Consider the following 55,465-nt stretch of genomic DNA (forward strand, 5'->3'; position numbering starts at 1 on the left):
GCCGGAGCGGGAGCCGGCGCTCGACGCGCTGGCGGCCAAGTACGGCCAGTATCGCGAGCGCCGGCCCGACGGCCCGGTCATCCTCGTGGACGTCACCCGTTGGACCGGCTGGTCCTTCACTCCGTGATGGTGACCGGCCGCTTCAGCAGCCACAGCGCGGCCCGCTGGAGCAGCGTCCTGTGCACCTCGTTCTCGTACGACCTGGTGTCGTGGCCCAGGGCGTCGTAGAACACCCGGCCCCGGCGCACGGGCCGTGCCCAGATCAGCGGCTGGCCGTTGGACGAGGCCAGCGGCCGTACGTCGGGCAGGATGTCGAGGTCGCTGTAGACCTCGTCCACCACGTCGAAGTCCCGCAGGCCGTCCACCACCGGGTGTCCGCCGTGCACCCGCACGCCCGTCCACCCCAGCGGCGGGTGGTGGGACTTGGGCCAGGTCCAGCAGCCGCCCAGGACGCGCGGCCAGCCCTGCCAGTCGTCGAAGCAGATCGACGCCGAGTGCATGCACAGCAGGCCGCCGCCCCGCTCGAGGTGGTCGAGGAGCGTGGTGCGGGCCTCGGCGGGTAACGCGAAGCGCCACTCGGGACGCAGGTCGGCGAAGCGGTCCTGGTCCATCTGCCAGCGCAGCGCGTTGACCGTGATGAGCTGGACCTCCGACGGCTCGCTCAGCGCGCCCGCGATGTCCTCGGTGATCTCCGACTCGACCCCCACCTCGGCGAGCGCCTCCGCGAGCGCGGCCGACGTGGCGGCGAAGTCATGGAACAGTCCTCCTGACAGGATCAGATTTCTCGCCACTTACCCAGCTCATCATGCTTACCGCGGCATTTCCAGCGGAAAGCCTCGACTGGCGGCCCCGGCACGCCGACCTCCTTGGCGACGGGGGATGATGCCGCCGTGGAGTTCGAGGAGCATCGCCCCCTGCTGCTGGGGCTGGCCTACCGCCTGCTCGGCAGCATGTGGGACGCGGAGGACGTGGTCCAGGAGGCGTGGCTGCGGTGGCAGGGCGTCGATCGGAGCGAGATCAAGGAGCCGCGGGCCTTCCTGCTGACCGTGGTCTCGCGGCTGGCGCTCGACCAGTTGCGCTCCGCGCGGGTCAGGCGCGAGGCGTACACGGGGCCGTGGCTGCCCGAGCCGGTGTTGACGTCGGAGGCGGGGCCGCTGGACACGGCCGAGCTGCGGGACACCGTCTCGTACGCGACCCTGCATCTGATGGAGCGGCTCTCGCCGCCGGAGCGGGCGGTGTTCGTGCTGCGGGAGGCGTTCGAGCTCCCGTACGAACAGGCAGCGGAGATCGTCGGCACCTCCGTGGCCAACGCCAGGCAGCTCCACCGCCGCGCCTCCGTGCGGCTCGCCCAGGGGCGTGCCAGGTTCCAGCCGTCCGCGGCGGACCACGTCGAGCTGGTGACGAAGTTCATGGACGCGGCCTCGGGCGGCGACCTGGCCGCGCTGACCGAGCTGCTCCACGAGGACGTCGTGGCCTACACCGACGGCGGCGGCAGGGTCCGCGCCGCGCTCCGGCCGATCCTGGGGCGCCGCAAGGTGGCGGACTTCCTGGTGGGCCTGAGGAACAAGTACGGTCCCTCGGAGGCGCAGGTGCTCGACGTCAACGGCCATCCGGTCATCTGGACGCGGGTGGCCAGGTACCGGCAGCTGGTGGCGTTCGACATCCAGGACGGCCGCATCAGGGAGATCTACAGCATCATGAACCCGGACAAGCTCCGCCGCCTCACCCCGGCCTGAGCGCCGGGGCGCCGGCCGGGCGACCTGCTCAGCCACCACCCGCACGATCTATAGTCGCCCCTATGGATCTCGGCATCTCGGGCAAGGTCGCCCTCGTCACCGGAGGCAGCGCGGGCATCGGCCTCGCCGCGGCCAAGAGTCTCGCGCGTGAGGGCTGCGACGTCTGCGTCAGCGCCCGCAACCCCGACCGGCTCGCGGACGCGGTGGTGCAGCTTCAGGAGTACGGCAAGGTCGTGCACGCCGTGCTGGCCGACGTGGAGGACCCGGCCGCCGCCCGGCGGGTGGTCGAGGAGACGCGTGACGTGCTGGGGCCGATCGACATCCTGGTGGCCAACGCGGGCGGGCCGCCGGCCGGGCGCTTCGATGAGGCCAGCCTGGCCGACTGGGAGGTCGCCGTCGAGCGCAACCTGCTCGGCACCGTACGCCTGATCCACGCGGTCCTGCCCGAGATGCGCTCGCGCGGCTGGGGGCGCATCGTCACGGTCACCAGCAGGTCGGCCAGGGAGGCGATCGACGGCCTGGCGCTGTCCAACGCCACCCGCTCCGCCGTGGCCGGCGTCGTGCGCACCCTGGCCCGCGAGGTCGGCCGCGACGGCGTGCTGGTCAACAACGTGATGCCCGGCCCCATCGACACCGACCGGCTGCGAAGCATGGCGGGCGACGATGAGGCCCTCGCCCGGCGGGGCGAGGCGGTGCCGGTCGGCCGGATCGGGAACCCGGATGAGGTGGGGGACGTGGTGGCGTTCCTGGCCAGCGAGCGGGCCTCGTTCGTGAACGGGATCTCGATGCTGGTGGACGGCGGCGAGAGCCGCGTCATCGCCTGAGCGTCACTTCCTGACCAGCGTGCGCGCGATCGCGGCGGCCCAGGGCTCGTCCTCGTCGAGGAGATCGACGAAGGAGGACAGGTTCGCCCGGTGGAAGCAGGCGCCCATCAGCATCGCCGCGGCGGCGTCGGCGTCGGCCGCCTCGTCGAGCCGGCCGCCGCGCTGCTCGGCCCGCAGGATCTCGGCCAGCGCCTGGATCGGCAGATGCGGCCCCGCCTGCCTCTCGGCCAGCATGGTCCTGAACCCCGACAGGAGCGACGGATCGGCCAGCACGCCGGAGGCGATGCCCGCGGCCTTGCGGTAGAACTCCAGGGCCGTCAGCGCGAACTCGGTGAGGTTCGCGGCCAGGTCGCCCTGGCCGGTGCCGAGGCGCAGCCGCGCCAGGGCGGGGCCGAGTGCGGGCAGCCGCTCCAGCAGGACCGCGAGGAAGAGCGCCTCTTTGCCGGCGAAATGCTTGTAGAGCAGCGCCTCCGAACAGCCGGCCTGCTGGGCGATGCGCTTGGTGGTGGCGCCCGCGATGCCGAACTCCCGTATGGCCTGCTCGGCGGCGTCGATGATGCGATCGCGTGTGCGCATCCGCCCATGATATGAGCGAGTGCTCGCTGAGCTTGCCGCACATGACATGCTTCCTCTTAGGGACCAGTGGGGAGAAGACATGGACAAGCCGGTCATCGTTACGGTGGACGACGACCCGGGCGTCTCGCGGGCGGTGGCTCGTGACCTGAGACGCCGCTATGGCCAGGAATACCGGATTGTCCGCGCCGAAGCGGCCGCGGAAGGCATCGAGGCCGTCAAGCAGATGCGCCTGCGAGGCGACGACGTGGCGGCCATCCTGGCCGACTACCGCATGCCGCAGATGAACGGCGTGCAGTTCCTCGAGGCCGCCATGGACATGTATCCGTACGCGCGCAGGGTGCTGCTGACGGCCTACGCCGACACCGACGCCGCGATCCAGGCCATCAACGTGGTGGACCTCGACCACTATCTGCTCAAGCCGTGGGACCCGCCGGAGGAGAAGTTCTATCCGGTGATCGACGGCCAGCTCGACGCCTGGATGCGCACGGACCGGGTCGAGCGGTCCGAGCTGCGGGTGGTGGGCGACCGGTGGTCGGCGCACTCGTACAAGATCCGCGACTTCCTGGCCCGCAACCACGTGCCGTACCGGTGGATGCTGGCGGAGGACCCGGAGGGCGCGCAGCTGGTGAAGGCCGCAGGAGAGGGCTGCCATCTGCCGCTGGTGGTGACCGCCGAGGGCACCACGCTGGAGTCGCCCGACCAGGGCACGCTGGCCATGGCGGTGGGCCTGTCGACCACCCCGGCCACGGACTTCTACGACCTGATCGTGGTGGGCGGCGGCCCGGCCGGGCTCGGCGCGGCCGTCTACGGCGCCTCGGAGGGGCTGCGGACCGTGATGGTCGAGGCGTACTCATCGGGCGGCCAGGCGGGGCAGAGCTCCAGGATCGAGAACTACCTGGGCTTCCCCGACGGCGTCTCGGGGCAGCAGCTCGCCGACCGGGCGCGCAGGCAGGCGCTGAAGTTCGGGGCGGAACTGCTGACCGCGCGCAAGGTGGTCTCCCTGGAGGCACGCGGCCAGGCGCGGGTGGTCGGGTTCAAGGACGGCGGGGAGATCGCGGCACACGCGGTGATCCTGGCGACCGGCGTCACCTACCGCCGTCTGGAGGCGCCGGGGCTGGACGAGTTCGTCGGCCGGGGCGTCTTCTACGGCGCGGCCCTGACCGAGGCGCCCTCCTGCCAGGACGGCGAGGTCTACATCGTCGGGGCGGCCAACTCGGCCGGACAGGCAGCGGTCTACCTGGCGGGATTCGCGAGCAAGGTCCATTTGTTGGTGAGGGGTGATGGTTTGGAGAAGTCCATGTCTCACTACCTCATCGAGCAGATAGGCGCGCTCCCCAACATCGAGGTGCACCTCCAGACGGAGGTCGTCGGCGGCGAGGGCGACGACCACCTCGAGCGGCTGACGCTCTCGACCAAGGGCGAGACCCGCACGGTGGACGCGCAGTGGCTGTTCGTGTTCATCGGGGCCGAGCCGTACACGACCTGGCTGGGCGAGACGATCGAGCGCGACGAGAAGGGGTTCGTGCTGACCGGTCCCGACCTGGTGCAGGGCGGGCGGCGGCCGCGTAACTGGCCGCTGCGGCGCGAGCCGTACTTCCTGGAGACGAACGTTCCCGGGGTGCTGGCCGCGGGCGACGTACGCGCTGAGTCGATCAAGAGAGTGGCCTCCGCCGTCGGCGAGGGCGCGATGGCCGTCGCGCTCGTGCATCGCTACCTGGAGAAGCAATGAGCACCACAAATGTGGACATCGATGAACTGCGCAAGCTCTTCCTCTTCGAGCGGCTGACCGACGAGCAGCTCACCAAGCTGGCCAACAGCGGTCAGGTGCGGACGTTCGCCCAGGAGGAGGTGATCCTCCGGCAGGGCGACCCGGCCGAGTGCTTCGCGGTGCTGCTCGACGGCGAGATCCAGATGATCAACGAGACGGTCAGCGCCGGGACCGTGGCGATGCCCCGCACGTCGCAGCCGGGCGTCTACGGCGGCGCCACCAGCGCCTACCTGGGCGACCGGGCGCCGCAGACCTACCAGCACACGCTGCGGGCCACCGCGCCGACGCGGATGTTCCTGCTGCCGGCCAAGAAGTTCGCCTACATCGTGGCCGAGTGGTTCCCGATGGCGATGCACCTGCTCGACGGCATGCTGTCGGGCGGACGGTTCCAGCGCGAGGCCATCGACCGGCGGCAGCGGCTGACCGCGCTCGGCACCATCACGGCCGGGCTCACGCACGAGCTGAACAACCCGGCCGCGGCGGCCGTGCGCGCGGCGAGCGAGCTGCGCACGCTGGTCAGGACCTCGCGACTGCAGCTCGCCCAGCTCGCCGAGGCCGGCATCCCGCCGGAGAAGCTGCGCGCGCTGATCGAGTGGCAGGAGGCCTGCACGAACAACCTGGGCAAGCTGCCGCAGCGCACCCCGCTGGAGATCTCCGACGCCGAGGACGAGCTGGGCGAGGCCCTGGATGACCTCGGCGTCGATGACGCCTGGGAGCTGGCTCCCGCGCTGGTCAACGCCGGGTTCTCGAACAAGGAGCTGGAGAAGGTCCGCGGCAAGGTGGGCGAGGAGCAGACTCCCGCCGCGCTGCACTGGCTGGCCGGGGCGATCGAGATCTCGCAGATGCTCCGCGAGGTGACCGAGGCCACCGAGCGCATCACGTCGCTGATCAACTCGGCCAAGCAGTACTCGCAGATGGACCGGGCGCCGTTCCAGCAGGTGGACCTGCACGACCTGCTCGACAGCACGATCGCGATCTTCCGCGGGAAGATCCCGCCGGGCATCAGCGTGGTCACCGACTACGACCGCACGCTGCCGCTCATCCCCTGCTACGCGGGCGAGCTCAACCAGGTGTGGACGAACCTCATCCACAACGCGCTCGACGCGATGGGCGAGGTGGGCACGCTGACGATCCGCACCGCGCATGACGAGGACGAGGCGATCGTCGAGGTCGGCGACACCGGCCCCGGCGTGCCCGAGGCGATCAAGGAACGCATCTTCGAGCCGTTCTTCACGACGAAGAGCGTGGGCCAGGGCACCGGTCTCGGCCTCGACATCTCCTACCGGATCGTGGCCGGACGGCACGGCGGGGAGATCAAGGTCCGCTCGGCGCCGGGCGAGACGTGGTTCGAGGTGCGCCTGCCGCTGAGGGAGCCCGTCCCGGTCGCCTGAGTATGATCTGCCCTTGTCAAGAAGTGCCCTTACCCCATGTAATGGTTGACCGAAACATGGGGTAAGGAGACGGGCTATGAGCGCCTCCGAGACGATGACGGGTTCGCGTTCCCTCAACGCGCTGCTCCGCGTGCTGAGCGGGATCGAACGCCTGGGCAACCGGCTGCCGCACCCGTTCTGGCTGTTCATCGTCCTGAGCGCGTTACTGGCGCTGGTGAGCTGGGGCCTGTCGGCGGCCGGTGTGTCGGCGGTCAACCCGGCTTCCGGCAAGACCGTCGTGGCCAAGAACCTGCTGTCCGCCGACGGCGTGCGGATGATGGTCGAGGGCGTGGTCGAGAACTACACCGCGTTCCCCCCGCTGGGCACGATCCTGGTCGTCATGCTCGGCGTCGCCGTCGCCGAGCGCTCCGGGCTCCTGGCGGCCGTGCTGCGGTCCGGAGTGTCGAAGGTGTCGCCGAAGTGGGTCACGTTCGCCCTGGCCTTCACGGGTATGGTGGCGCACGTGGCCTCCGACGCCGCGTACGTGGTGCTCATCCCGCTCGGCGCGCTGGCCTTCCGCGCAGTGGGGCGCAGCCCGATCCTGGGCATCGTGGTGGCGTTCGTGTCGATCTCGGCGGGTTACGACGCCAGCCCGCTGGTCACCCCGGTGGACGCCATCCTGTCGGGGCTGACCACGGCCGCCGCGCACACCGTCGATCCGGCCTACACGGTCACGCCGCTGGCCAACTACTTCTTCTCGCTGGCCTCCTCTCTGGTGCTGGCGGCCACGATCACGCTCGTGACCGAACGCGTGCTGGCCCGCCGGGTCGAGTCGATCCCGGTCGATCCCGACGCCCCCGACGACGACCTGGGCTCGCTGGCGCTCAGCGCGGAGGAGCGCCGCGGGCTGCGGGCCGCGTCGATCGCGCTCGTGGCGTTCGTGATCGTGATCGTGGCGGCCGTGCTGCCCGCCGGGTCGCCGCTACGCGGCAAGGGCGGCAGCATCGTGCAGTCGCCGCTGCTGACCTCGATCGCGGTCTTCCTGGCGCTGGCGTTCCTGGCCGCCGGGTGGGCGTACGGGAAGGCCGCGGGCACGGTCGCGGGCAGCCGGGACATCCCCGGCTTCATGGCCCACGGGCTGCGCGAGATGGCGCCGATCCTCGTGCTGTTCTTCGCGATCTCGCAGTTCCTGGCGTACTTCAAGTGGACCGGCATCGGCGAGATCATCGCCATCGGCGGCGCGGACCTGCTGAAGTCGGCCGGGGTGAGCGGGCCCGTGGTCTTCCTGGGCATCCTGCTCGTGGTCACGCTGATCAACCTGGTGGTCACCAGCGGCTCGGCCCAGTGGGCGCTGGTCGGGCCGGTCTTCGTGCCGATGCTGATGCTGCTGAGCATCCCGCCGGAGACCACCCAGGCCCTCTACCGCATCGCCGACTCGTGCACCAACGCGATCACGCCGATGAGCCCGTACTTCGTGATGGCACTCGGCTTCCTCCAGCGCTACCGGCGCACGGCGGGCATCGGCACACTCGCCTCGATGACCATCCCGCTCTCGCTCACCCTGCTCGTCGTCTGGACAGTGCTGTTCTTCGTGTTCTGGTGGCTGGGCATCCCGCTCGGCCCCGGCTGATTCCTCGGAAGGATTCCCGTGTTGATCACCGACTGGACCCGGCAGGCCCTTGCGGCCATGCTCGACGACCTCAGGGCCGCCGTGGAGCTGGAGACCCACAGCTACGACAAGGTCATGCTGGTCAAGGGGCTGCGGGCGATCCGCGCCCTGGCCGTCGAACACCTCGGCACACCGGACGAGGAGGTGCTGCACGACGGCGGTTCGCACGGGGACATCCTGGAGCTGACCTACGAGGGCACCGCGCCGGGGACCGTGCTCGTGCTCTGCCACTACGACACCGTCTGGCCGACGGGGACGCTGGCCGAGTGGCCGTTCGCGCTGGTGGACGGCAAGGCCACGGGGCCGGGCGTGTTCGACATGAAGACGGGTCTCGTGCAGGCGATCTGGGCGCTGCGCGGGCTGCGTGAGCTGGGGCTGCCGCATCCGGGCGTGCGGTTCCTGTTCAACGGGGACGAGGAGATCGGCAGCCCGACCTCGCGCCCGTACATCGAGGACGCGAGTGAGGACGCGCTGGCGAGCCTGGTCTTCGAGGCGTCACTCGACGGCGCGCTCAAGACCGCCCGCAAGGGCGTGGGGCTGTTCAACGTGAGCGTCACCGGGGTGGAGGCGCACGCCGGGCTCAATCCGGACGCGGGCGCCAGCGCGATCCACGCCCTGGCCGAGATCGTCACCACGCTGGCCCGGGCCGGCTCCCGGGAGCACGGGACCACCGTGAACGTCGGGCTGATCACCGGCGGGACCGGGCGCAACGTGGCGGCCGGGCAGGCCAGCTGCGGCATCGACGTGCGCGTGACGGACCCGACGGAGATGGGACGGATCGACGACGTGTTCGCCACTCTGAAGGTGTCGGACCCGCGGGTGTCGATCTCCGCCACCGGCGACTGGAACCGGCCGCCCATGACGCCCAACGCGGCCTCGCGGCGGCTGTTCAAGGAGGCGCGGGAGGTGGCGGCCGGGTTCGGGTGGCTGCTGGAGGAGGCGTCGGTGGGTGGCGCCAGCGACGGGAACTTCGTCTCCGCGCTGGGGCGGCCGGTGCTGGACGGGATGGGCGCCGTGGGGGACGGCGCGCACGCGCGGCACGAGCACGTGCTGGTGGAGCACATTCCGGAGCGTACGGCGCTGACGATGGGGCTGATCACGGCGCTCGCCTGACGCGCGTTCAGGCGAGCGCCGTCAGGCCGGGGCCCAGTCGGTGACGTGAGTCACATGGCTCCCCCTCTCAACTTAGTAATCGGTACCGTATCGTTTACTAAGTGACTGACACCGTACTCATCGCGGGCGCCGGCCCCACCGGGCTGGCCCTGGCCATCCACCTGGCATTACACGACATCCCCGTGCGCGTCATCGACGCCGCCGCCGGCCCCGCCACCACCTCGCGGGCCCTCGGCCTGCAACCACGCGGCGTCGAGGTCTTGGAACGCGTCGGCGCGCTCGGCGACCTGCCGCAGCGCTCCCAGTCCTCGCTCAACATGTCCTACAACGAGGGATCACGCACCGTGCTGCGCCTTCACGTCGGCCAAGCCGTCGCCGACCAGCCGAAACAGGCACTGCTGATCTCGCAGGCCGAGGTCGAGGGCACGATGCGCGACCGCCTGGCCCAAGTGGGCGGCCACGTGGAGTGGGGCACCCGGCTGGTGGCAGCTCGGCAGGACGACACGAGCGTCACTGCCACCGTCCAGACGACCGACGGCGCCGAGCACCACATCGAGACCCACTGGCTGATCGGCTGTGACGGCGCGCACAGCACCGTACGCAAGCTCGCCGGCATCGGCTTCCCCGGCCGCAAACTCCTCGAACGCCTGCTGATGGTCGACGTGCGGGCCCAGTGGCCGTTGGACAAGAACGGCAGTACGACCTGGATGGAGGCCGGTCACATGCTGTCGGTCACCGCTCTGCCGGACGACATCTGGCGGGTGTTCACCGAACCGCCATCGGACCTGCCGGACCAGCTGTCCGAACGCGAGATCACCGACCGGGTGCTGAGCGAGTTCTCCCGCCGCAGTGGCGTCGCCCTCGACACGGTCACGGACATCCGCTGGGCCTCGGAGTTCCGCATCCACCGCCGGCTGGCCGACGCCTACCGGCGCGGCCGGATCCTGCTGGCCGGCGATGCGGCGCACATCCAGAGCCCGACCGGCGGCCAGGGACAGAACACCGGGCTGGGTGACGCGGAAAATCTGGCCTGGAAGCTGGTGCTGGTCGCCCGCGGCCGCGCCGACCATCGGCTGCTCGACACCTACGAGGGCGAACGACGGCCGCTGGCCCGCAAAGTCCTCCGCGCCACCAGCACCGCCGTGGACATCATGCTGCCGCACGACCCCTGGAAACGACTGCTGCGCGACAAGGTCGTCCTGCCGGTCGTCCGCCTGCCCGCAGTGCAGCGCCGGCTGTGGCTGGCCGCCTCCCAACTCGGCATCAGCTACCGGGGAGGACCGCTGGCCTCTGCCTCGCACCGGTGGATGCCCGGGCTGCGACCAGGCGATCGGATGCCCGACCTCGCCTGCCGGCGTCTCGACGGAGGCCGCACCACGCTCCACGCCGCGATCTGCGGACGCTGGGCGGTGCTCGCCGCCGACCCGGACATCACCGCCCGCCACGCCGCGGCCGCCGCCGCACAACTGGGCGCCGACCTGGTCGTCGGGCTCACGCCGGTGGAGCCGGACGCGCACGACGTGGTGCTGATCCGCCCCGACGGGCACATCGGTTGGCGTGGTCGTCCGGCACCCGACAAACTGACGACATGGCTGAACCAGGTGCTGTGGCCGGCGTAGAACGCCACGGCCGTCCCCGCGACCCGGAAAACGACGCCGCCATCCTTAACGCGGCGTTGGACCTGCTGATCGAGCGCGGCGCGGCGGGCACCAGCATCGAAGCGGTCGCCCAACGCGCCGGCGTGGCGAAACTGACCGTCTACCGGCGCTGGCGCTCCAAAGAGGACCTCCTGATGGCCGCGCTGGAGCACGCCCGCAACCCCGACATGGACGAGGCCCCGGCTGGGCGGACGATCGACGAGCTGGTCACGTCCACCGCCGAGCTCCTCAGCCGGCCCCGCTTCCGCGCGCTGATCGCGCGGGTCATCGGCGCCTCGGTGGACTACCCGAAACTTGTGACCGCCTACACCGAGCGTTATCTCCGGCCACGGCTGGACGCTCTGGCGGAGATCGCGCGGCAGGCCATAGACGCCGGCCACTTCCCGCCCCACACCGACCCCGGCGTCATCCACGACATCCTGGCCGGCTCGATCGGCTCCGTCCTTCTCCAGCATGAGCAGGACGTGACCGCGGCGCAGGTCGAGAGTCGGCTGCAGGCCCTCCTGCGCCACATCGGATACCGGCCTTGATCTCCTGTGACGCGCGCGTTCAGCCGAACACGTGGTCGCGGGCCAGGTCCAGGGCGGTCAGCACGGCACCCTGGAGGACCGCGTTGCCCTTGACCGTGCTGGCGCGGACCTCGGTCGGCGCAGGGGCGAGCTCCCGCAGGTGTCCGGCGACCAGCCTCGCCAGCTCGTCCCCGCCCTCATGGCCGGTCGTGCCGCCGAGCACGACGAGCCCGGGGTCGAGGAGGGTGGCGTAGGCGAAGGCTCCCCGGGCGATCCGCCGGGCCAGCTCGTCCCGGTCGAGGCCCGGTATGACCTCGCTGTTCACCAGGTCGCAGAACGCCACGCCGCCCACGTCCAGGAACCCGATCTCCCCCGCGCCGCCCGACACCCCCCGGCGCAGCCGCCCGCCGAGCACGACCGCGGCCCCCACGCCGTCGTCCAGCCAGAGCAGCACGAAGTCCTCGCTGCCGGAGGCGGCTCCGGTGCGGAGCTCGGCGACGGCGGCGAGGTTGACCTCGTTCTCCAGGATCACCGGCACGTCCAGGCGTTCGCGTAGGGACGCCATCGTGCCGCGCCGCCAGCCGGGCACGTCGTTGGGCGACACCAGCTCCCCGGCACGCGGATCGACCAGCCCCGGCGCGCCGACCACGACCGTGTCCAGTGCACGCCGCCCCACCGCGTCACCGACCACCTTCGCGACGAGGGCCGCCAGGTCGGCTCGCGCGCCGATCGTCGTCCTGGCCTCGCTGACCACGCGCCCGGTGATGTCCGCGACCGTGACATTGACCGCGTCGCGCCGTACGTCCACCCCCGCCACGTGTGCCCGGTCCGCCACGAGCCCGTACAGGCGCGCGTTCGGTCCCCGTCGATCCTCGCCGGCCTCGCCTGTGACCTCGATGAGGCCGCCTGCCATGAGCCGTTCGATCAGGTCGGACACGGTGGGCCTGGACAGCCCGGTCAGCGTGCGGAGCTGCGGCGCGGTCAGCGGCCCGTGCTCCAGCAGCAGGTCGAGCGCCAGCCGGTCGTTGATCGCTCGGGCCATGGAAGGGGTCGCGGTCTTCACGAACCTCATAATAATCAGGGAGCCTGCCTAAAAGCTCTTTTCATCAGGAAGCCTGCCTGATAATTTCTGGGACATGAGCCCTCATCGTGCCATCGCGGCCGTCTTCGCCGCGCACGGCGCAGTCGCCGGCAGCCTGTCCACGCGCCTCCCCTGGATCCAGGAGCACCTGCACCTCAGCCCCGGCACCCTCGGCCTCGCGCTGCTGTGCCCGTCGATCGGCGCCTTCGTGGGCATGCCGACGGCCGGCCGCCTCGCCTACCGCTTCGGCAACCGGGCCGCCACGCGCGTCCTCCTCGCGCTGTGGTGCGCGGGCCTGGCCCTGCCCGCGCTCTCACCGTCGCCCGTGTGGCTGTTCGGGGCGTTCCTGCTGTTCGGGGCGGCGGCGGGCATGTGCGACGTCGCGATGAACGCGCACGCCGTCCTCCTCGAACGGCAGCTGGGCCGCTCGATCATGTCGGGGCTGCACGGCACGTGGTCCATCGGCAGCCTGGCCGCCGGCGGTCTCGGCGCCCTGGCCGCCCACGCGGGCATCGACGCCCGGCTCCACCTCGGGGCCATGTCGCTCGCGTTACTTCTCCTCGGCGCGGCAGCCGGCCGCGGCCTGCTGCCCGACAGCGCGATGGCCGGTTCCGTGCGTGAGGCGCCCGCGCCGCGGCGCTTCGCGCTCCCCACGGGCGCGATCCTGGTCATCGGGCTGGTCGGGTTCTGCGCGACGTTCGCCGAGGGCGCCAGCTCCAACTGGGCCGCCGTCTACCTCACGGCCGTGACCGACGCCGGTCCGGGGCTGGCCGCCGCCGGATACACCGTCTTCATGCTCTGCATGGCGGGCACGCGGCTGCTGGGCGACCGGGTCATCCGCCGGCTCGGCCCGGTGGCGACCGTCAGGACGGGCGGGGCGGTCGCGGCGGTCGGCGGCGCCCTCGTGGTCGCGGCCCGCACGCCGGCCCTCGCCATCGCCGGGTTCGCCCTGGTCGGACTGGGGGTGGCGGTGATCGTTCCCCTGGTGTTCGCGGCGGCGGGCAACGCGGGCACGACTCCGGGCGAGGGCGTGGCCGGCGTGGCGACGATCACGTACCTGTCGGGGCTGATCGCCCCCGCCGTGACGGGCGGGGTCGCGGGCGCGCTCAGCTATCCCACCGCATTCGCGCTGATCACCGGCGTGGTCGTGCTGCTGACGCTGCTCGCCCCGGTCCTGCGCCCCTCCCCTACTTCTCAGCCAGAAGGAGCACTCCGTGTCAACGCCTAGCCCCGACGACCTGCTGATCGACGAGGCCCTCGTACGCCGCCTGCTCGAGGCGCAGTTCCCCCAATGGGCCCACCTGCCTATCTCGCCCGTGCCGCGCTCCGGGATGGACAACGCGACGTTCCGGCTCGGTGACGACATGTCCGTACGCCTGCCCCGCTACCGCCGGTGGGTGGGGCAGGTGGAGCGCGAGCACCGCTGGCTGCCGCGGATCGCCCCGCACCTGCCGCTGCCGATCTCCGAGCCGCTCGCGAAGGGCGAACCCGGCGAGGGCTACCCCTTCCCCTGGTCGGTCTACCGGTGGCTGGCGGGTGAGACGACGGAGGAGCTGGTGGATCCCGTCCAGGCGGGCAAGGAGCTGGCCGGGTTCGTCCGCGCGCTGCAGGGGATCGACGCGACCGGCGGGCCGGGGCCTTCGTGGAGCAACGCGTTCCGCGGCGTGCCGATGGGCGACGAGCGGGACTCCGTGGCCGTCGAGGCCCGCGTACGTCCCAAGATCGAGGCGCTGCGCGGGATCGTGGACACCGACGCGGTGACGGCCGTGTGGGAGGCGGCCCTGGCGGCCCCCGCCTGGGACGGCCCGCCGGTGTGGATCCACGGCGACCTCGCGACCGGGAACCTCCTGACCGTCGAGGGCAGGCTGAGCGCCGTCATCGACTTCGGCACGCTCGCCGTCGGCGACCCCGCCGTGGACCTGCTGGCCGCGTGGAAGTTCCTGCCTCCGGAGGCTCGGGGCGTCTTCCGCGAGACACTCGGCGTGGACGAGGCGGCCTGGGCAAGGGGGCGTGGCTGGGGCCTCGCGTCCTCGCTCCCGGTGCCCGACGACCCTTACTACGCCGACCCGGTACGCGTCGAGGCCGCCCTGCGCCACCTCGACGAGATCATCGCCGACTTCCGGTCCGCCTGAACCCGCGGGCGAAGAGCCTCGAGGTCAGTCCGGGCGCAGGGCCTTGAGGGCGAGGTCGACCAGGGCGTCGGCGTACTCGGGGGTCAGTGGGCCTGAGCGGTGCAGCCAGCGCTGGAACAGCGGGGCGTACAGGAGCTCCAGGGCCAGGTCGAGGTCGGCGTCGGCGGCGATCTGGCCCGCCTGCTGCGCGCTGCGCAGCCGGGCCTTCTTGGCCTCGTCGACCGGGCCCGCCAGCTTCTCGCGGTAGTGGGCGGCCAGCTCGGGATCGCTGATGATCTCCGTGTTGAGCGCCCTGATCGGCGCCTCGAACTGCGGATCGGCGAACTCGGCCACCGTCGCCCGCATCACCGTCTTGAGATCGGCCTCGATGTCGCCCGTGTCGGGCAGCGCGATGCTGTCGCCGTCCTGGCTGAGCGCGAGGAAGGCGTCGAAGACCACGGCGCCCTTCGACCGCCACCACCGGTAGATCGTCTGCTTGCCCACCCCCGCGCGGGCGGCGATGGCCTCGATCGAGAGCTTGGCGTATCCCACCTCGGAGACCAGCTCGCGAGCCGCGTCGAGGATGGCCTGGCGCGAGCGCTCGCTGCGCCGGGCGGGGTCGGGCTGCTTGGACATGCGGCTCAGCATAGCAGCCATGCAAGACGAGACGGTCCGTCTTGACACCGACCGAGGGTCGTATAGAGTGCGGCAGAAGCGAGACGCCACGTCTCGTCTCGTTCTGAGGAGGCACTCATGACCCGTGTATGGTTCATCACCGGCGCGTCCCGGGGCCTGGGCAGGGCGTTCACCGAGGCGGCACTGGCCGCGGGAGAGCGGGTCGTGGCCAGTGCGCGCGACATCGAGCCACTGGCCGACCTCTGCCAGAAATATCCCGACTCTCTCGTACGGATGCCGCTCGACGTGTCCGACCGGTCCGCCGTGCTCGAGGGCGTGGACCGGGCGGCGGCCGCGTTCGGGCGGCTCGACATCGTGGTCAACAACGCCGGCGGGCTCCTCTACGGCATGCTGGAAGAGGCCACGGAAGAGCAGATCAGGGCCCATTTCGACGTCAACTTCTTCGGCGCGCTCTGGGTGGCCCAGGCCGTCGTCCCGCACCTGCGCGAGCAGGGCTCGGGGCACATCCTCCAGGTCACCTCGATGGGCTCGGGCGGCGGCGTGGCCTCGGTGGGCCTGTACGCGGCCGGCAAGTCAGCGCTCGACTCGGCCAGCCAGGCCCTGGCCATGGAGGTGGAGCCGTTCGGCATCAAGGTCACCATCCTGCAGATGGGCGGCTACGACACCGGGCTGTTCACCACCGGCACCACGGCCACGCGGCCGAACCCCCTCTACGAGCCGGTGCGCGCCAAGATGGCCGAGATGTGGGGCGACGAAGCGGGCCCCGACCCGAGCACCGCCGCCCCGGTCATCATGGAGCTGGTCGGTCTGCCGGACCCGCCCCTGCGGCTGATCGTCGGCGGCCACTCCTACGACCTGGTGCAGCAGATGGACCGGGCGCGCACCGCCGAATACCGCGCCTGGGAACATCTCAGTCGCAAGGCGCCGGGATAGTCAGATGACGGCGGAAACGCCAGCCGGAGAGATGGCAACAAAAGGTCGGCGGCGAGCAGGAAGATGCTCCCTCCGCGCCTGATCCCGTCCGTTCATGCCCCGCACACTGAAGATGCCGAAACGCGTCAGACGATGAAAAGGGGCGAAATGGCGAACACACTTTCACCGGCCGTCACGCACGAGACGCGATGGCCGCCTCGACTTGGGGAATTCGTCAATCACGCGGGCGGGACGCGACCGCACATCACGTTGGCGTCCGACGAGCCGGGGATCCGAGGGCTGTTCCGGTACCGGCCGGAGACGGCGCAGCCACTGGTCCAGCTCTCGGAGGTGCTCCTGTGCGGTGACAGCACGCTGAGCCGCGGGGAGCGCGAGGTGATCGCCGCGTACGTGTCGTCGCTCAACCGGTGCCGCTTCTGCTTCCACACGCACGCGGCCTTCGCCGCCGTCCGGGTGCCGGAAGGGATGGACCTGATCGACCAGGTCCGCGCCGACCCGGCCGCCGCACCGATCAGCGCCAAGCTCAGGGCCCTGCTGGCCATAGCGGGCGCGGTGCAGCGCGGCGGGCAGGAGGTCACCGGCGACCAGGTGAGCGCGGCCAGGGCGGAGGGCGCCACGGATCTCGAGATCCACGACACCGTGCTGATCGCGGCGGCGTTCTGCATGTACAACCGCTACGTGGACGGCCTGGCCACGCTCGCCTGCGACGACCCCGCGCACTACGCCGAGCGGGCCCGGCTGAGCGGCTACGTGAAGGTGTGGGAGGACGAGCTGGACGAGGCCTGCTGACGGCCCCGCCTCGTCCGGCCGCCGGAGGGTCAGGCGAAGAACTCGTCGACGGCGTAGGGGTTGTGCGGGAAGCTCGACCGTTCGCTGATCTTGCCGTTGGTGATCCGGAGGAGTTGCATGCCGTGGTCGTCGAGCGTGCGGCCGTCGCGCTCGCCGTGGATGCGCAGGACCGCGGCGACATGGTCCTCTCCGGCGAGGAACCTCTCCGGCTCGAGCCGCAGCGTGCCGGAGGTGGACTGGGCGAGCCTCGACAGGTAGCCGAGCACCTCTTCCTTGCCGGTGTAGTCGCGGGCCAGCGGGCCGCGGCCGGGCACATGGAAGACCACGTCGTCGGCGAGAAGCTGGTCGCGCAGGTGGTCCAGGTCACCCTTGGCGAGGGCGTCGTAGAAACTGCCGGCAATGGCGATGTGGGGATGTTCGGACATGGAAACCGTCTACTCCTAAAAGGGGTTTATGGTGCCTTTTGCGACATTACGCGGGGCGGATGCGGGAAACAAGGGAAAGGTCGTTTCCGCACAACAGTCATGCCTGAATAGCGGAAAAGAACCGACCGGAAATGGGAGGCGTTGACAGCGTCCGCGCAGCGAACCGATCATGAAGATCGGCGCAATTCCCTGGCAAGGAGGTCGTGTGCCCCATATCGCCATCGAATCCGGCGAGCCCGGAATTCGCGGATTGTTCGCCTTCCGCCCCGAGACCGCCGGCCCGCTGAACGCTCTGGCCGAGGTGCTGCTGCGCGGCGACAACACGCTGAGCCGCGGCGAGCGGGAGCTGATCGCGGCGTATGTGTCGGGGCTCAACGAGTGCCGGTACTGCGCGTCCTCGCACTCGGCGTTCGCCGCCGCGCAGCTCTCCGAGGGGATGGCGCTGGTCGACCAGGTCCGCGCGAACCCGGACAGCGCGCCCATCACGCCGAAGCTCAGGGCCCTGCTGGCGATCGCAGCGGCCGTGCAGAAGGGCGGGCGCGAGGTCACCGGCAAGCTGGTGGACGCGGCCAAGGCGGAGGGCGCCACCGAGCCGGAGATCCACGACACTGTGCTGATCGCGGCGGCCTTCTGCATGTTCAACCGGTACGTGGACGGCCTGGCCACGGAGACCCCCGACGACCCCGCGGCCTACTATGCGCAGTCGGCCGAACGGATCGTGCGGTACGGCTACACGAGCACCACGCCGGCGGCGGGACAGCCCGGGTGACGCACGACCACCGCTATCTGATCATCGGCGCCGGACCCGGCGGACTGCAGCTCAGCTACTTCCTGCAGCGCGCCGGGGCCGACTACGTCACGCTGGAGCGGGAGGCCGCGCCCGGCGCGTTCTTCCGCCGCTACCCCCGCCACCGGCGGTTGATCTCGCTGAACAAGGTCCACACCGGCGAGAAGGAGCGCGAGATCCAGCTCCGGTGGGACTGGAACTCCCTGCTCAACGACGATCCCGACCTGATGTTCCCGAGCTACTCCCAGGAGTACTTCCCGCACGCCGACGACCTGGTGCGCTACCTGGCGGACTTCCAGCGCGTCCACGAGCTCGACGTGCGTTACTCCACGCCGGTCGAGCGCGTGGAGAAGTCGGACGGCAGGTTCCTGGCCCACGCCGGCGGCGAGGTCTTCCGCGCCGACTGCCTGATCGTCGCCACGGGCTGGGGCGGACCGCACATTCCCGATATTCCGGGCATCGAGCTGGCGACCGGCTACGAGGACGCCCCGGTCGGCGGGGAGGAGTTCACCGACCAGCGTGTGCTGATCATCGGCAAGGGCAACTCGGCGTTCGAGACCGCCCAGACGCTGCTGCCGTACGCCTCGGTCATCCACCTGGCCAGTCCCAGCCCGGTACGGCTGGCCTGGACCAGCAAGCACCCGGGACACGTGCGCGGCCAGTACGGCGCCCTGCTGGACAGCTACTGGTTCAAGACCCTGCACGGCGTGCTGGAGTGCACTGTTGACCGGATCTGGCGTGAGGGATCGGGATTCCGCGCCGCCATCACGTACACGCTGGCCGACGGCGAACAGGCGGTCCTCGACTACGACGCGGTGCTGCGCTGCACCGGCTTCACCATGGACACCGGCCTGTTCGACGCCTCCAGCCGCCCCGGTCTGACACCGGGCGGCCGCCTCCCGGCCATCCGTCCCGACTTCCAGTCGGCCGACGTCGACGGCCTGTACTTCGCGGGCACCCTCATGCAGGCACGCGACTTCAAGCGCGCCTCGTCGGCGTTCATCGACGGCTTCCGCTACAACCTGCGCACGCTGACCGCCCTGCTGCGGGAGCGCTACGACGGCGTGCCGCTGCCGGTCCACGAGCTGCCCGCGGACGCCGGCCGGCTGACGGAGGCCGTGCTCCAGCGGGTCAACCACAGCTCGGCGCTGTGGACCCAGTTCGAGTACCTGGCGGACGCGTACGTGGTGGGCCGCACCGTCCGGCGCTACGAGGACCTGCCGGAGGACTACGCGCTGGCCCGCTTCGGCGACGCGGAGCTGTGCCTCACCGTCACCCTGCGCTGGGGCCGCCGCGACTACCCCGACGTGTTCGCCATCCAGCGCCACCCGACTCCGGACCGGGCCGACGAATGCGCCTTCCTGCACCCGGTGGTGCGGGCGTGGCGGCGCGGCGAACTGGTCGCCGAGCAGCACCTTCTGGAGGACGTCCAGGCCCGCTGGCAGGACCCGGTACGGCACGCCGAGCCGCTGCGCGCCTTCCTGGCCGCACAGCTGGCAACTCGTTAGGCGGGAAAGCGCTCGACAAGGTCGTCGACCACGCCTTCGAGCGACCCGCGCCGCACACGGGCGGCGCGCTGCCTGGCCGCCCCGTCCCCCCGCGCCCCGTAGCCACTCCCACCCCACGGTGACCGCCGCCAGGTCGCCACTGTCCGCCAAGGCCGGCTCGATGTGCTCCAGCAGCCCGTCGACCACCGCCGCGGCCGGGCGCGGGCGACCCGTGCGCGGATCGACGCCGTGCCCGGCGAGCCCGTCCCTGGCGGCCCGCCAGTACGCCACCCGCAGCAGCTCGTCCGGCACGCGGGGCCCGGGATCCCCCTCTTCCACCCGCCGCAGCGACATCGTGACCAGCGCCCGTACCACCAGCGCCAGCAGCACCGACTCCCCGGCCGATGCGGGCACGTCGGCCACGCGCACCTCCACGGTGGGCAGCCGCAGCGACGGCCGGGCATCCCAGAAGGCCGTGGCGGGATCGACCAGCGCGCCGCTGGTGGTCAGCGCCGCGAGCAGCCGCTCGAAGTGGTCCAGGCTCTCCAGGTACGGTGGCGGCCCGGCCACCGGCCACTTGCCCCAGGACAGGATGCGCCAGCCCGCGTAGCCGGTGTCGCGGCCCGCCCAGAAGGGCGAGTTGGCCATGAGCGCGAGCAGCGCGGGCAGCCAGGGTCGCAGGTGGTTGCAGACCAGCACGGCCCGCTCCCGGTCGGGCAGGTGGACGTGCACGTGCCCGGCGCAGATGGCCTGCTCGTCGTGGAGCGCCCGGTAGTTCTCGATGCCCAGGTCGTAGCGGGGATGCTCGGTGATGGGCGGCGGGACCACGTCACCGAGCACGGGGGTGCCGGACGCGATCACGGCCAGCCCTTCGGCCCGGGCGGCGGCGGAGACCGCCGCGCGCATCCGCCGCAGCTCCCGCTCCAGCTCGGCGGGACCGGCGCAGGGCGGCGTCTTGGCCTCCACCTGGAACTGCGTGATCTCGGCGGAGACCCGCTCACCGAGCTCGGCCGAGGCTCGCTCGATGACCCTCGGCGCCCCCGGCGCCACGGCCCCGGTTCCTGGATCGACGACGAAGTACTCCTCCTCGACCCCCATCAAGGGGCAGACCGCATCGAACGGCACGCTCCGCAGCGACTCGGCGGCGGCGGTCATTCCGGCTCCCCTCCCGTCGGACAGGCCACCCTACGATCTTGCCCCGCGGCGGCCCCCGCGGTCACGCCTTCCAGGAAACTACGCTTATCTAGACACTTTTGGCCCTCCTGAGAGGGAAAGGCCGCCTTCGAAATTTCTTCTCGTTGTGCTTATCGGGCGTGTAGCGTCCAGCTGCATCCCTGCGTGGATACGGTCGCGGTGGCGGTCCTGCCGTCCATCGCCGGGCGGGTGATTTCTGCGGCTGTAAGCGCGTAACCGCTGGGCTTATGAACGTCACTGGCAAAGATCATGCCGGAGACCGTTCCGTCGGACCTGAGCAGAGGTCCGCCCGGAACCTCTGGTTTGACGGGCGCATGAACGATGTGGATTTCGCGGCGGATTTGGCGCTTGTGGTAGATGTCCGGGCCATGCGCGGTAGTGCTGCGGCTGACGTCGCCCGACGTCACAGTGAGGTCCTCGCCGTTTGAATATCCAGCGACCATAGCGCTTTCGCCGGGATTGATCGGGCCGAAGACCAGCGATCTGGCGCGCAGACTCGGCACCCGCAGCACGGCAACATCACGGCTTGGGTCGAAGAGGATGACTCTGCCCCTGTAGCGCTTTCCGTCTGGTCCGATCACCGTAATGGAGCCGGTGGTGCCTGCGACCAGGTGCGCGGTGGTCATCACTCGTTCAGGCTCGTAGGCGAATCCCGTCCCTTCCGGCCTGGTGTTGTCGCAGGAGGGGGCGTTACCGATCAGCTTGACCACGTTCGACCGGCTCGCTGCGACCTGAGCACTCACCCTCGATGGATCCGACGTCTGCGGGGTTGGCCGTGCGACTCCTCCTGGAGATGCCGGTCTGTGGAATTCGTCCGCGTTCCGGAACCACTGTGCGCAGCCCTGCGCAGTGACGAGAACGATCAGGACCGCTCCGAGCGCGGGCAGCCTCACCCAGGAAACGTTCCCCTTCTTCTTGATCACCTGCGGGATCCTAGTGCGACATGCCAGGCAACTCGCCCAACTTGGTCCTCAATCCAATTAATTGGCCGATCCGCGCGCTACCAGGGCGGCGCATCGGGTGCAGGCGCGAGGAGAGGTCGGAACGAACGGCAGGGACCAGTCGCAGATTGGTAGAGGTCTGACCGGTCCTGTGCACAGGCTGGTCGATGTGCCGGGGAATACAGCGTGTAGGACTGCTTCAGGGCCGGGTCCGGAGATCACCGCTCGGTAAGTGGGTGCTGGAGGCTCTCCCGTGACGGTCACGGGCTCGATGGCGAGGTCGTCCCAATGCACAGACCATCGGCGAACACCAATGGGTAGATCGTGATGGCTGCCGTCGAGTTTGACGAGCGCGTTGGCTCCATAGGTGAGGATGTTGATCACTACGCCGCTACGTCCAAGGAGGAAGCCACGATAGGCGCGCGTCCTCGCGTTACTGTGCAGGAGGTCCACGATCGTCACGCGACTTCCTGCCTGCGGAGCTACGGAGGTCATCCGGCTGCCCTCGTGGTGCCTGGCGTCACTCCACTGCTGGGCTGGTGCAGTGGGTGGCGCCTGCGGAGATCGACATAACGGAAGGCGACGCGGCGGGCAGCTCGCTCAGGTTCAAGCGCCGAATGATAGGCGTAGATGACCCGCTTGCGGTGGGGGTCCCAGCCGGTACGCCACCAGTAGCGGTCTCCGTCGCACCAGATCACCAGTCCTACCCAGACGGACACCAAGGCAAGCCCGTAGCCGTCGTGGACGTCGGCGGGGACGCCGAGGGCCTCCAGCGCCTTTCCCATGTCGCGAGCAGCGCGTAGTGGGAGCGGTGCAGCGACGATCTCGGGTTGGTTGCATGTCATGCAGCCAGTGCACTTGGCCTGAGGTCACCCCAGAAGCGCGTGATCGAGGCTGGTGGTGGAAATCGGTTCACGCCCCGTGTGAATGCGATGTAGCTGTGACCCGGTTCTTCCAGCGACACACCTGTTCGCGATGTGACGGCGCCCTTACACTCCGGATACGGAAGTCGCTCGTCGGAGGCCCAAACGTGAGTGAGCCGAACATCCTGCTGGATTCACTGCTCGCAGAAGCAGGCATCTCGCACGCGGGACTCGCCGCACGCATCAACAAGGCCGCCGCGACAGCCCGCCGCCCGACGCGGTACGACCACACGGCTGTAGCCCGGTGGATCAGAGACAGCGCCATCCCCCGGGGAGATGTCCCAGAGATCATCTGCGAGATCATCGGGCTCAAGATTGGGCGTGTCCTCCAGCTGCAGGACATCGGGATGGCGAGAACGTCAGGTGACGATTTCGGGACGGAGCTTCCCAAGGCCGTTGATCAGGCGGTGGCTCTATGGCGAGGGGATCTCGCGACAAGGTCTTCCCCGTAGGCTCATCGATGATCGACGGCCCCGCCGCCATCGCACCGATCTTCGAATGGGAAAATCCGCCGCACGAGATCGATGTCTCCCGACCAGGCCCACGTCCGGTGTCCATGGATGACGTTCAAGTGCTCAAGGACGCGCGTGTCCGTTACGAGCAGATGTATCGAAGAGTGGGAGGCGTTCCTGTACGGCCGCGCCTCGTTTCCTTCCTCAATTCCAGCGTGACGCCCCTGCTCAGAGGCAGCCATGACGACAGAATGGGCAGGCAACTGTTCAGGGCGGCCGGTGGGCTCGTCGCGCTCGCAGGCATATGCGCATATGACTCCGGCAGGCAGGCATTGTCGCAGCGCTACCTGTTCCACGCGCTCAGGATGGCCAAGGCGTCGGACAATCTGGCGTTCGGTGGCTACGTGATCGCGTTGTTGGCCAACCAGGCCATGGCGCAGGCGAGGTACCGGCGCGTCATCCAGTACTGCGAGACTGCGCTGCGAGCGGCGCAGGGCTACTTGAGCCCCGCCCTGACGACCGATCTCCATATCCTCCAGGCCAAGGCGTACGCCCGCATCGGTGACCGGGCAAGTTGCCACGCACATATGCGCCAGTCGGAGGCAACGGCGGCCCAGATCCGGCAGGGAGAGGAGCCCCCAGAGACTGGCTATGTACAGCCGGGCCTCCTCGAGTGCCAGCATGCTGAGGCGCTGCGGAGGCTGGGGGACCTCACGCCTGCACAGGAGTGCGCCGAGGAGGCCCTGCGCTTGGCGGACGCCTGCCATCTACGGGGCCAGGCTCACAGGCTGGCAACGCTGGCCCTGATCCTGAGCGAGCGAGGCGAACTCGAACAGGCCGCCTCCATCGCGGAGAGCATGCTCAACTGCACCGCTGGAATGGATCCGATCGCCTCGCCGAACGCATCGTGGTGGTGACGACTGCGTTGAACGCCTGCGACACGCAGCCAGTGAAGGCGTTTGTCGTTCGCGCGAAGCAGCAGGCGGGCATCCCCTTGTAGCGTGGTGCCGAATCAGGCGTCCACTCTGGGAGTAGCCGCATGCGCTGGCAGGTCCACTCCGAAGAACCGCTCTACACCGACCCCTGGCTCGATATCCGAGTGGCCGATGTGGAGCTCCCGGACGGAAGGCACCTCGATCATCGGCTCATCCGCACCGCACCTGGAGCCGGTGCGGTCGTCACGGATGAGCAGAACCGCGTGCTGCTCATCTGGCGACACCGCTTCATCACCGACACCTGGGCCTGGGAGATCCCGATCGGCAAGATCGACGAAGGCGAGAAGCCGATCGCGGCCGCCGCCCGAGAGGTCGAGGAAGAGACCGGCTGGCGTCCCGGCCCCTTGCGTCCGCTGCTCTACACCCAGCCGACCAACGGCATCTCCGACTCCGAGCACCACATCTTCCGTGCCGACAGCGCCCAGTACATCGGGCCACCTACGGAGCCATGGGAGGCCGAACGGGTCGAGTGGGTGCCGCTCACAGACATCCGACGCCTGATCGACAGGCGCGACATCGTCAGCGGGACCAGCATGAACGCCCTGCTCTACGCCCTCACAGAGGTGTAGTCGCCCACAACCGTGGTGCCACTGGCTCTCATCGCGCCGCGCGCCTTCGCATTGGCGCCCCTCCGCACCATTTCGCAAACGCCTGCCCGCTCGCGGGCGGATGTTCAGGTAGTCGGCAACGATGCACTGCCAGGCGACCTCCGTCCAGAGGGTTGCACCATGGCCAACGGCCGGGGAGCGCGAGGGGCCTGCAGGCACCTCGCCGGGTCTCGGGGCGAAGCCTCGAGACCCGGCGGCGCGCCCGAGCGTAAGCGAGGACCGCTCGGGGCGGGCTCCAGCAGGCCAAACCGGTAACCAGGCAACGGGCGGGTGACCGGCGAGCGGAGCGAGCGGGGGTTTCGGGGGGTCGAAGGGGGGCGGAGCCCCTCCTGCGAGGCGCTGCCCGGAGCTTCCGTCGCGCGAAGCGCGCTCATCAGCGGAGGACCGTGCGTTTCCCCCGGGACTCCCTAGGGCAACCTGGGTGGGCGTGGTACGCTCCCAAGCGAGCGCTTGGTTTACATCCGAGGGGCCGCCGCATGAAGTTCTCGACCTTCCATCTTTTCCACCGCTTCGACGGGCAGAGCTTCAAGGAGGTCTACGACTACCATCTGGAGCTCATCGAGCTGGCCGAGGAGCTGGGATTCGACGGGGTACGGCTGGCCGAGCACCACTTCCGCGACTACGGCGTCGTCCCCAACCTGTTCACCATGCTCGCCCACGCCGCCGCCCGCACCTCCCGCATCAGGCTGGGCACCGGGATCGTGGTGCTGCCCCTGCACAACCCGATCCTCGTGGCCGAGGAGGCCGCGCTGGTGGACGTGCTCTCGGGTGGGCGGCTGGACCTCGGCATCGGCCGGGGATACCAGAGCTTCGAGTTCGAGGGGTTCGGGATCGACCTGGCGGAAGCCCGCGACCGGTTCAACGAGGCGCTCGAGGTCATCCTCGGGCTCTGGACGCAGGAGTCGTACCAGCACGAGGGGAAGTTCTACAAGACCGGCACGGACGTCTCGCTCGTGCCCAGGCCGCTGCAGACCCCGCACCCGCCGCTGCACGTGGCCGCCGTCTCCCCCGAGACCGTCACCATGTACGCCGAGCGCGGCCTGCCCATCCTGGCCGACCCCGCCGCCCCGTTCCGCAAGGTCGTCAAGGCGGCCGAGGCCTGGCGGGAGACGGCCGCGCAGGCCGGGCACCCGAGGGGGGCCGACCTGGTGGTGGCGCGCACCGTGTACGTGGCCCCGACGCTGGAGCAGGCGCGCGAGGACCTGGCGAGGTTCGAGGCGTCGTTCGACCGGTCGCGCATCTTCAACGAGAAGAGCGCCCCCATCGACCCCAAGACCGGCAAGGCGGCGCAGGGCTTCGAGTACTACCAGGACCGCTATCTCAAGGGCGGCTCGGTGTCGGCCGACTTCCGGTGGGAGCAGCTGGAGGTCATCGGGGACCCGGACCGCGTCGTCGAGCAGATCACGCTGCTCAAGGACGCCGGCTTCACGAACCTCCTGTGCGACTTCGGCAGCACCCGGCCGATGCCGCTGGAGGACATGAAGCGGGTCATGCGTTTCTTCGCGACCGAAGTCATGCCGGCCTTTGGAGGCTGAAGATGATCCACAGCCTGTCCCTGTCCGACGTCCTCGCCGAGCACGCGCGCAGCCGCCCCCAGGTCACGGCGGTCGTGGACGGCGACGTGCGGCGCACGTACCCGGAGCTGGACGCCCGGGTGACCCGGCTGGCCTCCGCGCTGGCCGGCCGAGGGGTCTCCGCGGGTGACCGGGTGCTGTGGCTCGGGCAGAACTCGCACGCGGTGCTGGAGTTGCTGCTGGCCTGTTCCCGGCTGGGCGCGATCCTCTGTCCGGCCAACTGGCGGCAGGCGGAGGACGAACTGCGGTTCGTGCTGGCCGACCTGGCTCCCAAGGTCGTCGTCTGGGAGCACTCGGACGCCACCGCGGCCGTGTCCGAGAGCACGTGGGTGCGGGCCGGGGACGAGTACGAGGAGCTGGTGGCGAGCGGTTCGGTCCAGGACTTCCCGCAGGCGGCGGATACCGAGCCGGTGCTGGCGCTCTACACGGCGGCCTTCGAGGGGCGGCCCGGCGCCGCGCTGCTCAGCAGCGCCGCACTGATCGCCCACAGCGCCTCGCTCCTGGTCGTACGCCAGATGGAGCCCGGCTTCACGTTCCTCAACAACGGGCCGCTCTTCCACGTGGGCACGATGATGTTCTGCCTGGCCACGTTCCAGATCGGCGGCACGAACGTGTTCACGCCCGCCTTCGACGCCGAGGAGGTCTGCCGCCTGATCGACGCCGAGCGGGTGACGCAGGCGTTCCTGTTCGGGCAGATGATCGACGCGGTGGCGGCGGCGAACGCGGGCGGCAAGTACGACCTGTCGTCGCTGAGGTTCGTCTCCCATTCGGCCGAGTGGGACGCCATGATCACGGTGGACGACTCTCCCTGGTGCCGGTCCAGGATGGGCGGGTACGGGCAGACCGAGGTGGGGGGCATGCTCACGTTCCTGGGGCTGGCCGAGGGCGGCGCGGGGTTCGCGGGGCGGCCCTCTCCGCTGGTCCAGGTACGGATCCTGGACCCGGACGGCACCGAGCTCCCGCCCGGGGAGGTGGGCGAGATCTGCGCCCGCGGCAAGACCCTCTTTTCCGGATATTTCGCCCGACCCGACTTAAATGCGGCTAAGTCGGCGTACGGCTGGCACCACACCGGCGACCTCGGCCGCCGCGAGCCCGACGGCACCATCACCTTCATCGGCCCCAAGCTTCGCATGATCAAGTCGGGCGCCGAGAACATCTATCCCGCCGAGGTCGAACGCGCGCTCAAGTCCCATCCGGCCGTCGCCGACGCCGCGGTGATCGGCGTCCCGGACCCGACCTGGCACCAGGCGGTCAAGGCCGTGGTGGCGCTCAAGCCGGACGCCACCGCCACGCGGGACGAGCTGGTCGAGCACGTCAAGACGCAGCTGGCGTCGTACAAGAAGCCCAGGGAGGTGGCGTTCGTCGACGCGATACCCAAGCGCGGCTTCACCCCCGACTACGACGCTCTGGACGCCGCCCACGGCGGAGGGAACTACCCGGGCACCTAGCCGATGGTGGCGAGGAACTCCAGCGTGCGGCGGGTGAGCAGCGCAGCGGCGTCGGCGTCGTACGAGGCCAGGCTGCTGTCGGCGAACAGGTGCCGATCGCCGGGGTAGAGGAACAGTTCGCCACGCTTGGCCGAGGCGAGCAGCTCGCGGGCGGCGTCCAGGTCTCCCTCGCCGGCGAAGCTCGGGTCGGCGTCCATGCCATGGATCTGGACGGGAAGGTCCTCCGGCCAGGCGGTGCCGAACTCCGACGGGGGCAGGCAGGCCTCGAAGAACAGCGCGCCACGCGCGCCCGGCCGGGTCTGCGCCAGCTTCTGGGCGGGCATGACGCCGAGCGAGAAGCCGGCGTAGACCAGGTCGGCGGGCAGCGCGTCGGCGGAGCGCTCGCCGCGCTCCAGGAGGGCGCCGAAGCCGACCTGTCGCGCGTGGGCCATGCCCTCCTCCAGGGTGGCGAACGTCTGCCCGTCGAAGAGGTCGGGAGCATGCACGGTGTGCCCTGCCTTGCGCAGCTGCTCGGCGAAGTCGACGAACCCGGCCGTCCGCCCCTGGACGTGATGGAACAGCAAGATCTCAGCCATCTTGGATGGTCCCTCTTGATCGTATGGGAAATCTCGAACGATTGATTACGTTAGACTAATCGGACTATGTCGAGCAATCCTCCCGTCCCGGATTACGACCTCGCCGAGGTGATCGAGCTGAGCACCCCCGCGCAGGTCCGGGCCATCGGCGATCCGCTGCGGACCACGATCCTCAACCTCCTGCACGAGCGCGCCGCCACCGTGACGGAGCTGGCCGGTGCGGTCAAGCGCCCCAAGGGCACCGTCGCCCACCACGTGAACGTCCTGGCCGAGGCAAGGCTGGTACGTGTGGTCCGAACCCGGCGGGTGCGGGCGCTCGAGGAGCGCTATTACGGCCGAACGGCCCGGATGTTCTACGTCGGCGTCGGACGGTCGCCGGATGACGGGCCGCTCCCGCTGGACTTCAACGACTTCGAGGTCGCGGCGAAGGAGTCCGCAGCCGCATATCAGGCACACCAGCTGTGGGCGTTCATCCGGCACGCTCGGATCTCGCCGGAGCGCGCGACGGAGTTCTGGCGTCGGATCAAGGACCTGGTGCAGGAGTTCGACCAGGTGCCCCGCTCCGGTGAGACGACCTACGGATTCGCCGTCGGCCTGTACCCCATGGCCGACTACCCGGCCCTGCCGCCCGAGGAGTAAGCCGCCAAGGGCCGCCCGCGCCCACGCGCGGCTGCGAACCGGTGTCTGGCCGCAGATTCTCACCGCCCCGCAGGCCCTGGCCGATGCCGCGGGCCGGATCGGGTGGCAGGCCGGAGTTGCGCGGCCACCTTTGAAACAGGTCCTAGCAGCCCAGCGCACAAGGGCGGCCATGGCACGTGAGCGCGTGAGCGCGTGCCATGGCCGCCTCTTTTCATGCCGATTTTCAGGCCGGCGACCGTAGCGCTCACGGGGATGTTGACGGACATCCGATGTTTGATCTACGTTACCGGCACACCGCGAGTTGCGAAATATTTCGCAAGAGGCGCACGGGGGCGCCGGAAAGGGATGACCCTCATGACTTACGACCTCAGCCGCCGGGCCCTGCTGGCGGCGGGCGGCACGTTCGCGCTGAGCGGCGTGGCAAACATGGCGGCCATGACGGGCACGGCGCCCGCGTACGCCGACTCCTGGCGTTCGACGCTCGTGCACCGCGAGCGCGGCAGGCTCGTCTACGCCGAGGACGCCGAGCACAACCGCGTCCCGGACTTCAGTCACGCCGGCTACCGCAACGGCGAACGGCCGCTGCCGCACCTGCCGGTGGTCAGGACGATCAGGCCGATCGAGGGCGACAACACCGCCCACATCCAGGCCGCGCTCGACGAGATCGCGGCGCTGCCCGAGCACGGGCGCGGGGCACTGCTGCTCCTGCCGGGCCGCTACCCGGTCTCCGGGACGATCTACGTACGTTCCAGCAGGACCGTGCTGCGCGGCTCCGGGGACGGTGAGGACGCGGCCGAGAACACGGTCATCACGGCCACCGCCGCGGGGGCGGCGAACCGCACGGTGATCGTGGCTGGCGGCGAGGGCCCGGTGAACTGGTCGGCCTGGCGGAGCGAGGTGCCGGGGACCCGTACCGACATCGTCTCCGACTTCGTCCAGGTGGGCTCGCGCACGTTCGAGGTCGCCGACGCGCGCGGGCTGCGGCCCGGCGACAACGTCATCGTCTTCCATCCCTGCTCGGAGGGGTGGCTGAAGGCCATCGACCACGGCGGGCACGACACCGGACGGCCGTGGTACGTGGACGAGGAGCCGATCCTCTACAACCGCTACGTCACCGACATCACCGGCAACCGGGTGACCGTCGACGCGCCGGTCCTCAACCACCTGAACCGGTCGCTGTCCCAGTCGTACCTCTACAAGACCGCCCGGGCAGGCGTGATCACCCAGGTCGGCGTGGAGCGACTGCGGGTGGACGTCGAGTTCGACGGAGACCCGTTCGCGCAGAAGTCGGCGGTGCAGAACGCCATCCGCATCTTCCGGGCCGAGGACGCCTGGATCCGCGACTGCACGGCGCTGCGGTTCTGGCAGGTCGGCATGGAGGCGTGGGAGGCCACCCGGGTCACGGTCGACAACTGCCGCGCGCTGGAGCCGACCGGCTCGACCTCCGAGGGCGGCAACCGCTACAACTTCTGCGCCCACCCGTTCGCGCAGCTCGTGCTCTTCAAGGACTGCCACGGCAACAAGGCGAGGCACACGTTCATCGTGAACGGGGCCGCCTCCGCCTCGGGGATCGTCTTCCTGCGCGGGACCTCGGAGGAGACGTACAACACCAGCGAGGGCCACCGGCGGTGGAGCACGGGACTGCTCTACGACGGTCACCGCGAGGTGAACCCGCACCGCACGCTGACGCTCGGGCTGTACAACCGCGGCTGGTGGGGGACTTCGCACGGCTGGGCGGCGGCCCACTCCGTGGCCTGGGGATGCGACATGTCCGGCACCCAGATCGTCGTGCAGAAGCCGCCCACCGCGCAGAACTACGTCGTCGGCGCGAGGAACGCCGTGGTCAACGCCGACGGCCCGTTCGCGCAGCCGATCGGTTACGTCGAGGGCACCGGTCAGGCCGGCCCGCAGCTCCCGTCGCTGTACGAGGCCCAGCTCCACGAGAGAGGTTTCCGCCTCGCCTAGGACCTAGGGTTTCCGGTACAGGTGGATGTCCTTGATGTGGACGTCGTTCCTGTTCGACATGCTGGCGCGGCCGTACAGCCCGCACTTGAAGTAGTGGGTGGCCGCGCCATGGTCCTGGAACGTGGCGCGTAACTGCCGGTTCACGAAGATGTGCACGAGGCCGGGGCCGGTCTCGTGCACCACGTTGAGCCGCAGGTAGGTGTCGTAGACCGGGGCGTAGATCTGCTGGGACTGGTCGTAGTAGTTGAGGCTGTCGGTGTTCGGCGCGGCGTGCGCGGCCGTCGGCCATCCCCAGGCGGTCAGGCCGAGCGCACCGGTTCCGGCGATGAACGTCCTTCTTCGCATGGTGACTCTCGTTTCGTCGCGATCAAGAGTGTCTGCGAAATATTGCGAAACAAGATCTAGCGGCACCGTAGGCTACCCATGGGAGGTCGTCAAGGGGTCCGGCGAGCAGGCAGACTTCTGACCGGGAAGACGTTCTAGTGGAGGACTTGAAGTGGACGACGTGACTGTCCCCCGCCGCAGCACCATGGCGGACATCGCCGCCAAGGCGGGGGTCTCGCCTTCGACGGTGTCGAAGGTGCTCCACGGCAGGTCGGATGTCTCTCCGCAGACCCGCGGCCGCATCCAGCGGCTGCTCGGCCAGCACGGCTACACGCTGCCGGGCCACGGCGAACATCCCGGCGGCCTGATCGAGTTCGTCATCAACGAGCTGGACAATCCCTGGGCCGTGGAGCTGATCCGGGGCGCCGAGGAAGCCGCGCAGGCCGAGGGCATGGGCCTCGTCGTGTCGGCCGTGCACCGGCGGAGCAAGCTGGCCCGGCACTGGCTGGAAGCGCTCGGCAACCGGGGTTCGCTCGGCGCGATCCTGGTCGTCTCCGAGCTCTCCGCCGAGCAGGAGCGCGAGCTGGGACGGATGGGCATCCCGTTCGTCGTGGTGCAGCCGTCGGAGAACGAGAACCCGGACACCCCCGCGGTCGGCTCGACGAGCTGGCAGGGCGGGTTCTCGGCCACGCGGCACCTGATCGAGCTGGGCCACCGCAGGATCGCGATGATCACGGGTCCGGCGGGGCGGCTGACCTCACGGGTGCGGCTGGACGGCTACCGCGCGGCGCTCGACCAGGCCGGGATCGAACCCGACCCCACGCTGATCCGGCACGGCGACTACTCCCACGAGCCCGCCTACCACCTGTCCCTGGAGCTGCTGAGGCTGCCGGACCGGCCCACGGCCGTGTTCGCGGGCAATGACCTGCAAGCCCTGGGGGCGTACCGGGCGGCCAAGGAGTGCGGTCTGCGGGTGCCGGAGGACGTCAGCGTGGTGGGCTTCGACGACCTGCCGTTCGCCCAGTGGGTCGCCCCGCCGCTGACCACCGTGCGCCAGCCGCTGGCGGACATGGCCGGCATGGCCGTCAGGCTCCTCGTCCAGCTCATCAACGGCGAGCAGCCGGAGACGCCGCGCGTCGAGCTGGCGACCCGGCTGATCGTGCGCGAGAGCACCGCCCAGGCCGCCAGTGCCTGAGCGCACCACCCAGGTCGCCAGTGCCTGATCCGCTCCAGCGTGCGGTCCTGGCAGCCGGAGGGGGCTTTCTCTAGAGGATCGCCAGCGGGGTGACCGGGCTCCCGGTGCCGCCCTCGATCCTGAGCGGCGCCACCACGAACACGAACTCCGTACGGTCCGCCGCCCCCAGCTCCTCCAGCCAGAGCATCTCGACGAGGTGCACGCCGTGCCGGTGGAGCAGGATGAGGTGCAGGTCGTCGGCGAGGCCCTCGTCGGCGAGCCCCCGGGCGTTGAGCCCGCCGATGGCGGCGTTGTCCGAGGCCACCACCGACACGTCGTGCGCCGCCAGCCAGCGGCCCGCGTCGGCGGACAGTCCCGGCTGGCCCGCCCAGTACTCCTCGCGCGAGCGCCGCCACACCACCGGCCATCCGGTACGGATCACCGCGGCGTCCCCGGGTCGCGGCGTGGCGATCTCCGCCAGCAGCTCGGCCGAGATCCTGAAGTCCGCGGGCAGGTGGTCGAGCCCGAGGTGGCGGGGCACGTCGAACAGCACGCCCCTCGCGACCACGCCGCCCACCTGCTCGATGCCGCACCTGGTCGCGCCGTAGGAACGGACCCTGGCCGCCGGGTGGCCGTTGTAGAGCTCGTCGCCCGACCACATGTGGCACAGCGCGTCCATGTGGGTCGTGGTGCCGTGGTGGCTGACGACCAGGGCGTCGTCGGCCACGTACAGGCCCTCGCCGATCGGGCGCGCGCCGGCCGCGTAGTCGCCGCCGTCCACGGACATGAAGTGCTGCGGCAGCGGGCGGCCGGGCAGGTGCGGGACGGTCGTGGGCGCGGGCGAGGAGGTCGCGCCCCTGATCGGCATGGCCAGGCTGAGCACCTCGCCCGTGGTGGCGCTGCGCAGCGCGTCGAGCACCACGGCCGGGGTGAGCAGATTGAGGGTGCCGCGCTGATCGTCTGGGCCGAAACGTCCCCAGTTGTTAGGCTCGTGAACCAAGTAAGCGCTCCCTTTCTCATGCGCGCCGCCTGGCGCGGATAACCCTGCGCCGGAGGTCTGATGCACTGCGATCCGCGGTTCTCCCGCGTGCGCGAGGTGTTCGATCGGCATCTCGCCGACGGCGCGGAGCTGGGCGCCGCCTTCGCGGTCTACCTGGACGGCGAGCTGGTCGTCGATCTGTGGGGCGGCGTGGCGGACCGGCACACGGGGCGGACGTGGGAGGGCGACACGCCCGCCTTCGCGTACTCCTGCACGAAGGCGATCACCGCCACCGTGCTGCTGCAGCTCGCCGAGCGGGGGCTGGTGGACGTCTCCGGCGCGGTCGCCGACGTGTGGCCGGAGTTCGCGGCCCGGGGCAAGGGGGCGGTCACCGTCGAGCACCTGCTCACTCACCAGTCCGGGCTGCCGGCGGTGGAGGAGCCGGTGCCGGTGGAGGAGTTCGGGGACCTGGCGGCCATCGCGGCGCGGCTCGCCGATCAGGCGCCTCTGTGGGAGCCGGGGTCGGCGCACGGCTATCACGCGCTGTCGTACGGGTTCCTGGTGGGAGAGGTGATCAGGCGGGTCACCGGCAAGTCGGTCGGCGAGCTGGTCGCCGCGGAGATCGCCGAGCCGCTGGGGCTGGAGCTCTGGGTGGGGGCGCCGGACACGGTGATCGCGCGTACGGCCCGGCTCAAGGCAGGCGAACGCCCCCGCGCGGCGGTCACCGAGGCCACCGGCGGGGTGCCGGATGTGCTGGCCGAGATGGCGAAGGCGGCGCTCGATCCGCAGAGCCTCATGAACCGCGCGCTCGCCAACCCCGGCATGCACCTCCTCAAGGGCGGCGCGAACCATCCGGACATCCTGCGCGCGGGCTGGCCCGCGGCCGGGGTCGTGACCACGGCGAGGGGGCTGGCCGGGTTCTACCGTTCGCTGATCGCGGGCGACCTCCTGCGCCCCGAGACGCTGCGCGACGCCGTGCGCCCCCGCGTGGACGGCCCCGACCGGGTCCTGCTGCTGGAGACCTCGTTCGGCCTCGGTTACATGCTGCCGTCCATGACGTTCCTGATGCCGTCCCAGACCGCGTTCGGCCACTCGGGGCTGGGCGGCTCGCTCGGCATGGGCGACCCGGGGCGCGGCCTGGCCATCGGCTACGTCATGAACAAGATGGCCGACGCCGTCTCCGGCAACCTGCGCGGCCTCCGCCTGGTGCAGGCCGTCTACGACTCGCTCTGACCGCATGACGGCTCAGTGCATGGTCACGCCGCCGCTCACCGACAGCGTCTGCCCGGTGATGTAGGCCGCGCGATCCGTGCACAGGTAGCCGACCAGGCCCGCCACGTCGGCGGGGGTCCCGAGGCGGCGCAGCGGGATGCCCCGCGCGATCTTGTCCACCAGCCCCGGTTCGGCCGCGGACACCCGCTGGAGCATCGGCGTGTCCGTGGGGCCGGGGCAGACCACGTTCGAGGTGACGCCCGCCCTGGCCGCCTCCCTGGCGAGCGTCTTGGCCAGGCCGAACAGCCCCGCCTTGGTCGCCGCGTACGCCCCCTCGCCGCCCGAGCCCGCCCGCGCGCCGTCGGAGGAGACGAACACCAGCCGCCCCCAGCCCCTGGCCGTCATGCCGGGCAGGAGCAGCTTGGTGAGCAGCATCGGCCCGCGCAGGTTGACCTGCCACATGAGGTCCCAGCCCGCCGGGTCGCTCTCGGTGAACGGCTCCACGATCGACACCCCGGCGTTGTGCACCACGATGTCCACCCGGCCCACCGCTCCGGCGAACTCCTCGACGGAGGCGGGCGAGGCCAGGTCCACCACCGCCGCCCGCCCGCCGGGCAGGCCCGCGGCCACCGGCTCCGCGTCCCGCACGTCGGCGACCACGACCTCCGCCCCCAGCGCGGACAGGTCCGCGGCGATGGCCGCGCCGATCGCGCCCGCTCCCCCGGTCACCACCGCCACGCGCCCGTCCAGGCGCAGCCCGTCCATCATTTCCAGCTCTCGACGAGGTCGGCGGCGGTGGCGCGGGTGGCGAGGAGGCTGATCGTGTGTTTCAGCACGGCCCGCGCGTAGTCCTCGGGGATGCCCGCCACCGCGTCCGTGACCACGGTCACCCGGTATCCGAGGTTGACCGCCTCCAGCGCCAGGCCCGGGATGCCCAGGTTGAGCGACACGCCCGCCGCGACCACGGCGGTCACGCCCAGGGAGCGCAGCGTCATGTCGAGCGAGGTGCCGGTGAACGGTGAGAAGCCGTGGTAACGGCGGCTCTCCAGGTCGCCGCCGTCCCACAGCTCGGGGATGACCTCCGCGGCGGCCGTGCCCTCCAGCATGTGGTCGGGGTCCTTGAGAAGAGAGACGATGAACGGGCAGTTGCCGGTGTGGGAGCCGGACCGGTCGGGGCGGAAGGCGGCCGTGCAGTGGATCACCGGGATCCCGGCCGACCTGGCCGTGTGGAGGAGGCGGGCGGTGTTGGCCACGACGTCGTGCCGGTCGCAGGCAGCCACCAGGTCCGGAAATTTGGTTAGATCGCCGACGACGCCCCGCTGCATCTCCATCACGAGCACGGCCACGCGCTCCACGGGCGACCTCCGTCGATTTAGCCGAGCGCTTGCTTGGGGACGGCTCAGCATATCACCACGAAATATCTTCGGTCGTGACAACCCCAACCCCAGGTGAGACCGTCGAATTGAGGACGGCTGCTTATGGGGGTTCGACTTGGTCCCTGGTTACCGTGAAGTACGTCAGCTCGGCGCCGGTCGCACCGGCCGCGTGTTCCTCGCCACCTACCAGCAGACGGGCGCGTACGTGGCGATCAAGTATCTGAACGCCACCTTGCGCAGGGACACCGAGTTCATGGACCGCTTCCGGTCGGACACCCACGAACTGGTCGAGATCGACGATCCGAACGTGGTCCGGATCTACGAGTACGTCGAGACCCCCACCAGGGCCGCCGTCGTCATGGAGCTGGTGGACGGCGTGTCGCTGCGCACGCTGCTGACCGAGCACCGCGGGATCAGCCCGGAGGCGGCACTCACCGTGCTGAAGAGCACGCTGCAGGCCCTGGCCGCCGCGCACGAGCGGGGCGTGCCGCACCGTGACGTCAAGCCGGAGAACATCCTGGTCCAGGCGGACGGCACCAGCAAGCTGGCCGACTTCGGCGTCGTCGTGCACGCGGAGGAGCCGGGCGTGCCCGCGGGCAGCCCCGAGTACATGTCGCCCGAGCTGTGGACGCAGGGCCGGGCGGGGCCACCCGCGGACCTGTACGCGGCGGCGTGCCTGCTCTTCGAGGCGGTCAGGGGGCGGCCTCCCTACCGGGCGGTCAAGGAGGGCCCGTCCGGCGGCGACGAAGGGGCGCTGGACGTTCCCGCCGTGCGGGACAAGCACCTGGTGGAGCCGATCCCGCTCGAGTTGGCCCCCGACACGCTGCGCGACCTGCTCAAACGCGGGATGGCCAAGGACCCGGCGGCGAGGTACGCCTCGGCCAGGCAGTTCGCGGCCGAGGTCGAGGAGGACGCGGTCGCCGGCTACGGGCCGGAGTGGGAGAAGCGGGGGCGGCGGCACCTGGGCGAGCTGGCCACGCTGATGGCGCTCCGGTTCCCGCTGGCCAGGACCGACGGGGCCGTGGGCGTCCCCCTGAAGGAGCGGGTGCTGCGGATGCCCCGGCTGCCGCCGCACTTATGGGTGGCGGGGGCGACGGTGGTCGCGGTGGCGGTCTCGCTCATGGTGTCGGGCGGGCGGCTGCCTCCCGGTCCCGGCACGATCCTGATGCCGCCGCCCAGGACGACGCCGAGCGAGCCGGATCCGACTCCCGTCGACGCGGCCACGCCCACCCGGACCCGGACGTCCGCCGTTCCCCGCCGCACGTCCTCCTCCCCCACTCGGACACCGACCAATTCCGCGCCGCCGCCTCCTCCCCCCGCGACCCGCCAGGACAACGGGACCTCCGTGCCGCGTCCCGTCGCCGTCCAGGCCGCCGGCATCGTGAAGTGGAGCGGCACGGCGGGGGCGATCAAGGTCTCCACGGACGGCACGGGACCGGTGCGGCTGCGGATCTCGTACACGCGGCGGGACGGGGAGGGCGGGGTCGCCAGGACCGTACGGCAGGAGAGCCGCACCTTACGGGGCAGCACGTCGTACACCAGCAACGTGGCGCACGAGCCCGGGAGCGTCTCCTGCGGGGAGCGGGCGTACTTCGGGATCGTCGTCATGACGGAGCCTGCCGCGGGGAACGGGCCGCAGGTGAGCGAGGTCGCGGTGGACGGTCCCGCCTGCCCCGCGCCCACCCGGTCCGCCACGCCGACCCCCGGTGAGGAGCACAGCCAGGAACACAGCACCCCGGCCCTCGCCACGCCCACGCCGTCGGGCACGGAGCAGCCGCTCGCCCGCGGGTCGGACGAGCCCACCACCCCTGCCTCGACCCCTTCGGGCGAGCCGTCACCATAGGCCCGCAGCCGGGCCTTGTGAGGCAACCAAGCGTGCGCTAGCTTGGCAAGCGATGAGCGGTGACACCTCTGCGTACCGGGCCGCCTGCGCGCGCGGCGAGCTGGTCGTCCAGCGCTGTACGTCGTGCGACCGCCGCGTCCACCTCCCCGAGGCCGACTGCCCCTGGTGCGGCGCAGGCGAGCTCGTGTTCGAGCCGGTCGCGGGCCAGGGTGTCGTGCAGACGTTCACCGTCGTGCACCGCTCGTTCGCCCCTGACTACCGGGGCCGGGAGCCGTACGTGATGGCCTGGGTGGACCTGCCGGAGGGCGTGCGGGCGTTCGGGCACGTGGTGGGGTGCGCCCCGGACGACGTACGCATCGGCATGCCGGTACGCGTGACGTTCATCGACGAACTCCCCCATTGGAGGCCCGTGTGAAGCTCGGCAACGTGCTGATCCCCGTCACAGACCTGGACGAGGCGATCGCCTTCTACGGGCTGCCGGTGAAGTTCAGGGACGGCGACAGGTTCGCGGCGCTGGACGGCGGCGGGGTCACCGTGGCGCTGGCCGGGCCCGCCGAGCACGTCACAGCCTCGGCCGCGCCGTCGTACAAGGTGGACGATCTGGACAAGGCCGTGCGGGAGATGGCGGCGCGCGGCGGCGAGGTGGTGCGGGAGCCCGAGAAGGGGCCGCATGAGACGCGGGCCGTGCTGCGCGATCCCTCAGGAAACGTCTTCGTGCTCTATCAGCCCCTCTGACTGGAGGCAGCCCCCATGGCGCGATCACCATACGGGAACTACGGCCACGCGATACTGACCGCCGGAGCGCTGCGGACGCCCGACCGGGTCGCGCTGACGTACTGCGGCGAGCAGAGCTTCACCTACGACGAGCTCAACAGGAACGTCAACCGCCGCGCCCACGCCCTCCTCGCCAAGGGGATCACGCCGGGCCGGCGGGTGGCGGCGCTGCTCAACGAGACGTTGCGGGTGGCCGAGGTCTACCTGGCCCAGGCCAAGATCGGGGCGGTGACGGCGGCGTTGAACCCGTACTGGCCGGTGGAGACGCAGCGTGACGTGGTGGCGGCCTCGGGGTGCACGGCGTTCGTGTACGACGCGACGGTCGAGGGCGTGGTCGGGCAGATCAAGGACTCCCTCCCGGCCGTGACCACGTGGATCGACGTGCGCGACCTCGAGGGCGGCTCCGACGAGGAGCCGCCGATCAGCGGGTGGTACGACGACCCGCTGGCGCTCTACTACACCTCCGGCACGACGGGCCTGCCGAAGGCGGTCGTGCACACGCACGCGTCGTCCCTGGCCACGGCGCAGATCTGGCTGGACGTGCCGCGCGGGCCCGACTCGGTGTTCGGGACGGGCGCGATCATCTGGGGCATCGGCTTCCCGGCCATCGTCGGGCCCGCCCTGTACGCCGGGATGCGCCTGGTGCTGGAGCAGGACTGGGGCCCGGCGAACTTCCTGCGCGTCGTCCCCCGCGAGCGGGTCACGCATCTGTCGCAGATCCCTTCGTTCTACTCCGCGCTGCTCGCGTCGCCCGATCACGAGGGCGTGGACCTGGCGTCCATCCAGGTGATCATGCTCGGCGGCGAGCCGCTGACCAGGACCATGCTGGACCGGATCAAGACCAGGCTCCCGCAGGCGGGCGTGTACTCGTACTACGGCCAGACCGAGGCCCCGTACACGTGCATGGGCCGCGTGGACGACGGCTCGACCCCGCTCGGCTCCTCGGGCCGCGCCCGCACCGGGAACGCGGTCCAGATCACCGGCCCGAACGGCAACCACGTGATCGACGAGGTCGGCGAGATCAACCTGGCCGGGCCGCACCGGATGACCGGCTACGACGGCCTGCCGGAGCGGACGGCGGAGGTGCTGCGCGGCGAGTGGTACGTCGGCGGCGACCTCGGCACGCTCTCCGCCGACGGCGTGCTGCGCGTGCTGGGCAGGCGGGAGGACTCCATACTCAAGGGCGGCGTCTGGACCCAGCCGGTCGTGATCGAGGAGGCGGCCTCGGCGCTGGACGGCGTGGCCGAGGCGGGCGCGGTCGGCGTGCCGGAAGGGGCCTCCGAACAGCGGATCCTGCTGGCGGTCGTGCCGCGCGCCGGGCACACTCTGGAGGCGTCCAAACTGGCGCTGGCCCTGGCCGACACGCTGCCCGCGCACCAGCGGCCCGACCACATCGTGGTGGCCGACGAGCTGCCGCACTCGCAGGACGCCTCCGGCGGGCCGGGCAAGCTGCTGCGCGGGAAGATCCGCGAGCTGCTCGGGTGAGCGCGTACGAAGGGGCTCAGGTGAACGCGCACAAGGCTGCTCAGGGGAGCGCGCACGAGACCGCTCGGGCGAGCGCGTACGAGCACGAGGTCAAGGCGCTGCTCAGCGAGGCCGGGGTGCCGGTGCCGCGCGGGGTGGTGGTGCGCGACCTCGACTTCTCCCCGGCCGCGGAGCTGGCCGAGCCGCTGGTGCTGAAGGCGTTCGGCCCGGGGCTGGTGCACAAGTCGGACGTCGGCGCCGTCGCGCTCGGGCTCTCCAGGGACGAGCTCGAGGCGGCCGCGGCCGGCATGCGGGCCAGGCTCGAGGTCGCGGGGTTCCTCGTCGAGGAGCAGGCCGAGGCCGGGGTGGAGCTCATCGTGGGCCTGGTCCGCGACCCGGGCTTCGGCCCGGTGCTGCTGGCCGGGCTGGGCGGGGTCTGGACGGAGGCGCTGCGCGACACCGCGCTGCGGCTCTGCCCGATCTCGGAGGTGGACGCGCGGCGCATGCTGGCGTCGCTGCGCGGCGCTTCCGTCCTGTACGGACGCCGTGGCGGCCCGCCGGTGGACGTGGACGCGGTGGTCAAGCTGCTCATGACGGTCGGCGGCCCGGGCGGGCTGTGGGAGCGGCTGGAACTGGGCGAGTTCGAGCTGAACCCGGTCATCGCCGGCCCTTCCGGCGTGATCGCGGTCGATGCCCGCCACCTGCCCGCCCCGGCACCTGTCGTGTCCGGGGCACCCGGCAACGTGACGAACTTCCTGCCGCTCTTCGAGCCCCGGGCGGTGGCCGTCGTCGGCGCCTCCACGACCCGGCCGAACTTCGGGAACATGTTCCTCGGCTTCTACCGGGCCGCGGGCGTCCCGCTGGTGGCCGTGCACCCGTCGGCGTCCGAGGTCGCGGGGGTGCCGGCCGTGCCGTCCCTCGCCGAGGCGGACGTGGACTACGCCCTCGTGGCCGTGCCCGCCGAGCGGTGCGCCGAGGTGGTGCGGCAGGCGTACGGGGTGCCGTTCGTGCAGGTGATGAGCGGTGGGTTCGGCGAGGCGGGGCGGCCGGAGCTGGAGGCGGAGCTGGTCGAGGCGGCGCGGGCGGCGGGGACGCGGCTGCTCGGGCCCAACTGCATGGGCGTGTACTGCCCGCAGGGACGGCAGACGTTCGTGGGGGGCGGTCTCGGGCCCGCCGGGTCCGTGGCGCTGATCTCGCAGAGCGGCGGGCTCGCGGGCGAGGTGATCAAGGTCGGGGAGCGGCGCGGGCTGGCGTTCAGCCGGGTCGCCACCGTCGGGAACTCGGCCGACGTGACCCCCGCCGAGCTGCTGCGCTGGCTGGCCCGCGACCCGCAGACACGCGCCGTCGGGCTGTACCTGGAGGACCCGCGTGACGGGCGCGAGCTGTCCGAGGCGCTGCGCTCCGCGGAGATGCCGGTGGTGCTGCTGGTCGGCGGGCGCACCGGGCAGGGACAGGAGGCGGCCGCCTCGCACACCGGCGGCATGGTGAGCGACCGGCGGGTCTGGGAGGCCGTGGCCGAACAGGCCGGGGCGGTGCTGGTGTCCAGTCAGGACGACCTCATCGGGGTGCTGGCGTACTTCCAGGCGCACGGCTCGCGCACCTCCGGCGGCGACGGGGTGCTGGTGGTGGGGCCGAGCGGGGGCGCGAGCGTGCTGGCGGCGGACGCGTTCGACCTGGCCGGGGTCCGGCTGGATCCACTGCCCGGCGACGCCCCGGCCGCGCTGCGCGGCCTCGGCGTGGTGACCTCGGGCAATCCGCTCGAGGTGCCGGTGGGGCCTTTGGGGCGGGCCGCCCTGGTGCCCGACGTGATGGCGGCTCTGCTGCGGCACCGGGCGTACCGCGACGTGGTCCTGCACGTCAACGTCCAGGCGTTCTTCACGTACGGGGACGCGGCCGAGCCCTTGTACGCGTACGCGCGGGCCGTGGCGGGGGCGCAGGAGGCGCTGCCCGGCACCAGGATCACCCTCGTCACCAGGAACGGTGAGTGCGCGCCCGCGGGCGTCGAGGACGAAGTGAGGCGGATCGCGGCGGCGGCGGGGATCCCCGTCTACCGCTCCATGGAGGCGGCCGCGGTGGCCGTCGCGGCTGGAGGACGTTATGGGGCTGCTTGAGGGAAAAGTTGCGTTGATCACCGGCGGGGCTCGCGGCATGGGCGCGGCGCACGTGCGGCTGTTCCTGGAGGAAGGGGCGCGGGTGGTCTTCGGTGACGTGCTGGACGAGGAGGGCAAGGCGCTGGCCGATGAGACGGGGGCCGCGTACGTCCATCACGATGTGACTCTCGCCGAGGACTGGGCGCGGGCGGTGGCGACGGCCACGGAGCTGCACGGTCAGCTGGACGTGCTGGTCAACAACGCCGGGATCCTGAAATTTCGTCGCATCGCCGACATGTCGCCCGACGACTTCGATCGCGTGATATCCGTGAACCTCAAGGGCACCTGGCTGGGGATCAAGTCGGTGATCGGCCCCATGAAGGCGGCCGGGCGCGGCGCCATCGTGAACATCTCCTCGATCGAGGGCTTCGTCGGGGCCGAGGGGCTGTCGGCGTACTCGGCCTCCAAGTTCGGCGTGCGCGGCCTCACCAAGTCGGCCGCCCGCGAGCTCGCCCGTTTCAAGATCCGGGTCAACTCGGTGCATCCGGGCGCGATCAACACCTCCATGGCGATGGACCCGGACCTGATGAACGAGGTCGACGCCGACGCGTTCCTGAAATCCATGGTCATCAAGCGCTTCGCCAAGCCGGTGGAGGTGTCGCACGTGGTGGCGTTCCTGGCTTCGGACCGGGCCAGCTACTGCACGGGAAGCGAGTTCACGGTGGACGGCGGCCTCCTGACCGGTGCCGGCTACTGATCACCCCACAGCGGCGCGGAGGGCGCATGGGCCGCCACCTGGGCATGAGCTAGATCTTTTTGGATTAAACCTCCGAAGCTTGGACATTTCTGGCAATATCTTTGACCAGCGGTTATCTAGCCTAGGAAGGCTTGAACCTCTCTTGGCTCGTGCTTGACCTGCCTTGACCGCAAGGTAGCCTCGCTCATCACGGAAGACGACAAGCCTCCGGTTTTGTCACACTGGCCCCTGGGTACCCCCTTTACCCGGATTCATGTTGACAAACCCGGTCTTGCCCGGAAGGTTCCCCACTACTTCCATGACGCCAGAGATTCAGAAGTTCATCGAGCTGCTCGAGAGCCAGATCGGCTACTCCGAGAAGGCCGATGATTACACCAAGTTCGGCGACTGGTACGGCAAACACGTAGAGTTCGACGCCGACTACAGTTCCGCCCCCTGGTGCGACATGTACCTGTCGTGGGCGGCGCACAAGCTTGGGTACCAGGACTGGATCGGGCAGTTCGCGTGGACGGTCTCGCACGCGAAGTGGTTCAAGAAGCAGGGAGCGTGGGGCCACAAGCCCAAGCCCGGTGCCATCGTCTTCTACGACTGGAGCGGGTCGAACGACATCGACAAGATCGACCATGTCGGTATCGTGACGCGGGTCGAGGGCCACACGATCTACACCATCGAGGGGAACATCGACGGAGGCGTCGCCAAGCGCAAGGAACGCGACACGAGCAAGGTCGTCGGGTACGGCTACCCCGAGCGCATCAAGTCCCGCCTGGACGAGGAGGCGGCCCGGCAGCAGCGAGAGGCCCAGAAGAAGGCCGAGGAGCAGACCGCGCTGAAGCCCGGGCCGGGCACCGACGTTGGCACGCTCCAGCTGCCCGGGTACGAGGGGCTCACCTCTTTGATCCCCCAGAACCAGATCATCACTCAGAACCCGCAGAACCCGGTCGAGGAGCCCGCCAAGGCCCCTGTCACCGGCAGCTCACCGGCGAAGAAGTCCCCCCAGACCGCCCCCACCCCCGCGCCCAAGGTCACCGCCGGCACCGTCACCGACGGCAAGGTCGCCGAGAACCTGACGCAGCAGCCCAAGAAGGCCAAGCACGCCAAACCGGCCACGGCCGACACCACGGCGGCGACCGCCAAGCCCCTCCCCACGCACACCGACGCCTCGGCCACCGGCCCGCTGCCGAGCATCTCCTCTCCGACGCTCGTCGGCACGACCCTGGTGGCCGCGCTGGCGCTGCTCGCCGTGGCCAAGACCCGCCGTCTCCGGATGGCCCCGGTCACCGCAGGAAGCACGGCGCCCCGCTCCAACAGCAACCGCCGCCGTCGCCGCCGCACGTCCACGGCCATGCCGGTACGGGCGAGCGTGCGCCTGGACAGCGCCCAGGACACGCCCCTGCGCACCGCGGCGCTGGACGCCATCACTCTGGACACCGCCCAGCTCACCACCGCCACGGCTGTCGAACTGGCCGCCACGTCGTCCACCGTCTCGTCTGCCGTCCGGCGCATCGCAGCCCAGGACGCCCGGCACGTCACGGACATCGACGTCGCCGCCCAGAACGCCCGGCACATCACGGACTCGGACGTCTTCCGGCGCATCACGGTGTCCGGCACGCGGGGCTCCGACGGCTCGGAGGCCTTCGGCCGCACCGCCGCCACCCGTGGCGCCAGGCACCGCAGGCGCCCGCTCGACACCCGCCCCTTCGACCTCGCCATCGACGCCGCTCCGCGCGACATCACCGCGACGGGACCGATCGAGATCGTGCTGGACACCGGACCGCTGGAGCGCATCGTCGACACCGGGCCGTTCGAGCGCATCGTCATCCCGGGAGCGACCAGTGCGTTCGACGCCTTCGCCCCGACCGGGGGCGTCGGCGGCGGCCTCAGTGGAGGCATCGGCGGCGGCATGGGCGGCGACGTCCTCGACACCCCCGACATCGGCGCCACCTACCGGGGGCGTCGCCGCCGCCGCGAGCACCTCGCCGAAGAGACTGCGGCGTTCTCGAACGACCAGCCCCTGCGCGGCCGACGCCACCGCAGGCCGTCGGCCGCCCCGCAGGGCGTCCACGTCGGCGGTGCCCAGGAGCTGACCGGCCGCCGCCACGCCACGACCCCGCTACCGCCCCGCCGCGACGACGACCGCGAGCTGGTCGGCGTCGGCACGAGCGCCGGATCCCAGGCAGCCGCGGCCCAGCCGACCAGGAGCACCGCACCTCAGCCGGGCGGGAGCGCGACAGGCCACGCGGCGAGGAGCGCCCAGGTCCAGCCCAGAAGGCGGGGACGGCACCGGGCGTGACCGGCCCTCACAACGCATAGTCGGCGGCGAAGGCGGCCAGCCGGGACACCGCGTCCCGGCTGCGCGTCCAGGGACGTACGATCAGCCGCTCCACGCCCAGCGCCGCCCAGGCGGGCACCTCGTCGGGCGAGGCCAACGCGTACGCGTGCGCGGTCACCGGCACCCCCGCCCCCAGCCGGTCGAGCTGCGGCTTGATCGACTCGAGGGTGTGCGGCATGCTGATCCACCCGTCGCACAGCCGGGCCGCCCTGCGCAGCGCGGCGGCCGACTCCCCGCCCGCGAGCACCGGCAACCGCGGCTGCACCGGCTTGGGCTCGAAGGCCACCTCGGGAAAGGAGTAGAACCTCCCGGAATGGGCGACCACAGGCTCGCTCCAGAGCCGCCTGACCACCTCGATCGCCTCGTCCAGCCGCGCTCCCCGAGTGCCGAACTCGACCCCGGCCGCCTCCCACTCCCCTCGGTACCAGCCCGCGCCGACCCCGCAGATGGCCCGTCCCGACGAGACCACGTCGAGGGTGGCGAACGCGCGGGCCGACACGAAGGGGTGGCGCAGGGCGAGGAGCTGCACCGCCGTGCCGAGCTTGACGCGGGAGGTGAGGGCGGCGAGCCAGCAGAGGTACGCGGGCGCGTCGAACAGCGGCGTCGTGGGCTTGATCCCCGGCTCCGACGTCCCCGGATAGGCGGCCGAGGACAGGTCGGTGGCGAAGACGAGGTGCTCGGGCAGCCACACCGACTCGAACCCCAGCTCGTCCGCCGCCACCGCCACGTCCTTCCACGCGGCCGGGTGCAGCAGCCCGAGCGGCACGCCGAACTTCACGGGTACCTCCCCAGGTCACCGTCCAGCACGGCGGCACGCAGGCGCTCGCGGTGGACGGCCGTGGTGCCGTACGCGGCCGACAGCGACCAGGCCCGGGCGAGCCAGAACCGCAGGTCCAGCTCCTCCGTGTACCCGATCGCCCCGTGCACCTGCAACGCCACCCGGGCCGCCAGGACGGCGGCCTCACCGGCGGCGGCCTTGGCCGCGCTCACGTCACGGTCCACGCCGGCGACGGCCCGGTCCACCGAGAGCGCCGCCCGATGCACCAGCGGCGCGGCGAAGTCGACCGCGACGGCCACGTCGGCGAGCTGGTGCCTGACCGCCTGGAAGGACCCGATCGGCGCGCCGAACTGCGTCCGGACCTTGGCGTAGGCCACCGAGACCGCGAGCAGCTCCCTGGCGATCCCGATGAGCTGGGCGGCGGTGGCGACCGTGGCCCGCCGCAGCGCCGGCACGGCCGATCCGGGCAGCCGTTCGGACTCGTCGAAGGCCACCTCGAACAGCGGCCGGCACGGGTCCACGCCGGCCCGGGGCGTCAGGCGGGCGGACTCCCTGGCGACCAGCCGCAGGCCGTCGGCGGCGGCCACGACGATCAGGTCGGCGAGGTCGGCATCCGGGGCGTACACCTGACCGGGCGGCAGCACGCTCACGCACACGGCGCCCGAGGCCAGCTTGGGAACGCCCCCGACCAGGTACGGCGCGGCGACGGCGGTCTCGACGACCGGCCCGGGAAGGCACGCCCGGCCGACCTCCTCCAGGGCGGGCAGGAGGTCGGTGAGCCCGAGCCCCAGCCCGTCGCTCTCGGGCGGCAGGAGCAACCCGAAGAACCCGAGCTCGGCCAGTCGCTCCCAGCCGGGCCGCCGCTCCGTGCGCAGCGCGGCCGGCGGGCAGTGGGACCGCAGCACGTCACGCACGGTCGCGCCCAGCGCGAGCTGTTCGTCGGTGAATCCGAAGTTCATCGCGGCAGCCCCAGAACCCGTTCGGCGACGATGTTGCGCTGGATCTCGTTCGTGCCCGCGTAAATGGGCCCCGCCAGCGAGAACAGGAACCCGTCCAGCCAGGGCGTCTCCCCTGCCCGCTCCCCCAGCAGCTCCATGGCCAGGGCGTGCATGCGCAGGTCCAGCTCGGACCAGAACACCTTTCCCATGCTGGCCGCGGACCCGATCTCCTCCCCCGCCATGAGCCGCCGCGCCGTCCCGAACGTGTGCAGCCGGTACGCCTCCGCCTCCACCCAGCACCTGGCTGCCCGATCGGCCGACGCCGGATCGCCCGAGGAGCGGGCCAGCGCGACGAGCCGGTCGGCGGTGGCCAGGAAGCGGCCGGGGCTGCGCAGCGCGAGGCCGCGTTCTGAGGAGGTGGTGGCCATCGCGACCCGCCAGCCTTCGCCGACGTCCCCGAGCACCATCGACTCGTCCGCGAACACCCCGTCGAAGTGCAGCTCCGCGAAGCCGGGCAGCCCGTCGAGCTGCGCGATCGGCCGCACGGCGACGTCCGTGAGGGGGAACATGAAGTACGTCAGCCCCCGGTGCCGCGTCCCGGACGTGCGGAACAGGCCGAACCCGTGCGTGGCGTACGCGGCCCGCGAACTCCACGTCTTGTGCCCGTACAGCCGCCAGCCGCCGGGCACGGGCTCGGCGCGGGAGGTCAGCGCGGCCAGGTCGCTGCCCGCCTCCGGCTCCGACCAGGCCTGCGCCCACACGTCGTCGCCCCTGGCCATTCTCGGCAGCCACCGTTCGCGCTGCTCGGGTGTGCCGAAGCGCATCAGGGACGGGCCCAGCAGGAAGATCCCGTTCTGGGTCACCCGGGCGGGGGCCCCGGCTGCCCAGTACTCCTCCTCGAAGATCAGCCACTCGATCAGGGAGGCGCCGCGCCCGCCGTACTCCTCGGGCCAGGAGACGACGGACAGCCGCGCCTCCGCGAGCAGCGCCTCCCATGAGCGGTGCGCCGCGAAGCCCTCGGGGGTGTCCATCGACGGGAGCGACCGCGGCACGTGCGCGCTCAGCCAGTCGCGAACCTCGGCACGGAAGCCCTGCTCGGCCGGGGAGAAGTCGAGATCCACAGATACCAACCTAGCGCACGCTTGGTAACTCGAACAGCCGTTTTCCGGCATAGTGTGGTGGCCATGCAGGGACTGCTGCTGCGGCTCTCCACGCTCGACGCGGACGCGGAGAGCGCGGTGCGGGTCATCGCCTACTTCGACTCACTGGTTCGCGACCACGTGAGCGTGCCCGTGCTGCTCGCGGCCACGGCCCGGCTGGCGCAGTGCCCGGCCGGGCTGCTCGACGCGGCCACGGGCCGCCGCTTCCGCACGTCCCCCGATGGTGCCGTGGACACGCCGGCGGACGTCCCGTCCCAGGTCAGAGAGTTGAGCGACGGGCTCGGGGCCGTCTGGATGGAGCGCGAGGGAGTGCCGCACGGGCTCGACGAGATCGTCCTCGAGCGGTACGCGGTGGCGGCGGAGGTCACCCTGGAACGCGCGGCCGCCCTGGAGCGGTCAGGGCGGGACCCAGCCCTGGTGGAGCTGGTGCTGTCGGCCGAGACCGGCGAGGCCGAACGCGCCCGCGCCCTGCGCCTGCTCGGCTTCGCCCCGTCCACCCCGCTCCAGGCCCTCGCCATCGCGCTGCCCGACCGCGGCCTGGCCTCGGGCCTGCGCGCGATGGGCCACCAGGTGCGCGCCACGACGATCGGCGACACGGAGGCGGTGCTGGTGGCCACGACGCTGCCCAGCGACCTTCCGGACGGGTCGCGGGTGGGGATCGGCCCCGAACTGCCCGGCGAGCGGGCGGCCGAGTCGTGGGCCGGCGCGCGGACCGCGCTCCGCTTCACCGGCCCGCACGACCGCGTGATGCGCTGGTCGGACCTGGGCGCGCTGGCGCTCTTCGCCGACCTGCCTGAGCCCGCGGTGGCCGGGCTGGCCGACGTCCAGGCCATGGAGCGGCTCGGCGACGAGGCCGTCGCGGCGGTGCGGGCGCTCTGCCTGGCGGGTTCGGTGCGCGGCGCGGCCACCGCCATGCACCTGCACCACAGCTCGATGGCCGCGCGCGTCGCCCGCGCCGAGTCCGTGCTGGGCTTCTCGCTCGCCGACCCGGCCGGACGCCTGCGCGCCCACCTCGCCCTCGCCCTGGTGCGCCTGCGCGCCAACCTCAGAGCCGGTACGCGCGCTTGAGCGCGGCCAGCCGGGCCGCCCGCGCCCGCTTGCTGAGCTCGGCGTCCGGGACCATCCCGTCGAACCCGTGGAAGGCCCCCGGATAGAGGTGGAACTCGGTGGACACCCCCGCCTGCGACAGCCGCAGCGCGTAGTCGAGGTCCTCGTCCCTGAACACCTCCAGCTCGCCGACGTCGATGAACGCCGGAGGCAGCCCGGCCAGGTCCGTGGCCCTCGCCGGGGCCGCGTACGGGGGCACGTCGTCGGTGCCGATGCGGTCGCCGAGCAGGGCGGTCCAGCCGAAGAGGTTCGCCGTCCTGTCCCACACCACGGCCTCGGTGAACTCGTGGCTGGACGGGGTGATGTTGCGGTCGTCCAGCATCGGGCAGACGAGCAGTTGGAACGCGATGTCGGGGCCGCCCCGGTCGCGGGCCAGCAGGACGGTGGCCGCGGCCAGCCCGCCGCCCGCGCTGGCACCGCCGACCACGATCCGCGCCGGGTCGATGCCGAGCTCGGCCGCCGACTTGGCGGTCCACACCAGCCCCGCGTAGCAGTCCTCGACCGGCGCGGGATGCGGGTTCTCCGGCGCCAGCCGGTAGTCGACCGAGACCGCCACACACCCGAGCTCCTCGACGTAGCCGATCATCATGGCCTCGTCGATCTCGGGCGTGCCGATGATCATCCCACCGCCGTGGATCCAGTAGAGCCCCGGCCGCCCCTCGCCGTCCTGCGCCGGACGGTAGATCCGCACGCGCACGTCGGGGGCGCCCTCAGGGCCCGGAACGTGACGGTCCTCGATCACCACGTCGGTCTGGGCGGGCGGGGCGGCGGCCAGGAAGGCGTTGACCTGTGCCCGGTGCCCCGGTAGCGCCTCCGGCGTCAGGTTCGCGACGTCGAACGTCGGGAGCGGCGTCCGTTCGAGCGCGGCACGGATCTCCGGATCGAGGTTGGGGTGGAATGCCATGGGATCTCCCGTCTACGGATGGCTACCCTTCGATGCTCGGAGCCCGCGCCGCGGCACACAAGCCGCCATCCGGCGGCGATTGCGCTCCTCAGCCCCGCCGTTCGGCGAGCACCTCGAGCACGCGCTCCGCGAGGGGCGTGGCGCTGGCCGGGTTCTGGCCGGTGGCGAGGCGGCCGTCCACCACGACCTGGGCCTGCCAGTTCGCACCCGGCTCGTGCTGGGCGCCCCGCTCCACCAGTTTGTCCGCCAGCAGGAACGGCACCACGTCCGCCACGCCGCGCAGCTTCTCCTCCTCGTTGGTGAACGCCGCCACCCGCTTGCCCGACACCAGGTAGGAGCCGTCGGACAGGGTCAGGTTCACCAGCGCGGACGGGCCGTGGCAGACCGCCGCCACCACGCCGCCCCCCTCGTAGACCTGGCGCCCGACGCGGATGACGTCGGGATCGTCAGGGAAGTCCCACATGGTGCCGTGGCCTCCGGCGTAGAGCACGGCGTCGTAGCGGGAGGGGTCGGCGTCGGCCAGGCGGCCGGTGCCCTGCTGCTCGACGAGGGCGACGAAGTCCACCTGGGCCTGGTCGGCCGAGTCGAACCCGTCCTGGGGCGGCTGCCCGCCCCGCACGCTGGCCACGTCCACCTCGTAGCCGGCCTTGCGGAAGATCTCCCACGGGTGGGCGGCCTCCGGCACGTAGTAGCCGGTCCGCTCGACGCCACCGAGGTCGTCATTGCTGGTCAGTGCTATCAGGATGCGCTTGTTCATGCCTCTCAGCATCGCTCCGCGGAGCCATCAGCCACAAATAACGAAGCAGCGCTTGAGGTATCAGAATAGTGATATGTCGCCTCTCTCGCTCGACCTGCTGCGGACCTTCCTCGCGGTGTACAGGACCGGGTCCCTCACGGCCGCCGCGCAGACGCTCGGCCTGTCGCAGCCGGCCGTGACCGCGCAGGTCAAGGCGCTGGAGTCGGTGCTGGACCGGCCGCTGTTCGACCGGCTGGCACGCGGGGTCGCGCCCACGCCCGCCGCCGACGAGCTGGCCCGCCGGGTGGCGCCCTCGCTCGACTCGCTGGACGAGGTGGTGGAGTCGGAGCTGCCCTCGGACGCGGCCGTGCACCTGGGCGGGCCCGCCGAGTTCCTGTGCGAGGAGGTGATGCCGATGCTCGCCCCGCTGGTGCGCTCGGGGCTGCGGCTGCGGACCACGCTCGGGCTCTCTGACGACCTCCTTGCGGACCTCGCGGCCGGGCGGCTGGACCTGGTGCTCTCCACGATCCGGCCCCGGGTGCGCGGCGTGCAGGCGGACCCCGTCTACGACGAGGAGTTCCTGCTGGTCGCCGCCCCCTCCCTGGCGCTTCCCGGCACCGGGCCGAGGGAGCTGGCGGGCGTGCCGCTGGTGGCCTACGCCGAGGACCTGCCCATCGTGCGCCGCTACTGGCGCACAGTGTTCGGCCGGCGGCCCTCGATGGCGGCCCAGGTCGTCATTCCCGACCTCCGCGGCGTGCTCAGCGCCGTCAGGGCCGGGATGGGCGTCTCCGTCCTGCCCGCCTACCTGTGCCGCCGCGACCTGGCGGCGGGCACGCTGGTCACGCTGGCCGAGCCCGACGAGGCGCCCATCAACACCGGCTACCTGGCCGTCCGCTCAGGCGCGCTGGCCAGACCCGCGGTGGCGCGGGTACGGGCACACCTCATCGAGGCGTTCCGCACCGCTCCCACGTACTAGGCCGACCCCTTACTAAGCAGACCACGAGGCGAGCAGCCGCAGCGACTCCTCGTTGGCGCCGCCCGGCTCGGGATGGAGCAGCATGAGCCGCTGCCCCGACCCACCCGGCAGCTCGAACGTCTCGTAACGCAGCACCAGCTCGCCCACCACCGGATGCGTGAACCGCTTGACCCCGTTGGCGCGCTCCTTGACGACGCGGCCGGCCCACAGCGTGCGGAAGCGCCGGCTGTGTACCGACAGCTCGCCGATCAGGGCGGTCAGCGCGGGGTCGTCGGGATGGCGCCCGGTGGCGAGGCGGAGCTGCCCGACCGTGGCCCGGAGCACCTCCTCGCGGTCCGCGTAGATGCCGGGTTCGGAGAGGAAGTTGTATCTGGCCAGGTTGGCACCGGGGTGGCAGAGGCCGGGGAAGAGGGCGGCGGCCAGCCGGTTCCAGGCGAGCAGGTCGAGCCGGTGGTCGGTGTGGAGGGCCGGGATGTCCGTCATCCGCTCCATGAGCTGCGCCAGCTCGCGCCGCGCCCCGCCGGACGGCCGCGACCTGCGGGGCCGCGGCGCGGCCAGGTCGAACAGGTGCGCCCGCTCGGCCTCGCTCAGGTCCAGCGCCGTGGCCAGCGACTCGATCACGGACGTGGACGGCTGGGAGGTCCGCCCCTGCTCGAGGCGTACGAGGTATTCGACGCTGATGCCCGCCAGCTCGGCCAGCTCCTCGCGGCGCAGCCCCCGCACCCGCCTGCGCGGCCCGCTCGCGAGCCCCACGTCCTCGGGCGTGACCTCGTTCCTGCGGGCCTGGAGAAATGCCCCGAGTTCCCGGTTCATGGGGACAAGTCTGCCGGGCCGGGACACGTGCAGCCTGCCACTGCGAGTACCTGGATAGCCGGGGTCGTGGCGGGCATGCTGCCCTCATGTGCCATTCCACCGACAGCCGGCCGCCCGCCCCGCCGATCCAGGGCGAGGTGGCCTCTCATGGGCAGACAGAGCTGACCGCCGCCGACGGCAACCGGTTCCTCGCCTACCGGGCCGAGCCCGCCGAGCCGAACGGGCGCAGCGTGGTGATCCTGCCCGACGTGCGCGGGCTGCACCCGTACTACCGCGACCTCGCCGTGCGCTTCGCCGAGGCGGGCTTCCGTACGATCGCGATCGACTACTTCGGCCGCACGGCCGGGCTGGGCGACCGGGGCGACGAGTTCGACTTCATGACGCACGTCAAGCAGCTCCACAGCGACCACGTGCGGGCCGACGCGAGGGCGGCCACCGAGGCCCTGGACGGCCCGGTGTTCACGGTCGGCTTCTGCATGGGCGGCGCCCAGTCGTGGCGGCAGGCGTACGAGGGCAACGGCCTGGCGGGCGGCATCGGCTTCTACGGCGCGCTGCGCGCCATCGACGAGCCGAGGACCGGGCCCGGCGCGCCCCTCCTGATGCTGCTGGCCGGCGCGGACACGGCCACCACGCCCGAGCAGTTCGCGTCGTTCGAGGCCGCGCTCGACCGGGTCGGCACGGAGCACGAGAAGGTCGTCTACGACGGCGCGCCCCACTCGTTCTTCGACCGCTCGTATGCCGAGTGGGCGGATGCCTGCCAGGACGCCTGGCGCCGCATCCTGTCGTTCACCGAGCGCCATTCATCCTAGGTAGGCGGCCCGGACGACCGGATCCTCCCTGATCTCGCCCGGCGTGCCGGTGGCGATCACCTTGCCGAGGTCGAGCACGACGATCCGGTGGCAGGCGTCCATCGGAGTCTCCTGAGGGGACCGTCGCCTTTAAACGACGGGGGAATCTGGAGCGAAAGGGCCCGCCAACGCCCGATCGTGTCCTGGCCTGCCAGGTCTGCGCATCAAAGATTTCTTTCCGGGTTTGTCGGTGCCAGCCGATACCGTGGTGTTCTGGTTACCGAACGTTGGGGGGTGGGTGTGCGCAGGTCGTTCAAGTTCTTGCTGCGCCCCACCAGCAAGCAGGCCGCCGCGCTCACGCAGTGCCTGGAAGACCATCGGGAGCTGTACAACGCCGCTCTCGAACACCGTCGTACGGCCTACCGCCAGGCCGGGGTGACGGTGCGGTACGGCGAGCAGTCGGCGGAGTTGAAGCACATCCGCGCGGACGACCCCGACGGTCAGGGCCGGTGGTCGTTCTCCTCCCAACAGGCCACGCTCCGCAGGCTGGACAAGGCGTTCCGCGCGTTCTTCGACCGTGTCAAAGCAGGCCGCATGCCAGGGTTTCCGCGTTTCAAGGGAGCTCGACCAGCCGGTGCTGCCCGACGTGGGAGCGTGGCGGCCGCCGCCACTACCGGAGTCTCAACGAGCGCTACCGAGCAACCGCTTGCTCGCAATCATGGGGCCGGGTTACCGTGGGGCGCATGCTGATGCGCGCGGCCGTGCTGACCAGGTTCCACGCCCCCATGGAGATCCGCGAGGTCGAGATCGCCGACCCCGGCCCCGGCGAGGTCCGCGTCCGGATCAAGGCGTCCGGTGTGTGCGGTTCAGACCTGAAGGCCATCGACGGCAAGAGTCCCGTGGTGAGCAGGTTGCCGTTCATCCTCGGGCACGAGAGCGCGGGCGTGGTGGAGAGCGTCGGCGTGGGCGTCACCGGCGTGCGGCCCGGCGACCACGTCATCATCTCGATGAACGGCCCCTGCGGGCGGTGCCGCTCCTGTGGGGCGGGCCGGTTCCACCTGTGCTCGGGTCCCGCCAGGCTGCAGGCGGTCATGGGCGGAGCTCCCAGGATCACGCTGGACGGGGAGGAGACGCGCCGGTTCATCGGCATCGGGTCGTTCGCCGAGTACGCCGTCGTCGCCGAGACCATGTGCGTCAAGGTCACGAAGGATGCGGCGCTGGACGCCCTGTGCCTGCTGGCATGCGGCGTCGTCACCGGCGTCGGCGCGGTGCTGAACGTCGCCGACGTCCCGCCCGGCGCCGCCGTCCTCGTCGTGGGCTGCGGCGGAGTGGGGCTCAACGTCATCCAGGGCGCGGTGCTCGCGGGCGCCACCACCATCGTGGCCGCCGACGTGGCGGAGCAGAAGCTCAAGCTGGCCGAACGCTTCGGCGCCACCCACACGATCCTCGCGGACGACCTGCCCCGCCAGGTGGACGAGGTGGTGAAGGGCGGCGTCGACTACGCCTTCGACGCGACGGGCGCCCCCGGCGTCCTGTCGAGCGCCTTCGCCGCGACCCGCTCCGGCGGCACCACGGTCATGGTCGGCAGCCCGCCGCAGGGCAGGCCGGTGGAACTGGACCCCGGCCTGCTGTTCGCCTCGCGCCGACTCATGGGCACCCAGGGCGGCGACGCCGCGCCCCACCGCGACCTGCCCATGCTGGCCGACCAGTACCTGAGCGGCCGCCTCGACCTCGACGGCCTCATCTCGGAACGCCTGCCGCTCGACCAGATCAACGCGGCGGTGGCCCACGTGCGGGAGGGCTCGGTCGCCCGTACGGTCATCACGTTCTGACCGGGTTTGCGTTAGAGCGCACTCCAACACCTAGCGTGGATCACATGACCACACGAGAAGAGAAGTACGAGCAGGGCCTGGCGGTGCTCAGGCAGATCGACGGCGAGGCGGGGCAGCGGGTGATCGACTCGCTCGCGGACATCTCACCCGAGCTCGCCCACCAGGTGGTCGCCTGGGGCTTCGGCGAGATCTACTCCCGCCCCACGCTGCCGCCCCGCGACCGGCAGCTGATCACCCTGGGCATGCTGACGGCCCTGGGCGGCTGCGAACCCCAACTGGAGGTGCACGTCAACGCCGCACTCAACGTCGGGATCACCCCGGCCCA

The 55,465-nt window shown here is 71.1% G+C and carries 56 protein-coding genes and 1 pseudogene (2 of these 57 cut by a window edge); 37 read left to right on the forward strand and 20 right to left on the reverse strand.

Annotated elements, in window-relative coordinates:
• On the forward strand, positions 1–127 hold the end of the coding sequence (locus ABD830_RS11505; protein WP_344986636.1) for a TIGR03668 family PPOX class F420-dependent oxidoreductase. 287 nt of this gene lie to the left of the window's left edge; 127 of the gene's 414 nt are visible here — the last part of the coding sequence; the start codon falls outside the window, past its left edge; its stop codon occupies positions 125–127.
• Here the strand turns inward: ABD830_RS11505 and ABD830_RS11510 are convergent.
• Entirely contained in the window at positions 117–791 is a 675-nt protein-coding gene (locus ABD830_RS11510) for a ThuA domain-containing protein (protein ID WP_344986637.1), read from the reverse strand. The genes ABD830_RS11505 and ABD830_RS11510 overlap by 11 nt on opposite strands.
• 99 nt (positions 792–890) lie before the next feature.
• On the opposite strand from ABD830_RS11510, the gene ABD830_RS11515 reads away from it, so the two are divergent.
• Entirely contained in the window at positions 891–1,736 is an 846-nt protein-coding gene (locus ABD830_RS11515; RefSeq protein ID WP_344986638.1) for an RNA polymerase sigma-70 factor, read from the forward strand.
• A gap of 62 nt (positions 1,737–1,798) precedes the next feature.
• Entirely contained in the window at positions 1,799–2,560 is a 762-nt protein-coding gene (locus tag ABD830_RS11520; protein WP_344986639.1) for an SDR family oxidoreductase, read from the forward strand.
• Between the two features lie 3 nt (positions 2,561–2,563).
• Here ABD830_RS11520 and ABD830_RS11525 read toward each other — a convergent pair whose 3' ends face one another.
• The gene (locus ABD830_RS11525; protein WP_344986640.1) at positions 2,564–3,136 is read right to left on the reverse strand and encodes a TetR/AcrR family transcriptional regulator; all 573 of its coding nucleotides are present in this window, start codon (positions 3,134–3,136) and stop codon (positions 2,564–2,566) included.
• 79 nt (positions 3,137–3,215) lie between these two features.
• On the opposite strand from ABD830_RS11525, the gene ABD830_RS11530 reads away from it, so the two are divergent.
• From ABD830_RS11530 to ABD830_RS11555, 6 genes are all read left to right on the forward strand, one after another.
• On the forward strand, positions 3,216–4,865 hold the full coding sequence (locus tag ABD830_RS11530) for an NAD(P)/FAD-dependent oxidoreductase (RefSeq protein ID WP_344986641.1): 1,650 nt from the start codon (positions 3,216–3,218) through the stop codon (positions 4,863–4,865).
• Positions 4,862–6,295 (forward strand): ATP-binding protein, encoded by a 1,434-nt coding sequence (locus ABD830_RS11535; protein WP_344986642.1) that lies wholly within the window; start codon positions 4,862–4,864, stop codon positions 6,293–6,295. Before ABD830_RS11530 ends, ABD830_RS11535 begins: the two co-directional genes overlap by 4 nt.
• Positions 6,296–6,371: 76 nt before the next feature.
• Positions 6,372–7,904, forward strand: coding sequence for an AbgT family transporter (locus tag ABD830_RS11540; protein ID WP_344986643.1), 1,533 nt, complete (start codon positions 6,372–6,374; stop codon positions 7,902–7,904).
• 18 nt (positions 7,905–7,922) lie between these two features.
• The gene (locus tag ABD830_RS11545) at positions 7,923–9,056 is read left to right on the forward strand and encodes a M20 family metallopeptidase (RefSeq protein ID WP_344986644.1); all 1,134 of its coding nucleotides are present in this window, start codon (positions 7,923–7,925) and stop codon (positions 9,054–9,056) included.
• Between the two features lie 101 nt (positions 9,057–9,157).
• Positions 9,158–10,675 carry an FAD-dependent monooxygenase gene (locus ABD830_RS11550; protein ID WP_344986646.1) on the forward strand — a complete coding sequence of 506 codons (1,518 nt, stop codon included), beginning with the start codon at positions 9,158–9,160 and terminating at the stop codon, positions 10,673–10,675.
• A complete protein-coding gene (locus ABD830_RS11555; RefSeq protein ID WP_344986647.1) occupies positions 10,645–11,244 on the forward strand; it encodes a TetR/AcrR family transcriptional regulator in 600 nt (199 codons plus the stop codon). The genes ABD830_RS11550 and ABD830_RS11555 overlap by 31 nt, the downstream gene beginning before the upstream one ends.
• A 19-nt stretch (positions 11,245–11,263) precedes the next feature.
• Here ABD830_RS11555 and ABD830_RS11560 read toward each other — a convergent pair whose 3' ends face one another.
• Positions 11,264–12,286 (reverse strand): ROK family transcriptional regulator, encoded by a 1,023-nt coding sequence (locus ABD830_RS11560; RefSeq protein WP_344986648.1) that lies wholly within the window; start codon positions 12,284–12,286, stop codon positions 11,264–11,266.
• A 73-nt stretch (positions 12,287–12,359) separates the two neighbouring features.
• On the opposite strand from ABD830_RS11560, the gene ABD830_RS11565 reads away from it, so the two are divergent.
• On the forward strand, positions 12,360–13,532 hold the full coding sequence (locus tag ABD830_RS11565; RefSeq protein WP_344986649.1) for an MFS transporter: 1,173 nt from the start codon (positions 12,360–12,362) through the stop codon (positions 13,530–13,532).
• Complete coding sequence (locus tag ABD830_RS11570; RefSeq protein ID WP_344986650.1) at positions 13,519–14,436, forward strand: aminoglycoside phosphotransferase family protein; 918 nt, start codon at positions 13,519–13,521, stop codon at positions 14,434–14,436. The genes ABD830_RS11565 and ABD830_RS11570 overlap by 14 nt, the downstream gene beginning before the upstream one ends.
• A 24-nt stretch (positions 14,437–14,460) precedes the next feature.
• Here ABD830_RS11570 and ABD830_RS11575 read toward each other — a convergent pair whose 3' ends face one another.
• Positions 14,461–15,051, reverse strand: a complete 591-nt coding sequence (locus ABD830_RS11575) for a TetR/AcrR family transcriptional regulator (protein WP_344986651.1) — start codon at positions 15,049–15,051, stop codon at positions 14,461–14,463.
• A 117-nt stretch (positions 15,052–15,168) separates the two neighbouring features.
• On the opposite strand from ABD830_RS11575, the gene ABD830_RS11580 reads away from it, so the two are divergent.
• Positions 15,169–15,984, forward strand: coding sequence for an SDR family NAD(P)-dependent oxidoreductase (locus ABD830_RS11580; RefSeq protein ID WP_344986652.1), 816 nt, complete (start codon positions 15,169–15,171; stop codon positions 15,982–15,984).
• Positions 15,985–16,131: 147 nt separating this feature from the next.
• The gene (locus tag ABD830_RS11585) at positions 16,132–16,773 is read left to right on the forward strand and encodes a carboxymuconolactone decarboxylase family protein (protein ID WP_344986653.1); all 642 of its coding nucleotides are present in this window, start codon (positions 16,132–16,134) and stop codon (positions 16,771–16,773) included.
• Between the two features lie 29 nt (positions 16,774–16,802).
• Here the strand turns inward: ABD830_RS11585 and ABD830_RS11590 are convergent, their stop codons facing one another.
• Complete coding sequence (locus ABD830_RS11590; protein WP_344986654.1) at positions 16,803–17,198, reverse strand: nuclear transport factor 2 family protein; 396 nt, start codon at positions 17,196–17,198, stop codon at positions 16,803–16,805.
• A gap of 205 nt (positions 17,199–17,403) precedes the next feature.
• On the opposite strand from ABD830_RS11590, the gene ABD830_RS11595 reads away from it, so the two are divergent.
• Together ABD830_RS11595 and ABD830_RS11600 are read left to right on the forward strand one after the other, a co-directional pair.
• Positions 17,404–17,967: a carboxymuconolactone decarboxylase family protein gene (locus tag ABD830_RS11595; RefSeq protein ID WP_344986655.1), complete on the forward strand. Its 564-nt coding sequence runs from the start codon at positions 17,404–17,406 to the stop codon at positions 17,965–17,967.
• Positions 17,964–19,493, forward strand: a complete 1,530-nt coding sequence (locus tag ABD830_RS11600) for an NAD(P)-binding domain-containing protein (protein ID WP_344986656.1) — start codon at positions 17,964–17,966, stop codon at positions 19,491–19,493. The genes ABD830_RS11595 and ABD830_RS11600 overlap by 4 nt, the downstream gene beginning before the upstream one ends.
• A 114-nt stretch (positions 19,494–19,607) precedes the next feature.
• On the opposite strand, the pseudogene ABD830_RS11605 reads toward ABD830_RS11600, so the two are convergent.
• The 3 genes and pseudogenes from ABD830_RS11605 to ABD830_RS11615 all read right to left on the reverse strand — a co-directional run.
• Positions 19,608–20,627, reverse strand: a pseudogene (locus ABD830_RS11605) (carboxylate-amine ligase); the annotation flags it as partial.
• Positions 20,628–20,776: 149 nt separating this feature from the next.
• Positions 20,777–21,589 (reverse strand): trypsin-like peptidase domain-containing protein, encoded by an 813-nt coding sequence (locus tag ABD830_RS11610; RefSeq protein WP_344986657.1) that lies wholly within the window; start codon positions 21,587–21,589, stop codon positions 20,777–20,779.
• A 509-nt stretch (positions 21,590–22,098) separates the two neighbouring features.
• The gene (locus tag ABD830_RS11615; protein WP_344986658.1) at positions 22,099–22,392 is read right to left on the reverse strand and encodes a hypothetical protein; all 294 of its coding nucleotides are present in this window, start codon (positions 22,390–22,392) and stop codon (positions 22,099–22,101) included.
• 245 nt (positions 22,393–22,637) lie between these two features.
• Between ABD830_RS11615 and ABD830_RS11620 the strand changes: the two genes are divergently transcribed.
• From ABD830_RS11620 to ABD830_RS11640, 5 genes are all read left to right on the forward strand, one after another.
• Positions 22,638–22,982 (forward strand): hypothetical protein, encoded by a 345-nt coding sequence (locus ABD830_RS11620; RefSeq protein WP_344986659.1) that lies wholly within the window; start codon positions 22,638–22,640, stop codon positions 22,980–22,982.
• Between the two features lie 8 nt (positions 22,983–22,990).
• On the forward strand, positions 22,991–23,899 hold the full coding sequence (locus ABD830_RS11625; RefSeq protein ID WP_344986660.1) for an NsdA family TPR-like regulatory protein: 909 nt from the start codon (positions 22,991–22,993) through the stop codon (positions 23,897–23,899).
• Positions 23,900–24,021: 122 nt separating this feature from the next.
• Positions 24,022–24,546, forward strand: a complete 525-nt coding sequence (locus ABD830_RS11630) for an NUDIX hydrolase (RefSeq protein ID WP_344986661.1) — start codon at positions 24,022–24,024, stop codon at positions 24,544–24,546.
• A 515-nt stretch (positions 24,547–25,061) separates the two neighbouring features.
• A complete protein-coding gene (locus ABD830_RS11635; RefSeq protein WP_344986662.1) occupies positions 25,062–26,120 on the forward strand; it encodes an LLM class flavin-dependent oxidoreductase in 1,059 nt (352 codons plus the stop codon).
• A gap of 2 nt (positions 26,121–26,122) precedes the next feature.
• Complete coding sequence (locus ABD830_RS11640; RefSeq protein ID WP_344986664.1) at positions 26,123–27,607, forward strand: AMP-binding protein; 1,485 nt, start codon at positions 26,123–26,125, stop codon at positions 27,605–27,607.
• Here the strand turns inward: ABD830_RS11640 and ABD830_RS11645 are convergent.
• Entirely contained in the window at positions 27,604–28,182 is a 579-nt protein-coding gene (locus ABD830_RS11645; protein ID WP_344986665.1) for a dienelactone hydrolase family protein, read from the reverse strand. The genes ABD830_RS11640 and ABD830_RS11645 overlap by 4 nt on opposite strands.
• A 66-nt stretch (positions 28,183–28,248) precedes the next feature.
• Between ABD830_RS11645 and ABD830_RS11650 the strand changes: the two genes are divergently transcribed.
• Both ABD830_RS11650 and ABD830_RS11655 read left to right on the forward strand, forming a co-directional pair.
• A complete protein-coding gene (locus tag ABD830_RS11650; protein ID WP_344986666.1) occupies positions 28,249–28,821 on the forward strand; it encodes an ArsR/SmtB family transcription factor in 573 nt (190 codons plus the stop codon).
• A gap of 354 nt (positions 28,822–29,175) precedes the next feature.
• Entirely contained in the window at positions 29,176–30,786 is a 1,611-nt protein-coding gene (locus tag ABD830_RS11655; RefSeq protein WP_344986667.1) for a hypothetical protein, read from the forward strand.
• A gap of 3 nt (positions 30,787–30,789) precedes the next feature.
• Here ABD830_RS11655 and ABD830_RS11660 read toward each other — a convergent pair whose 3' ends face one another.
• Positions 30,790–31,131: a hypothetical protein gene (locus ABD830_RS11660; protein ID WP_344986668.1), complete on the reverse strand. Its 342-nt coding sequence runs from the start codon at positions 31,129–31,131 to the stop codon at positions 30,790–30,792.
• Between the two features lie 151 nt (positions 31,132–31,282).
• Here ABD830_RS11660 and ABD830_RS11665 point away from each other — a divergent pair, with 151 nt between their 5' ends.
• On the forward strand, positions 31,283–32,305 hold the full coding sequence (locus tag ABD830_RS11665) for a LacI family DNA-binding transcriptional regulator (protein WP_344986669.1): 1,023 nt from the start codon (positions 31,283–31,285) through the stop codon (positions 32,303–32,305).
• A gap of 70 nt (positions 32,306–32,375) precedes the next feature.
• Here ABD830_RS11665 and ABD830_RS11670 read toward each other — a convergent pair whose 3' ends face one another.
• On the reverse strand, positions 32,376–33,284 hold the full coding sequence (locus tag ABD830_RS11670) for a cyclase family protein (RefSeq protein ID WP_344986670.1): 909 nt from the start codon (positions 33,282–33,284) through the stop codon (positions 32,376–32,378).
• A 60-nt stretch (positions 33,285–33,344) separates the two neighbouring features.
• Between ABD830_RS11670 and ABD830_RS11675 the strand changes: the two genes are divergently transcribed.
• Positions 33,345–34,496: a serine hydrolase domain-containing protein gene (locus ABD830_RS11675; protein WP_344986671.1), complete on the forward strand. Its 1,152-nt coding sequence runs from the start codon at positions 33,345–33,347 to the stop codon at positions 34,494–34,496.
• 12 nt (positions 34,497–34,508) lie between these two features.
• Here the strand turns inward: ABD830_RS11675 and ABD830_RS11680 are convergent, their stop codons facing one another.
• On the reverse strand, positions 34,509–35,240 hold the full coding sequence (locus ABD830_RS11680; protein ID WP_344987666.1) for an SDR family NAD(P)-dependent oxidoreductase: 732 nt from the start codon (positions 35,238–35,240) through the stop codon (positions 34,509–34,511).
• A complete protein-coding gene (locus tag ABD830_RS11685; RefSeq protein WP_344986672.1) occupies positions 35,240–35,830 on the reverse strand; it encodes a cysteine hydrolase family protein in 591 nt (196 codons plus the stop codon). The genes ABD830_RS11680 and ABD830_RS11685 overlap by 1 nt, the downstream gene beginning before the upstream one ends.
• A 136-nt stretch (positions 35,831–35,966) precedes the next feature.
• Between ABD830_RS11685 and ABD830_RS11690 the strand changes: the two genes are divergently transcribed.
• The 7 genes from ABD830_RS11690 to ABD830_RS11720 all read left to right on the forward strand — a co-directional run bounded on the left by ABD830_RS11690 (position 35,967) and on the right by ABD830_RS11720 (position 45,069).
• A complete protein-coding gene (locus tag ABD830_RS11690; protein WP_344986675.1) occupies positions 35,967–37,694 on the forward strand; it encodes a protein kinase domain-containing protein in 1,728 nt (575 codons plus the stop codon).
• Positions 37,695–37,746: 52 nt separating this feature from the next.
• Positions 37,747–38,109 carry a Zn-ribbon domain-containing OB-fold protein gene (locus tag ABD830_RS11695; protein WP_344986676.1) on the forward strand — a complete coding sequence of 121 codons (363 nt, stop codon included), beginning with the start codon at positions 37,747–37,749 and terminating at the stop codon, positions 38,107–38,109.
• Entirely contained in the window at positions 38,106–38,429 is a 324-nt protein-coding gene (locus ABD830_RS11700; protein WP_344986677.1) for a VOC family protein, read from the forward strand. Before ABD830_RS11695 ends, ABD830_RS11700 begins: the two co-directional genes overlap by 4 nt.
• 15 nt (positions 38,430–38,444) lie before the next feature.
• Positions 38,445–39,953, forward strand: a complete 1,509-nt coding sequence (locus tag ABD830_RS11705; RefSeq protein WP_344986678.1) for a class I adenylate-forming enzyme family protein — start codon at positions 38,445–38,447, stop codon at positions 39,951–39,953.
• Positions 39,954–39,973: 20 nt separating this feature from the next.
• Complete coding sequence (locus ABD830_RS11710; RefSeq protein ID WP_344986679.1) at positions 39,974–42,043, forward strand: acetate--CoA ligase family protein; 2,070 nt, start codon at positions 39,974–39,976, stop codon at positions 42,041–42,043.
• Positions 42,030–42,779: a glucose 1-dehydrogenase gene (locus tag ABD830_RS11715; protein ID WP_344986680.1), complete on the forward strand. Its 750-nt coding sequence runs from the start codon at positions 42,030–42,032 to the stop codon at positions 42,777–42,779. The genes ABD830_RS11710 and ABD830_RS11715 overlap by 14 nt, the downstream gene beginning before the upstream one ends.
• Before the next feature lie 298 nt (positions 42,780–43,077).
• Positions 43,078–45,069: a CHAP domain-containing protein gene (locus ABD830_RS11720; RefSeq protein ID WP_344986681.1), complete on the forward strand. Its 1,992-nt coding sequence runs from the start codon at positions 43,078–43,080 to the stop codon at positions 45,067–45,069.
• Positions 45,070–45,076: 7 nt separating this feature from the next.
• Here ABD830_RS11720 and ABD830_RS11725 read toward each other — a convergent pair whose 3' ends face one another.
• From ABD830_RS11725 to ABD830_RS11735, 3 genes are read right to left on the reverse strand one after another with little or no spacing between them, the layout of a single operon-like run.
• Positions 45,077–45,886, reverse strand: a complete 810-nt coding sequence (locus ABD830_RS11725; protein WP_344986682.1) for a TIGR03619 family F420-dependent LLM class oxidoreductase — start codon at positions 45,884–45,886, stop codon at positions 45,077–45,079.
• Positions 45,883–46,845, reverse strand: a complete 963-nt coding sequence (locus ABD830_RS11730; RefSeq protein ID WP_344986683.1) for an acyl-CoA dehydrogenase family protein — start codon at positions 46,843–46,845, stop codon at positions 45,883–45,885. The genes ABD830_RS11725 and ABD830_RS11730 overlap by 4 nt, the downstream gene beginning before the upstream one ends.
• A complete protein-coding gene (locus ABD830_RS11735) occupies positions 46,842–47,945 on the reverse strand; it encodes an acyl-CoA dehydrogenase family protein (RefSeq protein WP_344986684.1) in 1,104 nt (367 codons plus the stop codon). The genes ABD830_RS11730 and ABD830_RS11735 overlap by 4 nt, the downstream gene beginning before the upstream one ends.
• Before the next feature lie 63 nt (positions 47,946–48,008).
• On the opposite strand from ABD830_RS11735, the gene ABD830_RS11740 reads away from it, so the two are divergent.
• Entirely contained in the window at positions 48,009–49,052 is a 1,044-nt protein-coding gene (locus ABD830_RS11740) for a helix-turn-helix domain-containing protein (protein ID WP_344986685.1), read from the forward strand.
• Here ABD830_RS11740 and ABD830_RS11745 read toward each other — a convergent pair.
• Together ABD830_RS11745 and ABD830_RS11750 are read right to left on the reverse strand one after the other, a co-directional pair.
• Positions 49,030–49,995 carry an alpha/beta hydrolase gene (locus ABD830_RS11745; protein WP_344986687.1) on the reverse strand — a complete coding sequence of 322 codons (966 nt, stop codon included), beginning with the start codon at positions 49,993–49,995 and terminating at the stop codon, positions 49,030–49,032. The genes ABD830_RS11740 and ABD830_RS11745 overlap by 23 nt on opposite strands.
• Before the next feature lie 88 nt (positions 49,996–50,083).
• Complete coding sequence (locus ABD830_RS11750; protein ID WP_344986688.1) at positions 50,084–50,752, reverse strand: type 1 glutamine amidotransferase domain-containing protein; 669 nt, start codon at positions 50,750–50,752, stop codon at positions 50,084–50,086.
• Between the two features lie 73 nt (positions 50,753–50,825).
• Here ABD830_RS11750 and ABD830_RS11755 point away from each other — a divergent pair, with 73 nt between their 5' ends.
• Positions 50,826–51,707 carry a LysR family transcriptional regulator gene (locus ABD830_RS11755; protein ID WP_344986689.1) on the forward strand — a complete coding sequence of 294 codons (882 nt, stop codon included), beginning with the start codon at positions 50,826–50,828 and terminating at the stop codon, positions 51,705–51,707.
• 12 nt (positions 51,708–51,719) lie between these two features.
• On the opposite strand, the gene ABD830_RS11760 is transcribed toward ABD830_RS11755, so the two are convergent.
• Positions 51,720–52,520, reverse strand: coding sequence for a helix-turn-helix transcriptional regulator (locus ABD830_RS11760; protein ID WP_344986690.1), 801 nt, complete (start codon positions 52,518–52,520; stop codon positions 51,720–51,722).
• Between the two features lie 86 nt (positions 52,521–52,606).
• Between ABD830_RS11760 and ABD830_RS11765 the strand changes: the two genes are divergently transcribed.
• A complete protein-coding gene (locus ABD830_RS11765) occupies positions 52,607–53,329 on the forward strand; it encodes a dienelactone hydrolase family protein (RefSeq protein ID WP_344986691.1) in 723 nt (240 codons plus the stop codon).
• Here ABD830_RS11765 and ABD830_RS11770 read toward each other — a convergent pair.
• Positions 53,321–53,431: an ABC transporter ATP-binding protein C-terminal domain-containing protein gene (locus tag ABD830_RS11770; protein WP_378520698.1), complete on the reverse strand. Its 111-nt coding sequence runs from the start codon at positions 53,429–53,431 to the stop codon at positions 53,321–53,323. The two genes, ABD830_RS11765 and ABD830_RS11770, sit on opposite strands and share 9 nt — an antisense overlap.
• Positions 53,432–53,602: 171 nt before the next feature.
• Here ABD830_RS11770 and ABD830_RS11775 point away from each other — a divergent pair, with 171 nt between their 5' ends.
• The 3 genes in view from ABD830_RS11775 to ABD830_RS11785 are tightly spaced (at most 44 nt apart) and all read left to right on the forward strand, a layout consistent with a single transcriptional unit that may run on beyond the window.
• Positions 53,603–54,058: a helix-turn-helix domain-containing protein gene (locus ABD830_RS11775; protein WP_344986692.1), complete on the forward strand. Its 456-nt coding sequence runs from the start codon at positions 53,603–53,605 to the stop codon at positions 54,056–54,058.
• Positions 54,052–55,140 (forward strand): alcohol dehydrogenase catalytic domain-containing protein, encoded by a 1,089-nt coding sequence (locus tag ABD830_RS11780; RefSeq protein WP_344986693.1) that lies wholly within the window; start codon positions 54,052–54,054, stop codon positions 55,138–55,140. The genes ABD830_RS11775 and ABD830_RS11780 overlap by 7 nt, the downstream gene beginning before the upstream one ends.
• A 44-nt stretch (positions 55,141–55,184) precedes the next feature.
• A protein-coding gene (locus tag ABD830_RS11785; protein WP_344986694.1) for a carboxymuconolactone decarboxylase family protein crosses the window boundary here: on the forward strand, positions 55,185–55,465 show its 5' portion. 118 nt of this gene lie beyond the right edge of the window; 281 of the gene's 399 nt are visible here — the first part of the coding sequence; its start codon is at positions 55,185–55,187; its stop codon lies beyond the right edge, outside the window.

Source organism: Nonomuraea helvata (assembly GCF_039535785.1).
GTDB lineage: Bacteria > Actinomycetota > Actinomycetes > Streptosporangiales > Streptosporangiaceae > Nonomuraea > Nonomuraea helvata.

Excerpts from the sequence above, each read along its gene's own strand:
- ABD830_RS11755 (WP_344986689.1), top strand. The coding sequence starts at position 50,826 with ATGTCGCCTCTCTCGCTCGACCTGCTGCGGACCTTCCTCGCGGTGTAC.
- ABD830_RS11585 (WP_344986653.1), top strand. The coding sequence starts at position 16,132 with ATGGCGAACACACTTTCACCGGCCGTCACGCACGAGACGCGATGGCCG.
- ABD830_RS11630 (WP_344986661.1), top strand. The coding sequence starts at position 24,022 with ATGCGCTGGCAGGTCCACTCCGAAGAACCGCTCTACACCGACCCCTGG.
- ABD830_RS11660 (WP_344986668.1), bottom strand. The coding sequence starts at position 31,131 with ATGCGAAGAAGGACGTTCATCGCCGGAACCGGTGCGCTCGGCCTGACC.
- ABD830_RS11640 (WP_344986664.1), top strand. The coding sequence starts at position 26,123 with ATGATCCACAGCCTGTCCCTGTCCGACGTCCTCGCCGAGCACGCGCGC.
- ABD830_RS11760 (WP_344986690.1), bottom strand. The coding sequence starts at position 52,520 with ATGAACCGGGAACTCGGGGCATTTCTCCAGGCCCGCAGGAACGAGGTC.
- ABD830_RS11655 (WP_344986667.1), top strand. The coding sequence starts at position 29,176 with ATGACTTACGACCTCAGCCGCCGGGCCCTGCTGGCGGCGGGCGGCACG.
- ABD830_RS11615 (WP_344986658.1), bottom strand. The coding sequence starts at position 22,392 with ATGGGAAAGGCGCTGGAGGCCCTCGGCGTCCCCGCCGACGTCCACGAC.
- ABD830_RS11745 (WP_344986687.1), bottom strand. The coding sequence starts at position 49,995 with ATGGCATTCCACCCCAACCTCGATCCGGAGATCCGTGCCGCGCTCGAA.
- ABD830_RS11780 (WP_344986693.1), top strand. The coding sequence starts at position 54,052 with ATGCTGATGCGCGCGGCCGTGCTGACCAGGTTCCACGCCCCCATGGAG.
- ABD830_RS11590 (WP_344986654.1), bottom strand. The coding sequence starts at position 17,198 with ATGTCCGAACATCCCCACATCGCCATTGCCGGCAGTTTCTACGACGCC.
- ABD830_RS11575 (WP_344986651.1), bottom strand. The coding sequence starts at position 15,051 with ATGTCCAAGCAGCCCGACCCCGCCCGGCGCAGCGAGCGCTCGCGCCAG.
- ABD830_RS11650 (WP_344986666.1), top strand. The coding sequence starts at position 28,249 with ATGTCGAGCAATCCTCCCGTCCCGGATTACGACCTCGCCGAGGTGATC.
- ABD830_RS11730 (WP_344986683.1), bottom strand. The coding sequence starts at position 46,845 with ATGAACTTCGGATTCACCGACGAACAGCTCGCGCTGGGCGCGACCGTG.
- ABD830_RS11765 (WP_344986691.1), top strand. The coding sequence starts at position 52,607 with ATGTGCCATTCCACCGACAGCCGGCCGCCCGCCCCGCCGATCCAGGGC.
- ABD830_RS11770 (WP_378520698.1), bottom strand. The coding sequence starts at position 53,431 with ATGGACGCCTGCCACCGGATCGTCGTGCTCGACCTCGGCAAGGTGATC.
- ABD830_RS11530 (WP_344986641.1), top strand. The coding sequence starts at position 3,216 with ATGGACAAGCCGGTCATCGTTACGGTGGACGACGACCCGGGCGTCTCG.
- ABD830_RS11535 (WP_344986642.1), top strand. The coding sequence starts at position 4,862 with ATGAGCACCACAAATGTGGACATCGATGAACTGCGCAAGCTCTTCCTC.
- ABD830_RS11715 (WP_344986680.1), top strand. The coding sequence starts at position 42,030 with ATGGGGCTGCTTGAGGGAAAAGTTGCGTTGATCACCGGCGGGGCTCGC.
- ABD830_RS11675 (WP_344986671.1), top strand. The coding sequence starts at position 33,345 with ATGCACTGCGATCCGCGGTTCTCCCGCGTGCGCGAGGTGTTCGATCGG.
- ABD830_RS11680 (WP_344987666.1), bottom strand. The coding sequence starts at position 35,240 with ATGGACGGGCTGCGCCTGGACGGGCGCGTGGCGGTGGTGACCGGGGGA.
- ABD830_RS11625 (WP_344986660.1), top strand. The coding sequence starts at position 22,991 with ATGATCGACGGCCCCGCCGCCATCGCACCGATCTTCGAATGGGAAAAT.
- ABD830_RS11720 (WP_344986681.1), top strand. The coding sequence starts at position 43,078 with ATGACGCCAGAGATTCAGAAGTTCATCGAGCTGCTCGAGAGCCAGATC.
- ABD830_RS11580 (WP_344986652.1), top strand. The coding sequence starts at position 15,169 with ATGACCCGTGTATGGTTCATCACCGGCGCGTCCCGGGGCCTGGGCAGG.
- ABD830_RS11540 (WP_344986643.1), top strand. The coding sequence starts at position 6,372 with ATGAGCGCCTCCGAGACGATGACGGGTTCGCGTTCCCTCAACGCGCTG.
- ABD830_RS11565 (WP_344986649.1), top strand. The coding sequence starts at position 12,360 with ATGAGCCCTCATCGTGCCATCGCGGCCGTCTTCGCCGCGCACGGCGCA.
- ABD830_RS11645 (WP_344986665.1), bottom strand. The coding sequence starts at position 28,182 with ATGGCTGAGATCTTGCTGTTCCATCACGTCCAGGGGCGGACGGCCGGG.
- ABD830_RS11750 (WP_344986688.1), bottom strand. The coding sequence starts at position 50,752 with ATGAACAAGCGCATCCTGATAGCACTGACCAGCAATGACGACCTCGGT.
- ABD830_RS11705 (WP_344986678.1), top strand. The coding sequence starts at position 38,445 with ATGGCGCGATCACCATACGGGAACTACGGCCACGCGATACTGACCGCC.
- ABD830_RS11520 (WP_344986639.1), top strand. The coding sequence starts at position 1,799 with ATGGATCTCGGCATCTCGGGCAAGGTCGCCCTCGTCACCGGAGGCAGC.
- ABD830_RS11740 (WP_344986685.1), top strand. The coding sequence starts at position 48,009 with ATGCAGGGACTGCTGCTGCGGCTCTCCACGCTCGACGCGGACGCGGAG.
- ABD830_RS11555 (WP_344986647.1), top strand. The coding sequence starts at position 10,645 with ATGGCTGAACCAGGTGCTGTGGCCGGCGTAGAACGCCACGGCCGTCCC.
- ABD830_RS11525 (WP_344986640.1), bottom strand. The coding sequence starts at position 3,136 with ATGCGCACACGCGATCGCATCATCGACGCCGCCGAGCAGGCCATACGG.
- ABD830_RS11635 (WP_344986662.1), top strand. The coding sequence starts at position 25,062 with ATGAAGTTCTCGACCTTCCATCTTTTCCACCGCTTCGACGGGCAGAGC.
- ABD830_RS11695 (WP_344986676.1), top strand. The coding sequence starts at position 37,747 with ATGAGCGGTGACACCTCTGCGTACCGGGCCGCCTGCGCGCGCGGCGAG.